The following is a 57049-nucleotide window of genomic DNA, read 5'->3' as shown; positions in this document are numbered from 1 at the left end:
CTCGGCATTCGACTTTGTTCGGCGGATGCTCACCTTGATGTACGCGCTGGCAGCCGACGACGATTGGGCTAGCAACCCCGACCGACTGCGGCTGATCCGGTCCGAACCGGCCCTGCACCGGCACTTCCAACTGGAGTCAGACAGGGCCATCTCGAATGCCCGCGAGACGCTTTCCGAATACACCGGAGTCCCGGCTGACGACTTACGACTGAAGGTGTTCACGTGGGCGGTGGCCGGGGTGCTGTTCCACGTGTCCGAAGACACCGACGATCCGGGAGATCAACAGTCACTTGAGACGTTGCTCAGTGCCGTCGACTTGCTCGAGGCCGGCCTGCCGTTGGACTGATCGCCGGCGCGGTCTGGTGAAGGCAACGCATATGTCTTTCGATGTCGCGAAATGAACACCTCGTGACCAGCATGAATGTTCTTCACTCCGCTCGGCGTCGATGGCGGCGGGAGCGCGCACCGTCGAACATGGCAAAATCGTCGGGTCCCGTGTGAATCGAACCCTCAGGAGGCGGCGATGCAGAATGCGGCGCAGTCGACCCTGGCCGAGGCATGGGACGCCAATCGGTCCATACAGAAGTCGGCGGCAGTGCGGCTATTCGCCGCCACCAACTCGGCGCTCTACGTCACCTTGATGGAGCGCCACCTCGACTTTGGTACGCGGCTCAACGAAACCGAACTCGCCATCAGACTCGAACGTGACCTCGTCGAACTTGGTGCTCCCGACCAAACCGGTGGCGCCGACCTCGTAAAGCTATGGGCGCGGCAGGGCTGGCTGCATCGGATCACCGACACCGCGAGCTCATCGACGCAGATCACCTGCTATCTGAGTACCGAGGCCCGCTCGGTCCTGGACTATATGCGCCGATTGCGGCGCGAGGATAGCGTCGCGACCGGCGGGTCCATCAACGGGGTGGCCGCGGGACTGCGTCGGGTGGCCGGGCAGGTCACCAGCGACCCACAGCAGATTCGGGACGAGATCGAGAGTCAAATACATGACCTCGACGTCGAACTGGCCGACCTCGAAGCCGGCGTGCGGCCCGAGCCCGACCTCGCCGCGGCTCAGGACGAGGCACGCGCGATCGCCTACCAGATGGAACAGATTATCTCCGACATCGGGCAGTACGGTGCGATGCTTGATCGCATCACGACGCAACTGCTTGATGACCCCAATGACTCCGACCTTGCCTATCGGGACCGCCAGCGGCAGATGTTCGACGACTACGAAGCACTGTTGGAATCACCGCAGAGCGCCTCGTATCACGCGTTCAGCCAGATGATTCAGGACCCCACACAGCGCGGCAGACTGATGAGCGACATCACGACGGTGACCCGCCAGCTCAGTGACATCGATCCGGGACTGCGATCGGTGATGGACAACTTCTTCGCCCTCGTCACCGAACAGATGAGTGAGGTCGGCCGCACTCGTCAGCGATGCGCCCGCCGAATCCGGCGCTTCGTCGCGGCGGGAACTCTCGAACAGAGTCGCGGCGTCGCACGACAATTGAACGACGCTCTCACCACCGCCAACGAGATGCTGAAGACCTCGCTGGCCGATCGACGCATCGGATATGAACTGCCACTTGCCAAACCGGCGATAAACTCGGTCGGGCGGCTCGCCTTCGAAATACGAAATCCCGCGCCACCGGCACCGGCATTGTCAGCTTCCGCCAACGCTGACTTCTCCTCGTTCGCGTCACTCGCCGGTCAGGTCGATACGGTGGCGCTGACTGAATTCGTCAATACAGCGGTAGCAACCGGGCCGATCGCACTGTCCGAGGTCATCGAGCGTCTCGACGAGCCGTATCTCGCGCATGTCATCGTGCTGTGGTCGTGGGCTCTGAAACAGACCACCCCTACGACCGCCGCCGCGACACATGTGCGGTTCCGCTCGATGGAGGGCGCCGATCGCGCCATCGAAATACCAGCACTTATGTTCACCGAACCCATTCCGACCGCGGAGGCCGACGCACTGTGACCACCGACCTCGACGCCACAACCACCGACGACGGACCCGACGATCCCGGAACCGAGGTGCCGCCCACGCCGGACGAGTTCGCCGGATATGACGATCTACCGACAGTCGTCAAAGGGGGCGGCACCACCGGTCCACGATTGCCTCGCTTTGACGGCGATGTCTCGGCATTGCCCGATCGAGCATGCTGGGCACTGCAAAACCTGCTGACCCGGCGGCACATCAGCGGCGAGCGTCAACCGCAGTTGTGGACGTGGGTGAGCGAGTATCGCGACGAGTTGCGTACGCGACTGTCCGAACTTGACCTTCGCCTACGAATCGTGGACGAACTGGAAGTGGCGTTCGTCGAGCAGGCTGGCTACGACTCACGTTGGGGCAGAAGGATTCTCAAACGTGAGACGATCCATACCTACGACGCCATCTTGGCATTGCATCTCGCCAAATACCTCCGAGCCTCGCGTAATGAGCACGTATTGATCACCCGCGAGGACATTCACGAGATGTTCGCCGGCGTGACCAATACGATCGACCGTGACCTGGCTCAGTTCGACAAGCGCATCGACCACGCCATCGACAAGATGACCGAGTTGGCGTTTCTGCGCGCGCACCGCGACGACCCTGACATGTTTACCGTCAGCCCGGTGATTTCGGCAGTAATGACGGCGTCGGTCATCACCGATCTCCAGCGCCAGTTCGAGCAGTTCATCGGCTCGGGTGACGAAGGCGAACTACCGCCCGCGGGTCTCGAGACCAGCGAGGACGAGAATTCCGACGATGACGAAGACGACGAAGACGAACTCGATGGAGGCGACTGGTGAATAGCTCGGTCAGCGACGTCGACCAATACCGCCTGTCGCGTCTGCAATTGATCAACTGGGGGGTCTTCGACGGCTACCACTCAATTCCGTTCAGCCCCAACGGCTCGCTGATCACCGGATCGTCGGGCAGCGGCAAATCCTCACTGCTGGATGCGATTTCGCTGGCATTCCTCCCGGATCATCGACGTAATTTCAACGCCTCGGGTGATGCGACCGCGGCTGGCGCGTCGAGCGGTAAACGCACGGTCGGCAAATATGTTCGCGGCGCGTGGGGCGAACGGCGTGATGGCACCAATGCGCAGCGCGAAGTGATGTACTTGCGGGGCACCGGACCGGCTTGGGCGGCCATCTCGGTTACCTACACCTCGACGTCGGGCACGGCGATCACCGGCCTGGTATTGAAATGGCTGGCCGCCGGCAAGATGACCGACGCCCACAGCTCGTATTTCATCTGCGACGGCGACGCGGATATCGTGGAGGTCTGCAACGCCTGGGCCGCAAGCAATTACAATCCGTCGACCTTCCGCGAAGAGGGGTGGCGCGGAGGCCCCGGCGAGGGGAAGTACCTGGCGACGCTGTACTCGCTCATCGGTATCCGAGGTTCGGACGCGGCACAGCAGTTGCTCGGAAAAGCCAAGTCGCTCAAAAGCGTTGGCGGTTTGGCACAGTTCGTACGCGAATTCATGCTCGACGCCCCGACGAGTATCGTCGGCATCAAAGACGCACTCGAGCAGATCGACCCCCTCGTCGACGCGCGGGAGTTGCTCGATTCCGCGCGCCGCAAACGCGCGATCCTCGGCAATATCGAAGCCGTCCAGGAACGGTATGCCACCGAGGCAGCGACTTTCACGGTGCTCGACACCATCGATACCGCCACGGTGCGTTCGTATATCAACAACCTCCGACTACACAATGCGGTGCCCGAAGTCGCCGACCTCGACGACCAAATCGCCCGGCTGGACGGAGATTTGGCGGCATTAACGTCGCAACACGACCAATTGCGTTCGGACCACAGCCACCTGCTGTCGAGGATCGCGACCTCGACCGGCGATCTGGCGCCACTCCAAGAACAGCTGGCAACCGCGCAGAAGACCGGTGACGAGGCGGCCGCCCGGCGCTCTACCTACGAAGACAAGGTCACCGGCCTAGGTTTCTCCGCACCGAATGACGCGGAGGATTTCTGGTCGCTGCGTGAGCACATGATCGGCGAGGCGACTCGCATAGACGGCCAACTTGCCGCTGGGAAAGGACACTTCGCCGAGTTGCTGGCCGCCGAAGTGGCGGCACGCACCCGCCGCGATGCCGCAGTCGACGAGCTGAGTCGAGTGCAGCAGGCTGGTTCGGCGCTGCCGCGCGCCGAACACGAGATGCGACGCATCCTGGCGAATGCGCTGCAGGTCGACGAGTCGGAATTGCGATACGTGGCAGAACTCGTTGAATTGGCGCCCGACGAGGAGCGTTGGCGCTTAGCCGTGGAGAAGGTTCTGCGCGGCGCCGGACTTCGACTGTTGGTACCCGACAAGCACTTTCGTGCGGCGCTGCGGTATGTCAACAGTCACGACATGCGCGGCCGGATTCAGATTCACCATGCCGAGCAGCGACCAATGCCTACCCCCGAACCGGGTACGTTGGGCGCGACGTTACGTGCCGTCGATCCTGACCATCCTTGTGCCGCAGAAGCTTTGACAGTCCTGACGAAACTCGGCAACTATATGTGCGTTGACTCGCCGGCCGATTTCGGCGCACACAACAAGGCCGTCACCGATCAGGGGCTGCGAAAAGACTCCGCAAAACTTGCGGTGAAGGATGATCGCCAGCCGTTGCGGCCGTCGCAGTACATCTTCGTCGGCAACGTCGAGGCGAAGATCAGCGCTCTGCGCGAGGAACTTTCGGCCGAGCAGAACGAGTACGACATCGCCCGGGAGGCAACCGCGGAGATCGATGCCGAGCGGACCGAGAAGCAACAGCGCCGCGATTCGTACCGACGCGTGTGTGAACAGTTCACACAGTGGAGTGCGATCGATACCGACGCCGCCGATGAGCGGCTCGACCAACTGACCGAGCAGTACGAGCTGCTGATGGTTGACAATCCCGATGTAGAAGCGTTGCAGCGCAAGGCCGAAGAGATCTGGGAGCAGGTTCGCACGGCCATTTCCCAGGCGGCGTTGGTACGCGACAAGATTTCTCGGCATGACGACCGTAGGACTCAACTGCTCGATCTGATCGACCGGATCACACCGGACGAGATCCTTGCGCAAGCGCAAAACACCCTGGACGGATTTCGCGAGGAATCCGCCGTGCCGCTCGACGTCCTCGCGCCTGAACCGTACCGGCAGGAGCTGCTCAAAGTCGTTGCGAAGGACCGTGATCGGATGCGATCGGATGCGCGCAGGTCTCGGGACGAATTGGCGCGGATCATCGACACCTATGACGAGGAATTCCCCGACGCCATCCCGAACGACAGTGACGATTTCGATGAGCGGGTGCATGACTACGTCGCGGTGAGCCGTCGGATCGACGAACGCGAACTGCCCGCCGCATATGAACGAATGCGGCGACTCATCACTGAGCAGGCCCCCGGAGCGATCCTTGGTTTGCATATGGCGGCCGATGCGGAGGAACGCCGCATCGTCGAGCAGATCGAGCGCGTCAACACCGGTCTCGCGGCGGTGGCGTTCAATCGCGGTACCCGGTTGCGGTTGGTTCCAGGACGCAAACACCTTGCCGCAGTGTCGGAATTGACCGAGCGTGCCAAACTGATCTCCGCGCGAACAACTGCGGTGAGCTTCGGCGACGAACAGGCGATCCTCGAGCAGTACGCGGATATTCTGATGTTGCGCGAGCGGCTGGCCGGAGCAACACCGGAGGACCGTGCTTGGACTCGCGACGCTCTGGATGTGCGTAACCGGTTCGACTTCTACTGTGAGGAACACGAGGCGAGCAGTGGCGAGGTGATTCGCACCTACAGCAATGCTGGCGATAACTCCGGTGGCGAGCAGGAGAAGCTGATGGCTTTCTGTCTGGCCGGAGCGTTGAGCTTCAACCTGGCCAGCCCACACGGCGATGACAACCGGCCGATCTTCGCCCAGCTAATGCTCGATGAAGCATTCTCGAAGTCTGACCCGCAGTTCGCGCAACAGGCGCTCAGTGCGTTCCGCAAGTTCGGATTTCAGTTAATTATCGTTGCGACAGTGCAGAATACGAGCACGATCCAGCCCTATATCGACAATGTCATCATGGTGTCCAAGACAGAGGCGGCAGAAGACTCCCGGCCAATGGCGACGGCGCTATCGACCTCGATCCAGGATTTCTCAGATCTACGGCGAACAAGTGGGGCACGGCTGCCGGTGTAGGTTGGCTACTCAGTTTCGGTCTTGGTCGTCGGTATATCGCGTGCCTGCCCGCCGGACGCGTCGATGAGTAACTGGACCAGATGTGAGATCCCCGGCGTACCGATCACCCATCCAGTCATCGCCCATGCCAGGTTGAGATGTGCCATGACGGCGGCGACCGCTCGGACACCGTCTAGTTTCACGCCGGTCGCGTGCAGGTAGCGGATACGCCGGAGCGGTTGCGGATAGCCCTCGGCGGCAAGAACTTCCAGACCCACTGGCCGTCGAGCGATGATCCAGGCAGCCAGGTCGCTACACGGGTCGCATCCGCGCGCGATGTACACCTTGGCCGGTTCTTTGCTGGGTGCCGGCCGCCAGCGTGGGAGCCAGGTGGGCACCGCGTTGCGATAACTTGACCAGTCATCACCGAACCGGCGGTCCAACGCTTCGTCTTCTACGTAAGCCGCGACGCCCGCGGAGAATGCCGCCGCGCCCACTGCCGCGATGAACATCAGTGGAATCCACAGCACCAGACCGGCTATCGCGATGAGAAGTGTCGCGCACAACTGCATCGGGTTGGTCAGGTAGGCGTAGGGTCCCACGGTCACCACCCGCGATGGCGGATCCCACGGCCACGGGGTTCCGCCGGCTCGAGCGAATTCGGCGACCGCGGCCAGTGCTGCCAGGGCGATGACCCCCGCGACCTGGATCGCCACGATATCCCAGACTCCGCCGATGTGGAGCTGCCAATCCGACGGCGGTGCGAGAAACCCACTGCGAGAACGTAGTTCGTAGCACAACGCCGGGATAGCCACCACTAGCAGCGCGGTGAACAACACCACCTGAAGCCCGACACGCACCGCCAACACCTCTCGCCGGATCGTCAGCGCGCCCAGGATTGACGAAGGGAGAAGACACGTGACGACGGCGATCAACTCACCCCACCACCAGTCGCCGCGAAGTTCGACGACGGGATGCATAGCCGGCATCGCGTAGACATCCAGCACAATCAGAGCGACAACGGCGTACGTCAGCGGCACCCACCGCGTCGCCAAGACCGGGATCACTGACCACAGGATCGCCCACGCCAGTAAGAGATCGACGGGTGTGCCGAGAAGATTCGGCGATGCCGCATCGAAACTCCACCACCCGACCGAGGTCGCCAACACGTTCAACCCGGTCAGCCCGATCAGGTTCCAGAGCAGCGCGAGAATCGCCGCCGAACGACGTCGAATATCGTTGACTACCAACCACAATCCGCCCGCGAGCACGAGTGGGATGACGACCAGCAGCGGACGTAGCGCGCCGACGTCCGGTGTCATTGGGCAGGTATGTGATGGGGATGGCCATCGACACCGGCAACATTGATGCTGCGGATCAGATAGTCGGCGGCACGCCACGTGACGAGGCGTTCGATCGGACCGAAGTACCACGACGGCGAAAGTAGTCGGGTGTAGTGGACCTGCCAACGTATTTCGCTACGACCCTGATCTATCGGTTTCCAGCTGACGTTGATCTGATTCCAGCGTAGCCACGATGCCAGCGGGCTAGTATCGGACGCCAGCATGAAGGTTACCGAGTCCGCGGTCCGGTGGGCGATTCGTAAGCTAAGCGCACTCTGGTCTGTGCCCCAATGATGTTGAGCAACTGGGCCATTGCGGTGATGCGCTCCGTCGAAATCGATGACGCGCACCGTACCGAGGTCAAGGCCGCCGCTGTCGTGCCGTGGGGTGGGGAACCCGATCGCCAACACCCCGGTGCGCGGAATACCATCGAAGTTCATCGGAAGCGATAGTGCGGCAGCGACTTTCGACGCCGGTAGGTCGATGATCCGAGTCGCCGTGGAGGCCGAATCGGCAGGTGGGGTCAGTGCCGGAGTAGTCCCCTCCAAAATCAGCAGTCCCAGCAGGACCGGCATCACGAATGCCGACGGTCCGAGGGGCTTTCCACGCCCCCGGCGGCACGCGGTGACGACCTCGACGGCGAGGAAGGCGAATAGATAGAACAGCGGAGCGGCCAATAGGACACAGCAGGCTCCTTCGCCCAATACCGGAACGGAGAGCAGCAGGAGGATGGTCGTAACTTTCATCGCTGTGCCGACCGGTCTTTTCGCTGGCGCGGTCAGTGTCACCACGACGGCGATCACCACCGGTATCCCGACGTACAGCGCCGCTGATTGCCCGAGGCCGTTGTCTTTCAAAACGTGATAAAGCAGGAAGCCAGCACCGAAGGCGATGATGAAGCCCACGAGCACCCACTGTTGATTTGACGGACGATAGGGCGAGGTTTCCGATTCCTCCGGTAGTGGCGGAACGTCGGGTTCTGTCATGAGAAGTTATCGTAGCGAACTGAGGGCTTGCTACCGCGAATGGCCGATCTCGTGGATACGATCTCGTAGATAGATGACGCCCTAGTGCGTCGCTTGCGCGTCCTCGTCCGGCTCAACATGGTCCGACGAAAGCTCGTGTAGCGCCCGAAAAACCCGCTTCGACGACTCGGCCCACGGCATCAGGATGGGGAAGACGTGGAACATTCCGAACTCTTCCATCGCGTGGACTTGTACGCCGGCCTTCTCCAGGCGCTCGACGAATTCTCGGATGCCGTCGCGGAACATTTCATCGGAGCCCCAACAAACGAAGGTCGGTGGAAACCAGTCGGGATCGGGATCGGCGTAGGCAGCCGACACGCGCGCGTCGTTGGGTGAGACGCCCTGCAAGTACGGAGTCACCGGAACACTCCACGGCAAAATGTCGTGCGGGGCATTGTCGAGCACCGACGGCTGGTTGAGCGCCAGGTCTACTTCGGGGGAGAACAATGCGAGCGCGGCGGGAGCTGGGATATCGCGCGCGTGCAGGAAGGAGATCAGAGAAGTCGCCAGCCCGCCGCCACCGGAGTCGCCGGCGACGACCAGATGGTCAGCGTCGACGCCTCGGTCGATCAATCCCTGGTAGGCATCGGCCGCATCGACGACGCCTGCGGGAAACGGAAACTCCGGCGCCATTCGGTAATCGGCGATGAACACCTCGTAGCCGGTGATTCTGACCAGCGAAGCGGCAAAGGCCGAGTACATGATTGGCGAGGTTCCGATGTAACCCCCGCCGTGCAGGTACAGAACGGTCGCGTTGATGGTGGCTTTGTCGGCGTTGTCGTCGACGTGGGCGTCCGAACTCGCTTTGGCGCGGCACCAAATACCGGGGACCCCGCCCACGACGTCATCGGTGATCTCAACATCGTCGGTGATATTCACGAACGGCGGAATGACGAGGCGGCAGATTTCGTCGAGGATCTTCTCCATCGACCGAAACTCCTCGATGGGAAGCCCCATCGAATAGCCCATCAATGATCGAATTACCTGGCGCGTCACCGACTGTCCGACATTGTCCAGTAGCCCAGCCGGACCGCGCCACGGTTGCCGGAACGGCACTCGCGCGAGTCCGTTAAGGAGGCTCTGGCCGAGCCCGACAACGGTAAGCGCGGTCACTGGCGCGGATGCGGTCTGAACTTCGGGTCGATCGGCCATCACCATGCTGCCCAGAATAATGGCTCGACGCTGAGGCGGGGGAGTCGGCGAGCGCCCACGCAGACGAGGTCTCGACCTGATTCGATTAAGTCATAACGCGCAATTCGGTCGATGAACGACCGAATTCGCCCTATTTGCAACGCTTTTCACACTCGCTGTCGTGAGCATCACAGCACCCCGGTGAAGACGTCGCGCCGCAAGGCGCTTAGAGTATCGAAGTAATCAGTTAGCTACTAGCAACTATATTTCTGTTACGGCTAGATAGTCGAGTCGTGATCGGCGGCCGCAATTGATTCAAGAGGAGCGCAGCATGACACCGGGCGTGAACGGGCACAACGGCCATCTTGGTGACAACGTGACGCCAACCGGCGCATACGCCGAGATCACCGGAGTGGTCCGCCGCGCGGATAGCTGCGTAGTCGCTGCGGCGACTGTCACCGTGATCGATGTCGACGGACGGCAAGCTGCGCACACCGTCACCTCGACAGAGGGCACCTTTACCGTCCACGCGCTCGTCGAAGGACAGTACGTACTGGTCGTTTCCGCCGACGGCCACCAGCCAGCCGCCGCCACCGTGCTCGCGGCCGCGAGCGCCCTTCCGATCGAGATCGTGTTGTCGGGTTCGGCCGGCCTCGCCGGGCAGGTAACCAACGGCGCGTCCATGCGACCGATCTCCGGAGCCGCGATCACAATCGTCGATCACCGGGGACAGGTTGTCGCGACTACCGCCACCGACGCGACCGGACAGTGGGCGGTGGGCGGCATTGTCGATGGTGCCTACACACTCATCGTCACTGCCGACGGATTCGATCCGGCCGCCGAGTCGGTTTCCTATGCGGCGGCGTCAGGGGCCGTCGTCGAGACCGCGCTCCAGACCGCGGCCGAACTATCCGGTCAGGTAACAGACGGGTCGCCGAGCGCGGCGCCGGTGCCGCACAGCCAGGTCAGTCTGGTTGACAGCAGCGGCACGATGACCGCAAACGCGGTAACCAATGCTTCCGGACGCTTCATCTTCACCAATGTCGAACCTGGTGACTACACCGTGATCGCTAGCGGCTACGCACCGTCGGCGACGACCATCGACATCGAGCCGGGGCGATTCGTCAATTACGAGTTCACCCTCGGCGCGGCGGAATAGGAGTCGATATGTCAACACATCTCGCGGCGCGGATCACGACCTCTGGTGGGGACCCGCTGACCGACGCCATAGTAACGGTCATGTCCGCGGCCGGATTGCAGCACAGCATTTCTCGCACCGACGTAGACGGTGCGATCGCCGTCAGCGATCTCGATTCCGGCACCTACACCGTCGTCGCGACCTCACCCGGATATCAGCCGACCGCACGGGTGGCGATAGTGAACGGAAATCCGGTGACGCTGGGACAGATCGCATTGGTGCGAGCGGGCGGAGCGCCCGCACCGGAGGCCGGGCGATGGGAGATCGATGCCGGTCACTCGACCATCGAGATCAGTGTCCGTCACCTCGGAATCTCTACTGTGCGTGGACGTTTCGGCGATTTCCGTGGATCGATCGATGTGGCCGACAACGTCACGCGATCGTCGGTGACCGCCGAGATCGCCACCGGCAGTATCGATACCGACAACAGCATGCGCGACGACATCTTGCGGTCGAAGGCGTTCTTCGACGTCGAGGGGTTTCCGACGGCTCAGTTTCACGCCGGCGATATTCATCCCGCGACCGACGAGGGATGGACACTGTCGGGAACACTCACGCTGCGTGGCACGACGGTGCCGGTCGAGTTGGAACTGAGCTACTTGGGTCAGGTCGACGATCCGTGGGGTGGTCGCCGGGTCGGATTCCGGGCAACAGGTTCGCTGCACCGCAACGACTTTGGGATCAGCTTCGACGACAAGCTCCTGTCCGGCGTCGCACAGATCGGTGGCACGGCGCGAGTGAATCTGGATATCCAAGCGGTCCGCGTGGCTGACTGAGCGCCAAAAGTATTAAGCAGCAATAGTTTTGAGAGGCGAATATGTCGACTGACACAGCGGGCGAGACCGCGGGCGGTGCCCGCGTAAAACGGTCACGCCAGACTTCATTGACTGAACTCGGTCCCCACTACAAATGGATCGCGTTGTCCAACACCACCTTGGGCATGCTGATCGCCACGATCAACTCGTCGATCGTGCTTATCGCGCTGCCGGACATCTTCAAAGGCATCAACCTCAACCCACTCGAACCGCAGAACACCAGCTATCTGCTGTGGATGATGATGGGCTTTCTGGTGGTCACCGCTGTTCTGGTCGTCAGCTTTGGTCGCCTCGGCGATATGTTCGGCCGCGCCCGAATGTACAACATGGGTTTCGCGGTCTTCACGATCTCGTCGATCTTTCTGGCCATAACGTGGTTCGACGGCGCCGAGGCCGCCATTTGGCTGATCTTCTGGCGTGTTATCCAAGGCATCGGTGGTGCCTTCCTGATGGCCAATTCCTCGGCGATCCTGACCGATGCTTTCCCGGCGAACCAGCGCGGCCTCGCTATGGGTATCAATGGCGTCGCCGCGATTGCCGGATCGTTCCTCGGCCTGCTCATCGGCGGCGTGCTGGCGCCGATCCAGTGGCACTACATTTTCCTGGTGTCCGTGCCATTCGGTGTCGTCGGCACTATCTGGGCCTATCTCAAACTCCATGACATCGGCGAACGCCGGCACGCGAAGATGGACTGGTGGGGCAATCTGACGTTCGCCGTCGGGCTTATCGCCATCTTGATCGCGATCACCTATGGCATCCAGCCGTACGGTTCGTCGAATATGGGATGGACCAACCCCTGGGTGATGGCCGGGCTTATCGGCGGCGTGATCATGCTGGCGATCTTCGTGTTCATCGAGACCAAGGTCGACAGCCCGCTTTTCGAGTTGTCGCTGTTCAAGAACCGGTCGTTCGCATACGGCAATATCGCGAACCTGATGGCGTCGATCGGCCGCGGTGGCTTGCAATTCATCCTGATCATCTGGCTGCAGGGAATCTGGTTGCCGCAGCACGGATACGACTATTCGCGCACACCGCTCTGGGCCGGTATCTACATGGTGCCCATGACAATCGGCTTCCTGCTCAGCGCACCGGTTTCTGGCGCGTTGTCCGACCGGTTGGGCACCAAATGGTTCACCACGCTGGGCATGCTCATCACCGCGGGAACCTTCGCCGCGCTGATCGCCATCCCAGTCGACTTCAACTATGTCGTCTTCGCAATCATCTTGTTAATCAACGGTATTGGGATGGGTCTGTTCGCCTCGCCGAACCGTGCCGAGGTGATGAACTCGCTGCCGATCAGCTCACGCGGATCGGGCGCCGGCATGATGACGACATTCCAGAACGCCGCGATGGTGCTGTCTATCGGCGTGTTCTTCTCGCTGATGATCGCCGGTCTCAGTTCGACGTTGCCAACCGCGATGTACGACGGATTGACTACCAACGGCATGCCCGCCGCACCCGCGGACGGCATCGCACATCTGCCGACCGTCGGCATCTTGTTCGCTGCTTTCCTCGGCTACAACCCGATACAACAGGTCGGCGGGCAGGCACTACAGGGATTGCCGCAGAGCAGCATCGATCATCTGACCGGTCTGGACTTCTTTCCACATCTGATCAGCGACCCATTTGCCGACGGCCTGAGCGCCGCGTTCACCTTTGCCCTGATCTGCTGTGTTCTGGGCGCAATCGCGTCGCTCTTCACCGGTGGTCCGAGACGTCGGGCTCTTGTTCCAGAGACGGTTGGCGCCGAACTCGCCGCAGTGGCATCCGACGCCGGCATAGGCACCCCGGCATCCCTGGTTGACGAGGTTCCGTTGGCGCAGCCGGGAGATGGAGCTCGGATCGTCGGCAGCCTCACAGCCGTCGACGGCCAAATGATCGAGGGTGTCGCGATTACCGTCACCGACCTGCGTGGACGTCAGACCGGAACGGCACGCGTGTACTCCGACGGCTCCTATGCTGTGCGAGACCTCGAGGACGGCACCTACACCGTGATCGCGACCGCTCCCGGGCATCAGCCCCGCGCCATCGGGGTGTCGCTGACCGGGGAGGCCGTGGCGCGACGTGACTTCGAACTAAGTGGTGGCGCGACGATTCGCGGACGGGTCCGTGACGCGCAGCGGCCATTGTCGGCGAATCTCATTGTCACCGACCAATCAGGCGCGGTCGTAACCTCGTCACACGCCGATTCCGATGGACTGTTCACCATCAACGGGTTGGTGTCTGGTGCGGTTTTGGCGGTAACGGCGTCGGCGCCGGGTTATCAGCCGTCGAGTCATCTTGTGACAGTTGACGATTCATCGGCGAATATCGAGATCGTGCTGTCCGCGATCGGTGGCGTGCAAGGATATGTGCGCGGACCGGGCGGTACACCATTGGCGGGCGCCACCGTGTCGGCGCTCGGGCCCGACCAAACAATTGTGGCTTCGGTGAGCACCGACGAGGATGGTCGCTATCGAATCGAAGGTCTGACCGACGATACTTTCACGATCGTCGCGAGCGTTTCGCAGCCCAAGGCGGTATCGGTGAGAATCGTTGCCGGAGAGCCGAATGTCGTGGATATCGTGCTAGGCACCTGGCAGGGGTCGACGCTGTCGTAACCACACCTCGACTGGCGAGCCGGCGCTAACTCGCTAAGCTGTAGTCGATGCGCGACTTCCGATGTAAATCCTGCGGCCAGCGACTCGTCTTTGAAAACAGTCTGTGTCTGCACTGTCAGAGTTCATTGGGAGTGTCGCTCGATGATCGGAGCATCGTCGTGCTCGACGATGACGGTAAAGCTCTGGTGGACGGACGCACATTTGTCCGCTGCGCGAATTTCCTGGTAGCGCAATGCAATTGGCTGGTTGACGAGTCGAATTTCGGCGGCCTGTGTGAATCGTGCACGCTCACTCGAACCCGGCCGTCCGATGAAGACACCGTTGCGCTGGCGGAATTCGGCGAAGCCGAGACGGCTAAGCGTCGCCTGATCTTCGAACTGGTCGAACTCGGACTGCCGATTGTCTCGCGACATACCGACCCTGACGCGGGTCTCGCATTCGACCTGCTGTCGAGCGGTACGGAGCCCGTCGTCACCGGTCATGCGAACGGCCTCATCACACTCGACCTCGCCGAGGGCGACGATGTTCACCGGGAACAGATGCGTGTCGAATTGGCCGAGCCCTACCGAACGGTTCTCGGTCACTTTCGACACGAGATCGGGCATTACTACCAGACCGTGCTCGTCGGTGATGCCGACCAGGAACTGTTCACCGAACTCTTCGGCGATGCCACGCAGGACTATCAGGCCGCACTTGATCGGCACTATTCGGAGGGCGCCCCGGCCGGATGGCAGGACCGATTTGTGTCCTCCTATGCCACGATGCATCCCGCCGAAGACTTCGCCGAGACTTTCGCGCACTACCTCCACATCCGCGACACCCTCGATACCGCCGCGGCTTTCGCGCTCGCACCGGCAGATTCCACACTGGACAGCGACCTCTCCGGCGACGTCGGATTCGACCAGATCATCGACTGGTGGCTGCCACTGAGTTGGTCGCTCAATCAGATCAACAGGTCGATGGGGCAACCCGATCTGTACCCCTTTGTGCTTGCCGACGCAGTGATCACCAAGATCCGTTTTGTACATGGGTTGGTCACCTCAGAGAAGTAACCTCAGTCGCAAACGCGGTTTATTCGGTCCTGATTGCACGCAATCGCTGGTCATAGGTCATCATGTACGCGTGGGTGCGATCAAGGTGCGAGACGCCGCCAAACTTCTCGGTGTCAGTGATGACACTGTCCGACGATGGATCGCCAGTGGGCGGCTGGCCACGACGGGACAAGATGGCGCGGCATCAGTCGACGGGGCGGAACTCGCGAACTTGGCACGAGAACGCGCGGCGGCACCGGAGGATGACGACGGAATACTGCGGTCGGCGCGCAATCGGTTCACCGGGTTGGTTACCGAGGTTCGGGTCGACGGCGTGATGGCACAGGTTCGGATGCAGTGTGGTCCTTTCGAGATCACGTCGTTGATGAGTGCCGAAGCAGTAACTGAGTTGTCTCTGCGACCGGGGTCGGTCGCCACAGCGGTTGTGAAGGCCACAACCGTCATCGTTGAGACGAAACGAGACGAGAAATGAAAAAGCTGTTCGCCTTGGCGATCGTGGCGGCCGCTCTGTTGCTGGCAGGATGCTCGTCAACCGACGACGCCGCATCGACGGAGTCGGCCCCACCGACGACCCTCAACGTCTATGCGGCGGCATCGCTGAAGAAGACTTTCACCACCATTGCCGCCGATTTCGAGAAGGCTCACCAGGGTGTCAAGGTGACCTTGTCATTCGACGGCTCATCGACCCTGGTCAATCAAATCAAGCAGGGTGCCCCCGCCGATGTGTTCGCCAGTGCGGATCAGAAGAATATGGCCAAGCTCGGCGACAAGGCGAACGATCCGAAGGTCTTCGCGACGAACACCCTGGTCATCGTTACCGCGCCCGGAAATCCCAAGGGAATTCACTCGATTGGCGATCTCAACAAGGTAGGCGTGACGACAGTCGTGTGTCAGTCGGCGCAGCCATGCGGCAATGCGACCGACACGGTCGAAAAGAACACCGGCATCACCATCCGCGCCGCCTCGCAGGAGCAGTCGGTGACCGCCGTGCTGACCAAGGTGACGTCGGGCCAAGCCGATGCCGGGCTGGTGTATGTGACTGACGCCAAGGGCGCCGGGAACAAGGTGGCTACCGTGGTGGATCCCGCGTTCGCGAAGGTGGTCAACACCTATCCGATCGCCGTTACGCAAGGCAGCGCCAATGACGGAGTGGGCAAAGAGTTCGTCGACGCGGTACTGAGTCCGGCCGGCCAGAAGGTCCTGCAAGACGCCGGTTTCGGCAAGCCCTGATGCCGAAAGCCCTGGGCGGGTTGCGATTTCGCTCTGCCACGGGCCTGCCCGGATGGTTGTATCTACCAGCGGCGGCAGGGGTGGCGCTCATTGTCGTGCCGCCGATCGCACTGGTGTCGCAGACGCCGTGGGACCAGTTTCTCAGTCAGGTGTGGTCGGAGTCATCGCGTGAGGCGCTCCTGTTGTCGCTACGTACCGCCACGTTGTCGACGATTCTCTGCGTGGTGCTCGGTGTGCCGATGGCGGTGACCTTCGCCCGCCACGACGGAGTGATCACGCGTGTGCTTCGCTCACTTGTGTTGCTGCCGTTGGTATTACCGCCGGTTGTCGGCGGTATCGCGTTGCTCTACACCTTCGGCCGGATGGGGATGATCGGCCAGCCGCTGCGCTCAGCGGGCATCGACATCGCGTTCACTTCGACGGCCGTCGTGCTCGCGCAAACCTTTGTGGCACTTCCGTTTTTGGTGATCAGCGTTGAAGGTGCGCTGCGAGTCGCCGGGACCAAGTATGAGGAGGTCTCGGCGACATTGGGTGCCAGCCCGTCGCGTACGTTGGCGCGCGTGACGATTCCGTTGATCGCGCCATCGTTGCTCGCGGGCGTTGTGCTGGCATTCGCGCGAGCGTTGGGAGAGTTCGGCGCCACGATCACGTTCGCCGGTAATGCGCCGGGCACCACTCAGACCGCCCCGCTGGCGATCTACATGGCGGAGATCGACGATCCGCAGTCGGCCATTCCACTGTCGTTAGTGCTTGTCCTGCTGTCGCTGATCGTCGTGGTCGCGGTTCATACTCGCCGCCGCATCGGCCGGGGAATGCTATGACGGTCACCACCACCGATACCGCGGATGTGGTTGTGCGGATTGAGAATCGCCTGCCGCGGCTCCACTTGGAGCACACCTTCGCTGGCGGCCGGACGACGGCCGTTGTTGGCCCAAATGGTGCGGGAAAGACGACGCTGCTGCGCGCGCTGGCCGGGCTATTGCGCGCGGATGTCGCCAGCGTGGCTGTCGGCGACGACATTCTGTCGGGCCCTGGACTGGCAGTGCCCCCGCATCGCCGAAATGTTGCCCTGCTGAGCCAGGACGCACGCCTCTTCCCGCATCTGAGCGTCGCGGACAACGTGGCGTTCGCGCCCCGCGCTCAGCGACTATCGAAAACACAGGTGAACGATCTTATAGCCAGCTGGCTACATGCCTGTGAAGTGGCAGACCTCGCCGACCGCAAGCCCTCCCAGCTGTCCGGCGGGCAGGCCCAGCGTGTCGCGATCGCGCGGGCGTTGGCCGCGCAGCCACGAATCTTGTTGTTGGACGAACCATTCCGTGCGCTCGACGTGGACGTCGCGGGGCGGCTGCGAGCCCTATTGCGCGACCTCCTCGCCGCGCGTGAGCAGACGACAATCATGGTTACGCATGACGTCGTTGACGTGGTAACACTCGCCGACGACGCTCTGGTATTCGACAACGGCCGGGTGGCCGACCGCGGGCCGGTACCAGATGTACTACATCGACCGGCGAACTCGTTTGCCGCAAGTCTGGCCGGGCTGAATCTGGTGTCCGGAGTCTGGGACGGCGCGGCGGTGGTCGGGCCGGGAGTCTCAGTCGCCGGGTTCGCGGCCGAACCGGTGCGCGTCAACACGAGTGCGACCGCCGTATTCGGACCCGACGCCGTGGTGGTGGCTACGTCGGAACCGACCGATGCGAGTTTCCGCAACGTCTACCGCACCACCGTCTCGCAGGTCGTTCCGCAGGGGGATCGATTCTTGCTCCGTGCCGAATTCGCCGATCAGGAAATGAGCGCCGAATTGACACGGGAAGCATTGGCGCAGTTGCGAATCGGAGTAGGTTCTCACGTGTGGCTGGCCGTCAAAGCCAGTGCCGTGCGTGTCTACTGACGTCTGTCAGCCGCCCGCGTTGAGGGTGCATTGGACAGTCAACAACTTCGGTTGTGCGCCTTGTACATGTGAAATCGCTTGGTTGATCGCCTCTTGCCGGGTCGACGCCCACCCCCAGCCCCAGTAGAGATTTGCCTGCGATTGGGCAACCGCGCCACACCCGTTGTAGAAGCGGCTCACCACCTGGCATGTGGCGTCCGCGCATTGGCCAAGTGCTGCGGTGTCAGCTGCGCCCTGGCTCCGATTGTTTATCGAGTAGCCGACGCTTCCGGTATCACGCGAGATCGCGATCGCGCCGAAATAGGTTATCGGCGGGGCAACGGTGGTGGTCGTGCTTGTTGTGGTTTCGGTAGTCGAGTAGCTCGAATAGTCCGTGGTCGTTGTCGTCGACGTCGATGATCCCGATGCCAACGGCGTGGCGTCGTCGTCATGGCCCCGGTTCACGAGTACGGCGATTGCGCCAACGATCCCCAGTACCACCACGACCACCACCGCTGCGATAGCGATGATGACGCCGGTGGACATTCCGGGGCGCGGCGGCGGATTGCCCGGCCCGCCCGGAAACTGTGGCGCGCCTGGATATTGGGGCCCACCGGGGTATTGGGGCGCTCCATAGGGATTGGTGCCGAACTGAGGGCCCGGCTGCTGGGGTTGATTGCCCGGATTTCCCGGCCATTGACTGTTCGGCTGATTGTCGGGGGAGGGCGACTGCCCGGGGTAATACGACATCGTCAGTGGTCCCGGCTGTCGAGCGCCGCCGCGCGGAGTTTTAGATTCATCCTGGTCGACAAGACCAGCTTCACTTCGTGATCGATCACAGTTGCTCCTTCGGGCCCAACGCTAGATTAGTCCAACGATATTGCCGCGCTGAGTCAGTCGGTGAGCGACCCGCCCGCCGATCGCCAATGGATCAGCCCGCCGCTCATATTCACTGCATCGAATCCGTTCTCCACCAACAAGTTCGCGGCGCCCGCGGATCGGATGCCGCCAGTACAGAACGCGATGAGAAGCCGATCGTCGGGCAGCTCGAGGCACCGGGTGGGCAGTACCTCCAGTGGCATATGTACGGCGCCCGGAATATGGACTCGATTCCATTCGAAGTCACGGCGTACGTCGATGACGAGCGCTCCCTGCGCTACCAGCGCAAGAGCGTCGGCTGCGCTCACCGCCGGTGGCCGACGGAGGTAGTGGCGAAAACTCATGAGGCTGCCGGTGCGAGACGCTGGGGGAGTGCGATCGCGAGCAAAGCCACCGTTGGACTGAAAGGCGGCCTGTCGGACATGCTCGCAGACTACCCTCGCAACCGTAGCCGCTCCGGTTAGATACCTCGCGAACGACGTGAAGGAGAATCTTCGATGACCGCTCCCATCGACTCGACGAATGACCTGGCAACCGAACCGCTCCGTTCGCGCCGCAATCATTGGAACAACCAGGTACGTAGGCATTCGTTCATGAAGCCCGACGAAGTTGCCATCAAATATCTAGACCACGCGACGTCGTGGCGCGAGCTCGATACGCGGTCGCGCGGCTTCGCAGCGGCACTACATCGCCGGGGAGTCAGATTCGGCGACCGGGTGTTGATGGCGTTACTCAACCGGACCGAATATATCGAAGCAGTACTGGGGGCCAATCTCATCGGCGCCATCCCGGTGCCGGTCAACATCCGCATGAGTCCGGCTGAAGTGGCCTATCTGGTCGCCGATAGTGGGGCGAGGGTGCTATTGACCGAGCAACTGCTGACGCCGCTCGCCGACGCGGTTGCGGCATCAACGGGAACAATCGAGACGATCATCGTCGTAGACGGCGGCACCGATGACCCCGCGCACCTCGACTACCAGAGCCTAGTCACCGAAGACAGTTCGGACCTACCGGAAATAGATGTTCCCGAAGAGACAGTCGCCCTCATCATGTACACCTCTGGGACAACCGGAAACCCCAAGGGCGCCATGCTCACTCACACGAATGTGCAAGCTCAGGCGATGACCACGATCAGCGCGACCGAACACCGCCGCGGCGACGTCGCTTCGGTTGTTCCGCCGCTTTTTCATATCGCGGGGATCGCGGCGTTCGCGCCGGTCTTCTATCTCGGAGCATCCGCGGTGATCCATCCACTGGGCGCTTTCGACGCAGACACCATGCTCGACACCTTGGAGCGAGAAGGTACGACGTCGGTGTTCATGGTGCCGGCCCAATGGCAGGCGGTATGTGCGGCCGCGCAACGGCGACCTCGAAATCTCAAGTTGCGCAACATAAGTTGGGGAGCAGCGCCGGCGTCTCATTCGGTGCTAAGCGCGATGAATGAGAACTTTCCGACGGCGTCGAATATGACCGCGTTCGGACAGACCGAAATGTCGCCAGTGACCTGCTTGCTCGACGGGCGTGACGCACAGCGCAAGATGGGTTCGATCGGAAAAGTCGTGCCGTCGGTTACCGCCCGCATCGTCGACCCGTTAATGAACGACGTGAAGCCCGGCGAGATCGGTGAAATCGTCTATCGCGGACCGAATCTGATGAAAGGGTACTGGCGCAAACCGCAGGAGACCGCGGATGCGTTCCGTGGCGGATGGTTTCATTCGGGGGACTTGGTTCGAGAAGATGACGAGGGATTCCTCTACGTCGTCGACCGCGCGAAGGACATGATCATCTCCGGCGGAGAGAATATCTACAGCGCCGAGGTAGAGAATGTCCTGTTCGGGCATCCGGCGATCAAAGAGGCCGCGATTATTGGTCGCGCACACCATAAGTGGGGTGAGGTACCGGTCGCGATAGTCGTGCTCGACGGTGTTGACACACTGTCCCTCGAGGATCTGAAACCGTACCTCGACGAGAATCTGGCTCGGTTCAAGCAGCCGAAGGAGCTGATCATCATCGACGAGTTGCCGCGCAATGCCGGCGGCAAAGTGGTCAAGCCGCGGCTGCGAGATGCGTACGGAAGCAAGGATGCCGGCCTGTCCGACTGAACCCAATCCGTTGCGCGGCTTACCTTTCCGGTAGTTCGGCCGCCCGTACTACCAAAATTCTGGATTTTGCCCTCTCCTCAAGGGCAAGTTGCCCTCGCGGGGAGAACAGTTGCCAGAATTTTGGGTTGGCCCGATGTCAGTGGAGCGCGAGTGCAGTGCTGTCGTCGTCGATATGGGCGTTTTGCTGACGACGGCTGGTCGCGAACAGCAGCACCAACAGACCCAACAGGGTGATTGCGGCACCGGCCCAGATCGGTGAGGTATAACCAAGGCCAGCGCCGATGGTCAGGCCACCGACCCACGCACCCAACGCGTTTCCGACGTTGAACGCTGCGATGTTGGCACCTGACGCGAGGGTGGGGGCGGTCGATGCGTAGTTCATGATTCGCATTTGCAGGCCAGGGACAGTGGCAAATCCGAAGGCGCCCATAAGAATTAGCGACATGATGGTCATGATCTGGCTGCCTGCGGTGATCGCGAAGACGACCAGTACTACCGTCAACGTGGCGAGGATTGCGATCAGTGTCGTCGACAACGCGCGGTCAGCCGCCTTGCCTCCGAAGTAGTTGCCGATGAACAGGCCCGCACCAAACAGGACGAGTAGCCACGGCACGGTAGACGAGGCGAATCCGGAGACATCGGTGAGGGTATAGGCGATATAGGTGAAGGCGCCGAACATCCCACCGAAGCCTAGGATCGTGATGACGATGGAGAACCAGACCTGCGGCGAACGGAACGCGGTGATCTCGGTCCGCAGACTCGGCGTCGCGGCATCGTCGCCAGTTCTGGTGTCGGGCACCAGGATCGCAATACCGACGAGAGCGATCACGCCGATAACTGTGATCGCCCAGAACGTCGAACGCCAGCCCAGTTGCTGGCCGAGGAAAGTCCCGAAGGGAACACCGAGGACGTTGGCGATGGTCAATCCGGCGAACATCATGGCTATCGCACCGGCGCGCTTAGCGGGGGCGACCATGTCCGCCGCGACCACTGCACCAATGCCGAAGAACGCGCCGTGGCATAGCGCGGCCAGGATACGACCGCCGAGCAACATCTCATAGTTCACCGACAAGGCTGACAGCAGATTGCCGCCGATGAACAGGACCATCAGCGCCATCAACACACGTTTGCGGTCAAAGCGGATGACGGCCGCGGTGAGGGCGACTCCGCCGATCGCTACGGACAGCGCGTATCCCGAAATCAAGTACCCGGCAACCGATTCGGTGACGCCGAAGTCCGCGGCGACCTCCGGTAGTAGACCCATGATGACGAACTCGGTGAGTCCGATCCCAAAGCCGCCGAGGGCGAGGGCGAGGAGGCCGATAGGCATTGCTCATCCTTTCGTGACAAGATATAGCGCGTCTGCATTAGTTGCAGACGCGTTGTAAATACTTGCACGCGCTGGCTAGAAGCGCAAGCTGGTAGCATTGACGCATGAGTATTGCCGACGATGCAGTGGAGATTCGGTCCCAGGGCTGGCGCACGCTCGCGGCCTTGCACGGCTTTTTGGACACTGAGCTTGAACGCGCTCTGCAGCGTGAGCATCGACTGTCCGTCGTCGAATACACCGTTCTCGATGCGTTGAACCGGCAGGACGGGTGGCATATGCGGATGGCGCAATTGGCCCGCGCCGCAGCGTTGAGTTCAAGTGCCACAACACGATTGGTCAACCGGCTGGAAGAGCGTCACCTCGCCAGGCGCTACCTGTGTGCCGATGACCGGCGGGGGATTTACACCGAACTGACCGATGAGGGGCGCGAGTTGTTGGAACAGTCCCGGCCAACACATGACGCGACGTTGGAAGCCGCCTTGGATTCAGCTTGCGGCACACCCGAATTGGCGCCGCTGGTACGGGCATTGCATGAGTTGCCGACGGTAGCAACCTCCGCGAAGTAGACGGCCGATAGCCTGGGAAGCATGGTTAATCTCGCGTATGTCATCGCCGGTTCGGAAGCGACGGGCGGCGCCGGACTCCAAGCCGATCTGAAGACCTTTCAACAGTTGGGCGTATACGGCGTCGGCACGATCACCTGCATTGTGTCCTTCGATCCTAAAAACGGCTGGGGACACCGGTTCGTGCCGATCGCTCCCGAGGTTATCGCCGATCAAATCGAGGCAGCTACCGCGGCACACACGCTCGACGTCGTGAAGATCGGCATGCTGGGAACGCCGGCGACGATCGATACAGTTGCGCAATCGCTCGCACAGCAGTCCTGGCGCCATGTCGTCGTTGATCCCGTCTTGATCTGCAAAGGGCAGGAGCCCGGCGCCGCGCTAGACACTGACAACGCGCTGCGCACCCAGATCTTGCCGCTGGCCACCGTCGTCACACCAAACCTGTTTGAAGCGCGCACCCTGTCGGGCATGGATTCGATTGCGAGCGTTGATGATCTGGCGCAGGCAGCTCGGCGAATCGCGGATCTGGGCCCTCGCTACGTCGTGGCGAAAGGGGGAGTGGAACTGCCTGGTGACGACGCCGTCGACGTCGTATTCGACGGAAACGATATCACCATATTCCGCTCACCAAAAGTAGGCGAGGAACGAGTCTCGGGTGCTGGTTGCACTCTCGCGGCGGCGATCACAGCAGAGTTGACAAAGGGCGCCGAAGTGCTCGACGCCGTGTCGCGGGCGAAAGATCTGACCACGGCGGGAATCGTCGGGCGAATCTCAGCGAATACACCATTCGATACCGTGTGGCAGGGCGCCTGATTCTCGCAAGAGCACGTGGGCAAATTTGAACGATATTGCGACAGTGCGGGTTTCGATCGCTATCCGGTAGCAGCCGCATAGCAGCAGAGAGATTCGTTCCGGTCTGCGACGGGTACCAACAATCGCGCCCCACCCGCCGAGGCGAGTGGGGCGCGATGATGTAGGAACGAGCCGCTACTTAGCCGGCACGACCTTGTCGTTTACGGTCACCTCGACCTTGTCGGTCTTGGAGTCCCAGGTGATCTTGCCGTGTTCGAAGGTCGACGTCTTGACGGTGCCTTCTTCGGTCTCATCACTGGTGGCGGTGCCGAGCGGGCCGTTCGAGCCACCCTTGCCCTCTTCGGAAGGCTTACCGGTCTCGTCACGCTTGACGTTCCACGCGTCCCGGATCTTGCCCCACGTGATGTAGGCCGGGGTGCCAGCGTCAGCATTCTTCGCGGTGATGACACCACCGTCGAATTGCTGGAACACTACGCCGCTATCACTGGTACCTGATGCGTCATCGCCGGTCTTCGGCTTGCCCAGGTCGGTCTTCTGCTTATCGGTTGCCGCGCTGTACTTTGCGGCGACCGCGCCGGACAGCGTCACTTTGGTGCCGTCGGCGGCGGTGAGTTCCACCGACGACTTCTCGCCCGACGCATCCGCGGATCCGGAGGACGTTGCCGAGTCGGTGGCCGATGCGACTGCCGACGATGCCGACGATTCAGCCGAGCTGTCGTTGTCATCGCTACAACCTGCGACGACGAGGACGGCGATGGAGGCGGCAGCAGCGGCGCCGACTGTCCGTCGAATGATCTGCTTCATGATTCCCTTTCGGTTTCTGAGAGCAACTAAACGCACACGGTGGCACGGAAACGCGCACCGCCTTGAGCTAACCAGGAATCTCGGTTGGAGATGCGGCTTTCGAAAGCAGCGAAGCATCGAATAAGCGGCACATTAAAGGACGTAACGGACATTACGCCCTGGTTCGACATCTGCCGCAAGCTGTTTACCAGCGGAGAGCACTCTGTGGAGCAACTGAGCGGACTGGGCATTCGTTACCAATTCGTTGTACCGAGCCGGGATGTGTTGGCTGTCTTCGCACCCTTATTCAAGGCCGATCGCCGGGGGTCTGCTGCATTGGCGAGCACTAGTCGGCTCAGGTTTGATCGACTCGTGTCCCTGTTCGCCATTCGGATTCCACTTCGAGGAGCGGAGATGCACCGAGTCGTCGTAGATCCTCGTCGAACGCTTTGTGAATATGCTTCGACGCTTTGGTGGAACCCGCCGATACGAATCCAGCCAGTTCCATGTCCAAACCGATCGACAGGGGTTTTCGGGATGCGAAATACAGTGCTCGCTTTGCTTCGGCGATAGCGGTCGGCGACCTGCGCGCCAGTCGTGTCGCGGTCTCTTGGGCAGCGGCGAGGACGGCGCCCGGCGTGGCGAGATGATGGACAATCCCCAGGTCGAATGCCTCCTGCGCGGAGAATGTGGCCCCTTCGAGTATGTACTCGACAGCCTTGCCCAAGCCGATAATGCTCGGCAGCCGTTGTGTGCCGCCGCCGCCTGGGATCAGACCCGCGAGAAGTTCGATCTGTCCCATCCGAACGTGTTCGGCATTCTCGGCATAACGCAGATCGCAAGCCAATGCGATCTCCTGGCCACCACCTGTCGTTGGCCCATTGATCGCCGCGATGTAAACGACGCGAGAGCGATTCATTCGCAGGATTGTTCGTTTCCACCGCACACCCCACGCGATTGTCGAGGCAGTGGTACCGAGCTTCTCGAGTAGTGCGACTATTCCGGGCAATCGGGCGATGAAATCCTGTGCGGTGATCGCTGGGGTGAGCAACCGCCCTGGCAAATGCGGAAGTCGAGTCAGCGGTTGAATCCCGTCCGGGTCGGCGTGCGTCAAGAAGTTCTTATCGGTTCCGGTGAGCACTAACGCACCAATGCTGGGGTCCTTATCAACCGCACGAGTTAGGGCGTCGAGGTCGCGCACGAAGTCGATGGTCACGAAATGGTGTGGTGGTTGATTGAAGTAAGCGGTGAGAACTCGTCCGTCCTGACGGAGTGTGAGGGTGTTGAGTTCGAGATCCGCAGCGTTCGGTCGATTGCCCATACCAAGATCCTTTTGTTTGGTCGTCCGTATGGCTCTGAACTGGAGGAGTCGGCCGCCTCCGAGTCGGACTACTGGTCGGTAACCTGCACCGCCGAGAGTAGTAGACCGATCGGTGTACTGCAAGAAATTCGCGTGGTGAAGGTCGAAATCCGGTTGGCAGTTTCGTGATCTGGCGACCATGAGCGAGACGGGCAAACTATGGTGTACGTCACACAGCGTTAGCGTGGCGGCGACTACGGGTCGGCGCGAGAAGGAGACGAAGATGAGGCGCACAATCCTGCGAAGCATGGTGACCGGTATTGCGATTGCGGGAGTCACAGCCGCCGTGTTCGCCTCCGGCGTTAGCGCTGACGCCGCTGGACGCGGAATCACGTTGACCGCGAAGGACAATGCGGACTGTACGGCGACCTTCACTCTCACCAATTACACCAATTCCTCGTATTTCCAACCGGATTGGTGGTTTGAACAAGAAGCCAACGACACCTGGATTAACGCCGGCGCGAGCGACACGGGCCTACCGGTCACTCCGCCCTGGCGGTATACCAGTGGCGTGCCGTGGCCGATCGCAAGGTGGGTCGGCACGCCGGCGCTCCATTCGGAACTTGGTGCGGGCGTGACTCATTGGGGTAGTGGCGTGCCGTACAACAGTGCCGCCCAGCCTGACGGTTTTGTCAGCACAACGACGGTCAATCTCAAGACTGTGGAGAATCCTGCGCCTCCGACCCCGTCGACGTCGGGCACCCAAACCATCTACTACCGCGTGAAGACCGGACCGCAGACAGCCGATCGGCTACCGAACCCAGTCAAACTCGTTGTTACCGGTTGTAAGACCAAGTCGCCTGGCAACGGTTCGCTCGACTGGGGTTCATCGTCGGGGTCACTCGGCGGTATGTGAGTCCAGCACTGCCGCAAACCCCTCCTGAAGATCCTTGACGAAGAATTCGGGTACTTCGAGCGATGGGAAGTGTCCACCGGTTTCGGGCGTGGTCCAGCGGACTATTTGTCGATAACGCTCCCGAGCCCAGGGGAGCGGACACTTCTCGATGTCCCGGGGATACATCGTGATTGCCGACGGAACATCAACCCGAAGGTCGGGATCAAGCGAGTCGTGGCTTTCGTAATAGATACGCGCTGCCGACGCGCCGCTTCGTGTCAACCAGTACAACGTGACATCGTCCAAAATTCGGTCTCTGGAAATCAATTCGAACGGGCTATCGTCGGTGTCCGTCCACTCCGCGAATTTGTCGAGGATCCAGGCGAGCAGACCAACCGGTGAGTCGACGAGGGAGTAGCCGATGGTTTGCGGCCGAGTGGCTTGCTGCTTCGCATATGCCGCGCGCAGTCGCCAAAAGTCGCGGGTCTCTTCGGTCCATCTCCGCTCGATCGGAGTTAGCCCGTCGGTCGTCAATCCTGGCGGCGCTTGCGCAAGTGCCGAATGGATCCCGAGAACATGCGTCGGGAACCTGCCCGCGAGGATCGTCGTGATCACGCCTCCCCAGTCACCGCCGTGGGCTAAGAATCTGCGGTAGCCGAGCCTTTCCATGAGTTTTACCCAGGCGGCTGCGATCTTCTCGGTCCCCCAACCGGTGCTGGTTGGTTTGTCGCTGTAGCCGAAGCCCGGCAAGGACGGAACGACGACGTGAAACGCTGGTGCGCCCGCATCCTTGGGTTCGGTCAGTTCGGCAATCACATCGATGAACTCAGCAATGCTGCCCGGCCAGCCGTGGGTCAGGATCAGCGGGGTGGCATCAGCGCGCGTCGATCGGCGATGCAGAAAGTGGATCCCCAAGCCGTCAATCGTTGTCCGGAACTGACCGATCTCGTTGAGCCGCGTTTCGAACAATCGCCAGTCGTACCCGGTGCGCCAGTAATTCACGATATCGGCAAGGTCAGCACGGGGAACGCCTTGATCCCATCGGCGCGGATCGGGGGCGGGACGATAGACGGGCCGCTTTGACCGGCGACGGCCGAGTCCTAGCGAGCGGCAATCGCAATGCGGGAACAGCGGACGTCGGTCTGTGGCGTGGCATGGTCGCCATTGCCGCGGGCAGTTATCACACAGTCGGAATTGAATCAGGAGGGCGCGTCCGCGCCGTCGGCAACAACGATCGAGGACAGTGCGACGTCGAATCATGGCGTGACGTCGTAGCCATCGCGGCCGGGTCAACACACACCCTCGGACTGCGCGTCGACGGCCATGTACTCGCGGCCGGAAACAATGATGATGGACAGTGCGCGGTGGACGGCTGGCGGTTGTGGTGAGGTAGCAGGCGGAGGCGGACGGCGGAGTAGATCAGCGCGGGCATCACATCGCCCACCCCGCACGCCACGGACGTGCGGTCATCGCCGACATACTTATATCTGGATGCGCGCTTATGTTGAGCTGATTAGGTCGAGGCACACGGATACTCCGAACTCGGTTAGTTCGTCGAGGTGCTGTGGATCTTGATTGTCGTACCAGCGCTCAATGAGTCCCGTGATACCGACGACGGCGAACAGTGCTCGGCTGGCGCTTTGTGGAGTTGGCTCGGTGATACCTAGTGACGCCTGGATGTACTGAGCGATCGCTTCCTGAGCTGCGTGCCGTTCAGCTCGCAGGTCAGGGCGTCGGGGAGTCTCAGTCGCCAACACCGCAACAACCGAAGGGTCCGCGACAGCACCAAGAATGAAGCCGGCCATGCCGGCGCGTAGCTGTGCCTTTACCGGTCCGGTGACGGCTGTTGCCTCAGCTGTCATGCGCTCCAAGAGCTGCTGGTAGGCGGCTCGCGCTACCTGCGCGGTGAACGCCTCTATTCCGTTAAATTCTTCGTAGAAGTATCTGTCGGCAACACCCGCTGCGGCACAAACCTTGCGGACACTGACCTTGTCCAGACCATCGGACGCCCACAACCCCCGGCCGGCTTCCAGTAGCGCTCGACGGCGGTGTGCCCGTCTGCTTGCGGCAGATTCACCGCGGTAGTTGCGTTGCGCGAGGCGCTGTTCGTCGTTGTTGACCTTTTGAGACATTGCTTATAGATTAGCCCCAATCACTTCTTAGGACGGTCGTCCTCAGATTGGAGCAGCGAATATGACCATCGGCAATCTAGCGTCGACCCCGCGTACCGCCGCGCTGAGTTCACAAGCAGCGTTGCGACAGTACGTTTCACTAGAGCGAGAGTATGACTACATCGTTGACGAAATGGATGGCGCTGTACCCGAAGGTTTGCTGGGCACCCTGTTTAGGATCGGCCCAGGAAAGTTCGAGATGGGCGAATCGCGGTTGCACACTATTTTCGAGGGCGATGGAATGGTGTCACGCTTCATCTTCGACGGCACCCAGAATATTCGATATACGAATAGATACGTCCGGACCGATCAGTTCAGAAAGGGCTTGAGCAACGGAAGATTACCCGAGCATGGGCCCGAGAATCCAGTAAAAGGGCGGAAGCTTCAAACGCTTACGCGATTGCGAAATGTAGCTAACACCAACATCATCCCGCTCGCCGGAGAAATGCTGGCCTGTTGGGAATTCGGCAACCCGCACCGAATGGACCCGGATACCCTAGAGACACTCGGCGCCGAGGATTTCGACGGAGCGCTCGGATATCTGGGGGCGTTCTCCGCCCATCCGAAGTGGGATGCCGAGACAGGGGAGATGTTCAACTTCGGCCTAGATTTCCTGCCTACGCCACGTCTTCGCTGCTATCGGAAAACACCCACCGGCAAGGTCGAACAGATCAATTCAGTAACGCTATGGGACATGGGGTGGAATCACGACTTCGCCTTGACGAAAAAGTACCTAGTCTTCTTGCTAGACCCATTCAGGATCCCCAATCCTATCAAACTAGCGCGAACCGGATCGCTCGCCAAAGCTTTGAAGTATCAGTTCGAAGACACATACAGCAAGATCGTCCTCGTACCTCGTGATGGCTCGAGGCCGAGAATAATCGATTATGACGCGCAACTACATATCCACATGACTAATGCGTACGAAGATGGATCCGACACGGTTTTTGAGTTCCCCCGCTATACCGATGTCGATTCTTTCTCCAGTATTAGACTCACAACAACTGGTCCGACGCAAGGCGGTCCACTCGCGAACATCATGCGCTGGCCAACTAGCCATCTAGTACGGTTGCGGGTCAGCCCGAGCGGACGGGTGACCGAAGAAGTCCTCACTCCCGACAACGCCATTGAATTTCCGCAATTTGATTGGCGGCGGTCAAATCTCCGCCACACAGTGACCTACTCGACCGCAAGCCGAGTCAAAGACGTCTCGCATTACGACGGGATCGGCAAATTCGACCACGCCAAGGAGACAGCAACATTCTGGCACCGCGACGATTGGGCTTTCGGTGAGCCGCTATTCGTGCCACGGTCGAAAATAGGGGCCGAAGATGACGGTTGGCTGCTCACGTTGAGTCAAAACCTGTTGACTCATCGCTCACAATTATCGATCTTTGACGCACGCGACGTCGAGGTCGGTCCAATCTGCACGCTATATCTAAAACACCACGTACCGGTAGGCTTCCATGGCACGTTCACGTCTCGCGTGGCAATGCCGCAGGGATTGCGGGGTTAATCGGCGAGCCAAAACTATGCGACGAATATAGCTGCACAACCGCGGTCCGTAGACCCCGCATTATTCGAGACAATGCCGACAAAGCGCGCGATGCGTCGTCTCAAACCCGGCCCGGTTTCTCCGCAACTCCTTACTAAATTGATTCGCGCCGCGACCTGGGGCACCAAACGGCGGCAACGCACAGAGTTATCAATACATTGTCGCTACTGACCGAGAGCAGATCGCAGAACTAGCCAGCCTTTGGCGAAGGGTCTTCTAATTACTATATTGACACACTGGGTCAGGTCGTGCCGCCCAATTCATCCGAACCAGCCAGCAAAAGCTTCGTCACGCCCTGGAATATCAGCGAGATCATTTCCACGAAACATCCCATTCAGCCCTAATTACGTCACTGTGACGTTACCACTCCCGCGGCTCGGAGCGCGGGGACGGACGCCAGAGGACCTTGCCGAAACCCGCGCCGCTGTCAAGGAAAGCTCTTCAGCGGCAGGGAAGACGGCGTCGTAGGACGTGCGTGAACTGACCCTGAGAGTGTCGGATCGAGTCACGGTGCCGCGGCTGGGATAGCCGCGCCTGGCACAAAAGTGGAAGGTCATGACGGTACGGCTCGCCACGCTGCAATCGCGGCGAGAGGTGCCACAGACATCACGCAGTTCGCCCAAGCTGCTGTTCGCATGTGCGAGCATTAATGCTGTGAATGAAGCGAGGCACCTAGCGCTCCTAAGCCTCAGGGGTTGGACGTGGACTGATGAAGAACATGTTTTCAGCACGTTGGCAGCCAGACTGGGCACTACAGAGGTGCGTGGCCAAATACTTCGTCCTACGGTGGTCGATGATGCCCGAAAAGGCACGCACTCTGCCACTGTCGGACTAGGTGAGTTTCCGTGGCACACTGATGGCGCAATCGCGCTGAACCCACCACAGTGGATGGTCTTAAGGTGCATTGAGGCAAATCAACCGACATCGACTCAGATTTGTATTCCTACTGGTGATCTAAGGCGGGCGCTGCGCCGCCTGACTCTGCTTATCCGCCAAGAGTCTGGGCGAAAAGCTTACCTCCCAGCGTTCGTCAACTCGGGCCCAAAAGAATGGCGACTGCGTTGGGATCCGCGCGCAATAGTCATTGGCCCGGACGACGCGCGCGCAGCTGTGGAGAGTGCCCAGCCGACTGATGAGGTTGCCTGGCAACCGGGCCGGATCCTCATCCTGGATAATCATCGTGTAATGCACCGGCGGCCATCGGTACCCGCTGCTACTGGGCGTGCTCTTCTTCGAACTTTCATTACTAAGTAAGGATCTTTAGGTGTGGGATTACGACGGATTCATCGGCAAGGCCCGGCTCTACTTCACACGTGGGGCGGAACACGAGCACTCCGATGACGACGAGTTCGCGATCTGGCACCTTCTTGGATTCGAGTTCCTGTTACGGACGCCTTTGGCAAATCTGCATCCAAGTCTCCTGGCTGCGACAAACGACAGCGACAGTTTGCTCGCCGCAAACGGCGTCACGACCCCCAAGGACCCAAAAAGCGTTGCGAGCGGAGTAGTGATCGACCGCTTAGCGCGAATTGTCCCAGAGTTTGCCGGCGACGCAGTTAGCGATTCTTTGTTTCTTATGAACCTGAGAAACGCGGAACTGCATGCGTCCAACGCCGCTGTGAGTGAGGTACCGAACGACCTTTGGCTGCCTAAGCTTGTGCGGGTCGCCAAGATCATCTGTCAACACTTGGCGATTGATCCGCAAGATGTCCTCGATGACGCCGTTGTGAAGCTCGGAGAAATCCTTCTTGATGAGGCCGACAAGAAGGTTGCTCGCGGAGTCGAATTGAAGATCCAAGCGTGCCTAAGCTTCCTGGAGAAACTGAGCCAGGACGAAATCGCTGCACGCGTCGCCGCGGCCGAGCCAACTGGGTTGGAGTTGCTTGCGCGGCAGCGTACAACTGCAGCCGTGAAGTGCCCGGTCTGCGAGCATACAGTCTATGCGCCGAAGACCTATGTCCGAAGTGCCCGTGAGCATCTGGACGGCGATACAGTGATCCGCGACGACATCTATCTCCTCGACGAACTCAAATGCCCGGTTTGCGGACTTGAGCTTCTGGGCGCACCTGAACTTGTCGCAGCACAGGTTCCCCAGCAGGTGACCGAGCAAGAGCACGAGTCATTGGACGAGAGATACCAGGTCGAATCCAACTACGACGGTCCGGAATACATGGACGAGTGATCCCAATCGGACTAGCCCAAATATGTGGATAATCGTCATTTTCCATATATTGTCTAAGACTCGGCGCATCTTGGGGCATTGCAACGATAGAGGCGACGTACATTACGTCACAGTGACGTAATGTACGTTCAGGATGGGCGGGTAGGAAGTCGCCCGAATCGCATTGCGTGGCGCTGGCTCGTCAGACTGCTGCGGGCGCGGGAGCCGCCGAGCGCAATCAACGGGCGACTCGCAAGTCTTTCGGGATTTCGCGTTCAGTCCGGTCAGCCCTCAGGTATTCCTGGATTACTCTCAACTTTTCCCGAATCGGACAGCGCGCCAGGCAAATTCCTCTTAAGTCTGAAGGTAGGATAACTGCCGATAACATACATTATGTTAAGTGTGCACCGTCGTTGGTCGCGCGTATCTCGTCAGTGCCGTTCGACCGCTTCACCCGGAGGATGTCGGATGACAGCACACTTGGGAGCTTGACAGGCAAATTGGGCGTTGGTGACAGATACATGGGAGTCCGAAGGCGCTCGCCAACTGCGACACTCGGCGGTTCAACTAACTTCGTCGGCGCGCGTTCTGCGCGCCTCCAGGTTCCTGCCGGCGAGGACCGCCCGTCAATGCCTCGGCATTGACGTCGGCCCATCGCCACACGCCCTCAAGTGCAGCACCCAATGCGCCACCACGGTGCGCCGTCAGCTCATAGGCCTTGTCCGGCAGCTTCTCGACAATGCCCGCACGACTTAGCACGTTGAGGCGATCAGCAAGCACACTCGACGAACAGTTCCCCATCCGGCGGCGGAGCTCGAGAAATCCTAGCGGCCCGGGCTCAAGCTCCCAGATGACACGCAGGACCCAGCGCTGCCCCAGAAGGTCCATTGCAGCGTAGATGCCCGCCTCTGCCGAGGCTTCTTCCTCAGTGGAGTCTCTTGCACTTCTCATTTCGAACCATCATACTCATACTTCGAATTCAGAAGTAGTTCGAAATCAGAAGCATACGGATCGGAGCCAAATAGTGGCACAACCCAAGACTGTGCTAGTCACCGGAGCATCCAGAGGTATCGGAGCAGCCGTCGCACACAGACTCGCTCAGGACGGGCACACGATCGCGATCAACTACCGCGAGAAGCGCAAACGTGCCGAACAACTGGTTGCAGAACTTCACGATGCCGGCGGATCAGCCACCGCCATCTGTGCCGACCTCAGCGACGCGACGTCCGTTAAAGCAATGGTCTTCGAGCTGGGCGAACGATTCGGCCAACTCGATGGCCTTGTACTCAACGCTTCCGGAGGTCTCGAACGCAACGCGACCGCTGACTACCCGATGGCGATCAACCGAGACGCACAAGTGCGCATGCTGGAAATGGCCCTACCCATCATGGGCACGAACTCGCGGGTCGTCTTCGTAACCAGCCATCAAGCACACTTCGTCAAGACGCACCCCGTACCCCAGGACTACTACCCCGTCGCCGTGAGCAAGCGCGCAGGCGAGGACGCGATACGCGCAACGCTGCCGGACTTGGTTCGCGCTGAAGTCGGCTTATCGGTTGTGTCCGGGGACATGATCGAAGGAACGATCATCGTCCGGCTGCTCGAACGTCGCGACCCCGCGGCTGTTGAGGTGCGCCGCCAGGCAGTCGATTTGCCCTCAGTCGAGGAGTTCGCCGAAGCCATCGCAAATGAGGCTGTTCGATCAGACCTCAGCCCGCGCACCGTGTTCGTCGGCGGCAGCGACTATCTCGCGACTGTCTCAGCAGCGCGACCCTGACCAGCCCTCGCTTCGCCGTGGTGCGCGGCACGCCCCCGGTTCGCGACCACGATTCGGCTCGGCACTTTGTCGTACCCGCCTCGTATCGTCGAGACCACCTGCAAGCCCCAATGAAACGGCGACCAATGACAGTACCGACAGGGCTAAAGCCCACGAGCGAACCGCTCACGGGGACAACCACTCCGAGGGTCTCGTGGCGTGATCTTGACGGCCAATTTCGCTCCGAGATCGCCCTCACCTGGCCTGCTCCACAAACACCTCGAAACTGCGCGCGCTTTCCGATCCGGCGTCCAGTACCAGAATCGGCGCAACCGGCACTCGCGGCAATTCGTGATCCCGCAACGGTCGCACGTTTGGTGTGAATCTGCGCTGGAGGCAGACGCCCTTCTTGTCCTTGAGTTCGAAGGAGATACCCAACAGATTGCGTCCCAGCCGATGAAGCTTGTTTTCGCCGACGGAACGGACCACGTACCCGACTTCTTCGCGCTGCTCAGATCCGGCGATCAGCTTGTGTACGACGTCAAGCCGTCAGGACGAATGACCGCGAAAGCCACAGACCAGTTCCGCAAGACTGCTGAACTGTGTGCATCGATCGGCTGGAAGCCACCAGGTACTGAACGAACCCCATCCGACGACCCTCCAGAATCTTCATTTCATCCGGCCAGCTAGACACGATCACTATCACCCGTCACCCAAAGAGTTCAGGCGGATCCGCGAAGTCTTCGCGAGCGGCGTCCCGTTCGGCGACGGAACAATCATGGCCGACCGCCAACATCCCTACCGCGCAGCCGCTCACGTGCGCCACCTGCTCTGGCACAGGCATCTCGATGCCGACCTCACTGTGCCTGTCTCCCCCACATCGGTGCTTCACACGATTCGGAACGAGAAACCATGCAACTGCGGCGCGTGAACCTGGGAGATGTCATTTCGTGGGACGGACGCGACTGGATCATTGACGCTCACGGAAGCAACGGCTCCAGACTGAACCCGATCACGGATGGCACACCCAGATGGGTTGACCTGGCGACAATTTCCGACGACGAGTCGTTTGAGTACCACGGTGGCACCGACGGTCGGATCGACGCGGCAACAGACCGCATTCAGTTCGCCATGCTCGATCCACAGACTCGAGCTGACGCACTCTTCTGGCTACAACACCTGACCGAGGCCCGCTTCGGCGTGGTCGACCCGCATGATCCCGATGCTGTGCCACGCGATGGATACGGGCCAGAGACGACTATCGAAGGTCGGATGGAACACAAGGCGCAGGAACTCAGCGCAGCGGGGATCAAGACCTCGCGAACGAGCCTGTTCCGCAAGGACGCTCAGTACCGTGCTCACGCACCCTGCGGCGGTGGCTGACTCCCCTTCTCGACGCGGCCGGGCTTACGAAGTCAGCACAGCACAGAAGAAGCGAAGGCAACCGTCCTAAACGCGCATTTCAGCCGATACTCGCGACCTTTCCGGGACAGTTCGTCGAGATTGACTCGAACACCCTTGACGTCGAGGCTGTCATGCCCGACGGCAAGGTCATCCGCCCGTACATGACAGCGGCGATCGACGTGTTTACCGACAGCGTCGTTGGATTCCACATCCATGGCGGCGCACCATCATCGACAGACCATGCAATCCTGTTCGCTCGCATGGTCAGCCCGCGTCGCGCGGTTGAACGGATCGACCACGAACTGTCGCTGAGCAAATCGAGGGCACTGCCTGGTTCCGCAATGATTGCCATGGGTCAGGCAACCCCAGAGGCTCCCGCGATGCCGTTCATTGCAGTCGAAACGCTGACGATGGACCGGGGAAAGGATTTCCTCGCCAGCCGAGCGGCAGCAGAAGCACTGGGGTGGAGCGTCATCGACGCCCCACCTCATTCCCCCACTGCAAAGCCCCACGTCGAGCGGTTCTTGAAGAGCGTCAACAGCCTCTTCCTATCCCGGATCGACAGCTACGTTGGCAACTCCCCCGAGCACCGCGGGCGCTCCGTACGGTCGCCAGATTCTCGATTTGGGCCTGCTCGACGATGACCGGCGAGTGAGTGGTAACGAGCACTTGCGAGTAGCCGTCGTCAGACAGCAAATAGTTCAGCAGGCGCACGGCACGATGCGGCTCCAGCCCGGACTCGAGCTCGTCGACCACCGCCAAGGAGCGATTCCCGGCCGCGAGTTGCTGGACTGCAAGGCTTGTCAGGCGACGGCTACCTAGCCCGAAGCTAGTGAGCGGGATGACGTCCTCGTAGAGGGCCAGCGCCGCGCCCATGGCTGAACGCGAGGTGTCGAGTCCCGGTCTGATGCCGGCGAAACTTCCGCCACCGATCTGATTGGCGCGATCTTGGACTCTAGCAGCGAGGTCGGCGAGCGACGAGTTTTCGTGATCGACCAGCGCCTCTCGCGCGGCGCGTGACGCCGCCGCAAGTGCATCTCGCTCGCCGCGATCTTCGGACGACATTCGGCCGAGCGGCGAGTTACGGCTCCAACGGAGCTGAGCGTCGGTCCTGTCGTCCACCTTGAACGTCGAGAAGGAACGTCGTTGGGACGAGGTGAGGAACTGCTCAGAGCTGTCTAAGCGGACGACTGACCAGCGTGGCTCCAGGCCGGCATCCACCGTGAGCTGGACGATCAACGCGGGCTCGAACTCGTCCTCGGGATCCTGTTGTGGCTCGCCCTCCGCGTCGACGCCGCTCAGCCAAAGGCCGAAGACGTTGTCTTTCCGCAACGACGCCGGAATGTTGATGAGCAGTGCCTTGATCACAATCGGATCGTCGACGTTCGCCCCGAAGAAGTCTGTGTCCGCGAACGGAATGCTCCAGCGGTCACCGAGCAGATAGTGGATGGCGTCGAGGATGGTCGACTTACCGCTGTCGCCAGGGCCGACAAGCGCAATGAGCCGCTGCTCAATTGGAATCACCCAGTCCAGCTGCCGTATCCCTCTGAAGTTCTCGATCCAAAGCCGACGAACCCTCATTGCCCGGTGACACCCTTCAGTTGGCTGGTGTATGGAACGGCGCCTGCTCCGCCAAGAGCGTGGCACCCGTATGGCGAGGCTTGGGTTCACCGTGCGCGTGAAAGGGAAGACCAACGAGCGTGCCGACGTGGCCCCTAGCCAGTACGCCTAGTTGAGTCGCATCTCGCCCTCGTGATCCACCACCGGCGTTACCGCGCCCGGCACCTCGCTTCGCCCAGCAAACCCTACCGAATCTCCAGAAGTCGGTCTCCGCAACTCGCTCAGAGCGGCCACCTCCGCACCGCTCGCTCGGGATCTCAAAGTGTCGAGACTCTCGACTACCCCAGGCAGGGAACCCGGATGCGCGAAACCCCGGACATCGATGATGCCCGGGGTTCGAATAGTGCCACTCAGGTCGCCGAAGCGAACACCGAGACAAACACACCCGTGGAGGCTAGGGGATTCGAAACCCTGACCCTCGCCTTGCAAAGGCGATGCTCTACCAACTGAGCTAAGCCCCCGTATTCGGTACAACAGTCCGAAATAAGACCTAACAGGCGTTGGCACGAAGCTCGACTGAGCAAGGTAGCCCGCTGTGAACTCAGCAATACGCACCAAAATGATACTCAGGGTATCCAGTACTCGCGAACCTGCTACCTACTCCGCCTCCGCGATCGATCAAAGCCATGTCGGATGACGACCAAAGCCATGTCAACCGAATTTCCAATCAAGGTCAGCCCGCGTGTAGTTCACCATTGCCCAGTCCGCTGTCGGGCAACCCCGACCGGTGCGTCGCGGCGTTTTGCCCTAACGTGGCGGTCATGACAATCCCACCTCGCGATGTTGCGGCAACCATGTCCATTGCCGTCACGGCCCCCACCGAGATCGAGATGCAGATCGCGGTGGCGCACATGCCCGGGTTATCCCTCGATGAGACGCTCGAGGTGACGCTCGACGGCAAGCCAGTCTCGGTGGATGAGATCGTGGACAACTACGGCGGCCGCATCCACCGGTTGTCAGTGGAGTCTGGTCAGCTCGACGTCGACTATCGGGCCGCGGTGACTACGCCGGCCGACCCGGCCCAGGTCGCCGCAACCGACCACTCGATCTACTTGCGCCCGAGCCGATATGCCGAGGCCGACAAGTTCTTCGGATTTGCCGCGGGCCAGTTCGACAATTCCTTGCCGAAGGGTGAACTCCTCGACCAGGTGACGGCGTTCGTGGCGGACCGGCTCGACTACATTCCCGGCGCGAGCGACTCGATCGACGGCGCCGCCGACACCCTGCTTGCCGCTGCAGGCGTCTGCCGCGACTACGCGCACCTGGTGGTGGCGTTGTTACGTGCGTTGAACATCCCGGCCCGGCTAGTCGCGGTATATGCCCCCGGCTGCGATCCGATGGACTTCCACGCGGTTGCCGAGGCGCTCATCGACGGCGTTTGGGTGGTAGTCGATGCCACACGCCTCGCTCCTCGTCAGGGGCTGGTCCGGATCTCGACCGGCCGCGATGCCGCCGACACCGCGTTTCTCGACAATCATGGCGGTTCGATCAACCTCGACTCGTGCCAGGTGACCGCGGTGGTGCGTGGAGACCTGCCCATCGACGACGGAACAGAGCGCATCAGCATAGGCTGACCGTCTGCGTAATAGGGCGAGTCTCTACCGCTCAGTCCCCCACTCCAATAACGGCCACTCCCCACCCCTCAAAAGCCCCGAAAAACACCATCAGCGTCAGCACCCTCCACGAACTCGACGAAGTCCATATTCGCGAGCGACAGATTGTTCTCAATAGACGACATCCTGCTGGCAATGACACGGACAGTCTGGCCGCGCCCAACCACACTTGTCTCGACTGCCAATATCGGATGGTCCGGGTGGGCAATCGATTCGGCGTCGGCCAAGAAGACGTAGGTTGTGCTCGAATTTCCGAGTTGATCGAGGAGCTCGTCGACCGAAATCGAATCCCAAGCCGGCCCCTCGACGAGGACGAGATTCGCGGTGAATTCATCCGGTTCACTAGGGGCTTGGGCAGCGGTGGCGAGTTCAGTCCACGCGACATCGTCGGTGTAATCGGTACGGATCAACACGGATGCGTCGGGCAATGCAGGTCGGGTCATGCGCTCATCGTCGCAGATGAACGGGAAATTGCCACCGCGCGGTAGGAACGGCGATCTAGATCGCGCATGTTTAGTCTCCGTCGTACCGTGGCACCCAAGAGTCCAGACATCGCGAACTTGGAGGAACAAGACGGACTCTCGGCGAATGCGGCCACTCACCGAACAAAGCGGTCAGAGGATTCGCCGGATCGCACTACTTCGATTCGCACCACTTACGTCTGAGTCCGAGTAACCGCTAGGAGCCGACATTGTCCGAATCTCGAACGTTCTCCCCCTATTCCGATGAAGACCTGGAGGCGGATCTGCGCTGGTGGTCGGCCGCCAATTACCTTACGGTGGCGCAGATCTACTTGCAGGACAACACATTACTGCGTGAACCACTGCGAGCTGAGCACATCAAGCCGAGGCTGCTCGGTCACTGGGGCACCAGCCCCGGACTCTCGGCGATCTACACCGTGCTCAATCGTGTTATCCGGCAAACAGATTCAGACTGGTTGTTTGTGACTGGGCCGGGCCACGGCGGGCCGGCACTCGTGGCCAATGTTTACCTGGAGGGCACCTACAGCGAGATCTATCCGGATGTCTCGACCGACGCACGCGGAATCCACCGTCTGTGCCGCCAATTCTCAACTCCCGGAGGCATTCCCAGCCACGTCAGTGTGCAGACTCCCGGAAGCATCCATGAAGGGGGTGAACTGGGCTACGCGCTGGCCCATGCCGCTGGAGCAGCCTTCGATCATCCCGAGCTGCTAGTAGCCTGCGTGATCGGTGACGGTGAAGCGGAGACTGGCCCCCTTGCCGCCTCGTGGAATGTGTCTTCGTTTCTCGATCCAACGCGCGACGGCGCGGTACTACCTATCTTGCATCTCAACGGAGCCAAGATATCCGGTCCAACAGTCATGGGCCGCCGCAGTGATGACCAAGTCGCGAATACCTTGCGGGGACAAGGGTGGGAGCCGATCTTCGTCGAAGGAGATGATCCCCGGATCGTCTTTCGTGCGTTGATTTCGGCAATCACACAGTCCTACAATGCCTTTCGCGCCGGGAATTCCAGTAACCGTCGGCCAGCCATCGTGCTGCGCACGCCGAAAGGCTGGACCGGTCCACACGAAGTCGACGGACGACTCGTCGAAGGGACACACCGGGCGCACCAAGTGCCGCTGTCCGGGGTCCGCGAGAATCCCGAACACCTACGCCTGCTGGAAAACTGGCTGCGCTCATATCGCCCAGAGGAGCTATTTGACGACGACGGGCGGATTGTTAGCGAGGTCGCGGCGCTCGCACCGATCGGCGACCGTCGGATGGGTGCGACGCCATACGCTAACGGCGGGCGCATACTGAAGCCTCTCCCCCTGCCTTCAACAGACCGGTACGCACTCGACATCACTCGTCCCGGTGCTACCAATCACCCGACCACGCGAGTACTCGGCGAATACCTGCGCGATATCTACTTCGCCGACCAAAGCGCTGATGGCGGTGGCACCTTCCGACTCTTCTGCCCGGACGAGACTGCGAGCAATCGCCTCGACGCCGTATTCGAAGCAACAGATCGGTGCTGGCAACTCCCCCTGGTCCCGGAGGACGACAACCTCGCACCCAAGGGACGTGTGATGGAGGTGCTCAGTGAACATCTGTGCCAAGGATGGCTCGAGGGCTATCTGCTGTCCGGACGGCACGGCCTGTTCGCGAGCTATGAAGCCTTCGCAATGATCAGTGCCTCCATGCTGGTTCAGCACACCAAATGGCTGCAACACGCGACTCGGCTCGACTGGCGAATTCCGGTCGCGTCGCTGAACATTCTGCTTACATCGACGTGCTGGCGAAACGACCACAATGGATTCAGTCACCAGGGTCCAGGCCTCATCGACGCCGTACTGTCGCTGTCTCCCGACGTCGTACGCGTTTGGCTGCCGCCTGACGCCAACACTCTCCTCTCGATCGCCGAACACTGTTTCCGCAGCCGGGATCACGTCAACGTCATCGTGGCCGACAAGCAGCCTCACCTGCAATACCTTTCGATCGACGACGCCGAACGTCAGTGTGCCGCAGGCGCATCGACGTGGGATTGGGCCGGCAACGAGAGTGACACAACGCAGCCCGACGTCGTTCTGGCCGCCGCTGGCGACGTACCGACACAAGAGATTCTGGCCGCGGCACAGTTATTGCGCGAATGGACTCCGGAGATATGTTTCCGAGTCGTCAACGTGATCGACTTGATGGCCCTCCTGCCGGAATCAGCCCATCCGCACGGTATGCCAGATAGCCACTTCATCGACCTATTCGCCGCTACTACCGATGTCGTGTTCGCTTTTCACGGCTACCCGCGCGCGGTTCATCAGTTGTTGCACGGCAGGCCGGCCGCCAACCGGTTCCATGTCCGCGGATTCTCCGAACAAGGCACCACCACAACGCCTTTCGACATGGTGGTGCTGAATCGAATGAGTCGATACCACCTGGTTTCCGAGGCATTGACATGGATCGGCCGAGACGACCCTGCTGCTCGTCGACTCGCTGATCATTGCCGTTCGCAACTCGAACGTCACTACCACTATGTCCGCGAGAATTTCGAGGATATGCCAGAGGTTCGCGACTGGACATGGTCCTAACGGCCACATATCGAGGAGGTATTCATGCTTTCGCTCGCTCCAGGAAATGAGCAACCCGCCACATTGGCCGCTGCCGATCTCGACCGCGCCTCAGAATTCTGGGCCGAAGCGCTCGCACTGTCCAGAACAACAGCGAAGGCGATGAGGACACTGCGGTGCTCGTCGACGACTCCGCGGCGGTGCGCGTGGTGGTGGTGAAACGTGTGGCCGCTCCGCAGCCTGGCGAGATTCGACTTCAGGCCTACGACAGCCAAGATCTCGTAGCCACGCACTGGACCTGCGACGACTTCAGTCGACGTAAGAACACAGCAGGGCAAGTGAGGTACGAATTGTGATCTGATTCACAGGCTATTCCAAGTAGGCGGTACTTTCAGTACTGCTAATTTCACTTCATGGCATCCCCAGAACCGGCTTTCGTACCTGAAGTCCCCGACGTTCCCGACGTGAACCCGACACCCGCAGGGGCGATTTCTCCGCCGCGTGGCGTGCACGGATGGGTGAGTCCCGACTTCACCTTGCCGGCCAGGGCGTTCGCCGTGCTGTTTAGTCGGCTGAAATTCGGCGGCGGCGCGCTGTGCGTTTATGCCGACGGTAAGCCCGTGATGGACATCTGGGCGGGCAAGGCAACCGCCGACGCCGACTGGACCCACGACACCGCTGGGCTGATCTTCTCCGCATCCAAGGGCATCTCCGCGGCGGTGCTGCACCGGCTCGCCGACCGCGGCTTGCTCGACTACGACGCGCCGATCTCCGAATACTGGCCGGAATTCTCGGCGAATGGCAAGGGACGCATCACCGTTCGCGATGCCCTGGCACATCGCGCTGGATTGTCACGGCTCGATGGAATCGTCGACGCTCTCGCTCATTTTGGTGACCTGGAAGAATTCGAACGACGTCTGGCAGCCGCGCCGATTGGGGAACATTTCGGCCGACAGGCCTATCACTCGCTAACCATCGGCGCAATCATGTCGGGGATCGCGCGCCGAATCACCGGAGAATCGATGGCGGCCCTGTATCAGTCGGAGATCGCGCAACCACTCGGCCTACAGAGTCTGTCGCTGGGTCGCCCAACTAACCCAGGCGCCCAACACGCCGCTTTCGTTCCGGCCCTCGCACCGATAATGCACCGCCCATCGCTGGAGACCCGACTGCCAGCAACGCTCGAGCGAGCCAAACGAATGCGCGGAATCGGGGGCACCCTACGCACCCTTCACGTGCCCGGTCTCGAATGGTGGCTTGCCGACGATGGCACTCCGATCAGCCCCATCTACGACGTCGAACTGCCTGCCGGCAATGCGATGGTCCCAGCGCATGAACTGGCGAAACTGTATGCCGCACTTGCCGGGAACGGCAGCGTCGACGGCCGACGGCTGCTTTCGTCGGCGACGGCCAGGCAGCTCGCGCCCATCCGCGGCACATACTTCGATCGCACCCTGGGCGTGCCGGTCAAGTTCCAACTGGGTTATCACAGCGGTCCGCCGCTGCGAAGCATGTCTGGCAGCTTCGGGCACGTCGGCCTTGGCGGCTCAACGGGCTGGGCCGATCCATCTCGCGGACTCGCTGCGGGATTCGTTCACAATCGTCTGCCTACGACGGGTTTCGCCGATCAGAGCGCATTCTTCGCCACACTGTGGCCGCTGATCGTGCGTGCGGCTCGTGGGCGCCGAATTCGTTGACCGATAGCGTCTGCGTCCGACGCTAGCCACCTTCTCGGTTCGCCGAGATCTTCGCAGCCGGGCCTCGGTCGATAGCTCAACTAGTCCGATCCACTCGCCACTTCCCTTGCAGCCCAATTGATTTGACGTCGGGATCCCGGCACGCCTCAAGCCGGAACCCGAAGGTTCGGCTAACGCATTGTTGGCCCGTCGCTGACCAGAACCGGCAACCTTGCGCACCCGGTCACACCCCCGATCAAACGAGACTGACATCACGGTCGCGGTTGCGCTACCTTCCACTAGTGTCATTAGCAATACAAAAGTTCTAAAGTCGGGTGTATTGCTAGTGATTAGACGTTCGATAGTTATCGCGGTGACAGTCGCAATCAGCGGTCTGCTAACGCCCTGCGCCGTGCACGCGGCTCCGTCCGCCACGCAAGGCCTCACTAAGTACCTCGATGTCGGCCTACCGAATCGAGATGCGTCACACGGTATTGGTGCACCAAACCCGGGCCTGCCATCAGACAGTGCCCAGACCGGTCGCCTGGTCAGGCAAGCACGGGCACAAGGACTTTCGCCCCGACGCTATGGCGCTCTGCTATACACCTACTGGTTACAGCGTTCGACCGAAGCCGCGCACATCGAACTGAGTCGGTGGAATCCTCGCGCTGGGGTAAATGCCAACCTGCAAAACCTGGTCCGTTCATACCGGTACTACGAGGACCTCCAAATTGGTCATCGGGAACTTCGCTGGGCTGGCATGGCTGGGCAGGTCGGCGCCGACTTCGGAGGCGGACTACTCGATCTAGAACTCGCCGGTCAGATCTATCAGCTAGCCAATCTGCAGCCGGCGGTGGCAGAGGTTGTGCGCCAAGCCAATTCGGCCGGCGGCCCGGCACTGGCCAACCGCCTGCCATCCGGCCTTCGGGCGCTGGCGACAGTTGGCAAGACTATCTCTGCCGCCGACATCTCGGCCGTCATCGGACAAATCCTAGTGATGCAGAAGAATATCTTCGGCGACCTGATGCCGGTCCACACCGCCTATGTCCAGGGCGGCCTTCCCGCGGTGCACGAGCTCGTCAACACCGGGCTCTACCCCACTGACATCGGGACCGCCTTCGACGACATCGCCTCTGGCGACTCGTCGCGTATCACTGCCGCGAACGGCCGTCTTCTTCGTCGGGAACAGAGCGAAGTGGTTGGACGACAGTGGGATTCGACGCGGCACTACAAGGCCCCCATCGGCGAAGCACTGACATACGCGTCCACCATCGTTGGGTCCCCCTCCGTGGCCGGAGTGTCGCCGATGCGGGCGTATCGTCCGCTCGACATCTCCACTGAAGTCAACGGTCGGACTGTTACCCTAACCGCGCCGCTACCCTCCTGGAACTGGTCAGTATTCCCCGCTCGGTGGGCCTACATCAACAGTGAGTTGTTGCCGAAGTACGCGTATCAGGCTCAGTACCGCTGGAAGCAACTGGTCAGCTATATGTCCACCCCGTATGAGCAGCAACTTCAGCAGCATCGAGTCCTGTTCAACCTTGCGCCACTGATCTCGAGTATGGCGAACGAAACGAAAGTGACTGTCAAATGAAAACTCAAGGCGCCAAACACTATTCGATAGCGGCGGCACTAGTTGCCATAGCTGCGGCGGTAACGACATCGGCAGGAATCACACCCGCGTCCGCGCGTCCAGCATTGCCCGATGGCCACTGTGTGATCGACGCTCATAGCCGTGATCGCACCGTGAATTCGTTGCGTTTCCATTGCACCAGTAGGCAAATCGTCGAACTCTACAAGAATGCCCCACTCGGCACGCCACCGACGGCCGGTAAGCACCGGCTCTACTTGCTGCCGGTCTCCGAGCGTAACGGTCGCTTGGGCGACTACCGCGACGCTAAGCAATTCGGCGATCTACAAAGCAATCTTGGCGATGCGCTCACCTTCGGCGTTGGCCCACAAGGGCAGCCCTGGGTATATAAGAATTACATCACCGGACTCGACGCGGGCGGTCCGCTGGTCTACGCACCTCAATCGTTTGTCGACCACAAGCCGGCCTGGTCTGCCGACTTCGTCCGTGATTTCGCCGGTCTGCCCGTGAGCACCCATGAGTACCGCCAACTGACACCGACCGTATGGATCGGTCGAGACTTCTTAGGTCCCGGAACAGTTTCGCGGCCCCCGCGCCAAGCAAGCGCAATCGCTATCGCATAGAGCTGACCGAATAGGCGTACTGATGCGTTCCTTCGATCAGTTCGCTTGATACCACAGGCAATCTGATCGAGCGCGGACGTGTTCAGGCACCCGCGTCCGGTCAGTAGCGGGTCAAGATGAGGTTTGTCTTGAGAACGTCGCTGCCAAGGAGCCAGCCATTGGCCTGGGCGATCGCGATGGCGTGGTCGCGCAACAGCTTGGCGGTCGCGAAATCGGCTGCCTTAAAAGACAACTCGACGACGGTTTCGGCCGGTTGGCCACCCGAAGCGTGGATCGGGAGTATCTCCAGCGCGGACTTGGCGCCCTCAAAAGTTCCACTCCATTCGGTGGAGGTAACCGGGCCATGAACCCGGCTAGCCTGCAGGGTTGTTTTACCCCAGTTGGATGAGCGCCAGTCTTTCAGTTTCCCGGGGATCTTGTTCACCGCAGCTGCGATAGCGTTTTGGCTCGACGGCATTCCGATGCCGTCGACATTGATTCCGGGATCTTTGTCGTTACTAAAGCTGAGGGTCATGCGGGTCAGCCCCCAGTCGACCTCGGCGTCGTAGCTCGTTTCGTTAGCGTCGAACCCTGCCTGGTTCGCCGTCGTCAGACTGCCGTTGAGATCAGTTCCCGACACGGCAAAACGCTTCTTGTAGTTCAACTCAAGTGGGTCGCCGTCTTTGTTGCGCAGTCGCACACTCCAGCCCTCACCGTTGAGGTCGAGAGCGTCGGTGTCTAGATACTCGTAGGCGCGTGCCGAGCCGTTGGCACCCAGCCCGAACTTCGACCGCACGGCGGATGACGGCGCATTCGACGACAACGCAGTGGCATTGAGGTTCAGTTTGACCTCGAAACTCGGCGTTGCATTTGCTGCGGCTTCGGCAGTACCGGCGGTAAGCGGGGCGACGGTAATCGCGAAGCTGGCCGCAGCGGCCACCGCAACCGAGCGGAACCAGGACTGGCGCGAGCGTGCGGGCCGGGAAGGTGCAGAGGTTAGGGTTGCGAACATTCACCGATGTGAACATGCGCATGTCACGGATAACCAAAGTGAAAGTTACAGCCGGCCGAATGATCGCTTAACTGACCGAATGTAGATCACAAGGAAAGAACGCCATTGACCGAAAGCGATTGTGCGCCAAACCAAGTTCGGAGTTGCTCTAAAGGCGAGGCCACCGAAGCAGTCGCTGAACCGAGGGAATCTTGCAGAGCCCAGTCCTCTCGTTCAGCCCCTAGGCGGTTCCGAAACTTCAGCATCAATCTGCTCCCGCAAAATATCGGCGTGCCCCGCATGCCTGGCGAACTCCTGAATCATTGCCAGCAGCGTCCACCTCATGCTGACGGTCCCCTCCCGAGGATTGAGCTTCGTGTCGTCCAGCGCGAAGCGCGACGCGATGTCGCGTGATCGCACACTCGCACGCTCGAACTCGGCAATAACGTCCTCAAGCGTTTCGTCGTCGCTAACGAAGAACGTCCCCTCGTCCCGTCGCGAGTAGCCGTCACACTCGGACTCATCGAGTCCCGCCCAGAAGCGCTGGAACCAGATCCGCTCCGCTGCCGCAGCGTGTTTGATCAACGAGATCGGCGTGCTCAGCGATATGACGAGCCGCCTACGTGCGTTCTCGTCGGAAAGGCCACGCACGCACTCAATGAGCGCTCGACGATTGGCGTCGAGGACGCTTTCGACCACAGCGCGCTCAGTTCCGTTGGTGTTCATAGTCTTTCACTCCTTTAGGTTGGTGTTGAACAGAGCCGGAGTCGCCGGAAACCGCACGAGAAGACCGGCCCGAGGGCAGGTTGCCCTCGGGCACGCGATTAGGTGCGGTTTTCGGAGGCGAAGCGATCAGCTACCGGAAATCAATCGACATAAGGCGTCCCAGCGCCCCCGCGACTGTCTCCATATCGGGGCCAAGTGCCTCTCGAATCTGATTGTTAAACGCTTTGAGTTCATCGCCCGCGACACGTAGCGCGGTACGGCCTGCGTCGGTGACGGTCAAGCTTGCGGCCCGATGTTCGGTCGGGTGCGGCTCCTTATTGACCAGCCCCGACGTCTGGAGGCGGGTGACCATCGCGGCGACGGTCGGCTCCCCCTGCTCGAGTATTGACGCTACATGACGCTGGGTACACCCAGGAGCCTGATCAATGACCATGAGTACCGCGAACTGCGCGGTGGTCACGTCGGCGGCGGCGATACTCACCCGGTCTGCCGCCAACTTTAGTCGGTGGGCACTGCGCTGGAGCAGAAAGTACACCCTGGGATCGCCGGTAGTCATCCCTAGATCTTGACAACACTGGGCCGCCACGACATGCTCACTTCGTACACGAAGTGAGGAATTGTCATGGAAATCATCGATGTTTGGGCCCAACACCCAACACGCCGACTCATCGAGCAGCCCTTCCTTTCGACGTTGGCCCGCTGGACTCGACAAGATGTCACGACCGCCGAGTTCCCTATTGAGCTGACCGAAAGTGTCATGGCCGCCGGTGGTGTCAACAGAGCGTTGTTGTCCGCATGGGAGGGCCCGCGAGGGTCGCTGATCTCGAACGATGAAGTCGCCAGTTACCTCGCGGCATTGCCCGACGGTTACCGTGGCCTTGCCGCGGTCGACATCACGAATCCTGTTGCGGCCGTACGTGAAATACGGCGTTGCGTAACTGAATTGGGCTTCATCGGAGTTCGTATTGTCCCCTGGTTGTGGAATTTGCCCCCTAACGACCGCCGCTTCTATCCGATTTACGTCGCCTGCGTTGAGCTCGGAGTGCCGCTGTGCACACAGGTCGGCCACACCGGCCCTCTCTGTCCCTCTGAACCGGGACGCCCAATCCCCTACCTCGACGAGGTTCTGCTGGACTTCCCCGACCTCGTCGTCATCGGCGGACACGTCGGCTACCCGTGGATCAACGAAGTCCTGTCGTTGGCGCACAAATATCCCAACTTCTATCTCGATACTTCCGCCTATGCGGTGCACCGACTCCCCACCGACTTTGTCGAGTACTTACGTGGCAAAGGCCGGACCCGCGTGATGTTCGGAACCAACTGGCCGATGATGACTCCGCAACAGAGTCTGGCTAGGCTCGACGAGCTCGATCTCGATGAGGAAGCAACTGAATTGTTCTTGGGCGGCAACGCGATTCGCGTGTTTGATCTTTGACACAACAAACGTGAGAGAATCACGCGATGGGCAATCTTCGACTTCCACCACACCTGCGCGCGCTCGTGTTCGACGTCGGTGAGACTCTGGTCGACGAATCCCGCCTCTGGTCGGTGCAGGCCGACCGCGCTGGCGTGACCCCGTTCGCGTTGATGGGGCTCATCGGCGCAATGATCGAACGGGGTGAAGACCATCGAGTGGCGTGGGATCTCCTCGGATGTCCTCGACCCAGCACTTCGGAGACAATCACTACGGCGGATCTCTATCCCGACGCGCTCGAATGTCTGCGGGCGGCGAAGAAGGCCGGCTTCGCCGTCGGGATAGCCGGGAATCAACCGGCGGCGGCGGTAACCCAACTCAGTGCTCTCGGCTTTGACGCGGATTACGTTGCCTCTTCGGCAGAGTGGGGTATCGCGAAGCCCGCACCGGAGTTTTTCGCCAAACTCATTGCCGTTTCTGGTTTTCAGCCCCGTCAGATCATGTACATCGGTGATCGACTCGACAATGACATCCTCCCCGCCAATGCCGCGGGGTTGCGTACCGCTTTCATCAAACGCGGACCGTGGGGTCACCTACACGCTAGCGACCAAAGTGTGAAAACCGCTGACCTGCAACTAGATTCGCTCACCGACCTTGTTTCCGCGCTAGCCCGCGGGTGAATTGCACGCTCGGCTCAGGCCACACAAATCCACCTCGTCTACCGGGATCTACCTTGGGAATACGACAAGGTGGATCCGGGTAGACGAGGTGGATTTCGCTGGCGCCGTTAAACCTAGACCGTCACGATCCCGCTGCACGTCGGGCCAGTCAGCGTTTGGAATAGTCCGCGATTGACTGAGCTCACCGTCACTTTGACTCGTCCACTCGCACGTATACCGTCGATTCGGTATCCACCGATATCGCCCATGCTGTGCTGCCAGGTGCGGCGGAACGTCTGCGTCTTGTTTGTTCGCAGGCTGGTCACACGCACGGTCGAGTAGGTTGTGTACGGCAGCACATCCTTGCTGTCGCTGTTGATGGAAATCTGCCCACGCACCGGGGAATTCGTGGTCACGTTTGCTCCGCCGAAGAATGGAAAACCGACGATATTCGGATTGGCGCCGAAGCAGTGCAATCCGATGGTCTGTATTCGCGGATACGCCTGTGCGGTCGTGCCACTGAGCAGTGTCGCCGCTATCGCGCCGGTTGCAACGCCCGCCGCCAGTACCGCAGTTTTCGTACGCATACATACTCCCCTGATCGCAAAATTTGAAGGTCAAACTCTCTGCTATATCGAGAACCATAACCGAATCGTTAGCCTTGGTTAGCAAATTACTGGCCTGGCAGCTCGCTACCGCGCCGATCGCAGACTGGCCTAGGCTGTCCTCTGACATCGCAACCTAGCCAAGCGGAGACAATGGCGACCCTCGCTGCACATCTGGAACGTCGTCAGATACCGCTCTACCTTGGTGCGATCACCGTCGGCTGCGGCCTCGGACTCAGCACGTCGGGAACTGGGTCCACACTGGAACACCTCATCAACCCTGCCCTTGGCCTGCTCCTTTATGTGACCTTTCTACAGGTTCCGGCTGCCTCGCTAGTCGAGGCGCTGCGCGATGGACGATTCCTGGCCGCGATCCTCGTCGTGAATTTTGTTGTGGTGCCAATTGCGGTGGCGGCGATGTTTACCTTCTTGCCCGACGACCAGGCGCTGCGAGTCGGAGTCCTATTGGTCTTGCTGTGTCCATGCGTCGACTACGTGATCGTGTTCAGTGGGCTAGCAGGTGGCGACGCGAGACGACTCCTGGCAGCCACTCCGATACTCCTACTTCTGCAGATGATCGCCTTGCCGCCGCTGTTATGGGCCTTTATGGATCCGGACTTGGCCACCGTTGTCGACGTACGTCCATTCGTCAACGCATTCATCGTCTTGATCGTCATACCCCTCACGTGCGCGTGGGCAACCCAGTGGTTGGCCGCCAAATACACTTCAGCACAACGCTTTTCCGCTGAGATATCCACTTCGATGGTGCCACTGATGATGCTCGTCCTCGCCTTGGTTACGGCAACACAGGTACCTAAGATCGAATCGAGCTGGACTTCGATAGTCGCCCTGGTGCCGACATATGTCATCTTCCTCGTTGTAATGGCCATCGCGGGAGCGTGGGTTGGCCGCCTCCTGCGACTAGATACGCCGGCACGACGAGCGGTGATCTTCTCCTGCGCGACACGAAACTCATTGGTAGTTCTCCCACTCGCGTTAGCGTTGCCTGTCGGTTTCGAATTGGCTGCTGCGGCAGTAGTCACTCAAACTCTTGTCGAAGTGATCGGCATGGTGGTCTACGTACGGGTTATCCCGCGGCTGGTGCCTTCGTCCGCGGACGATCGCCGCTAGAACCACATACGACGAACGGAGAGTTTGATGCGATTTGGGCTAGACGACCTGATCGGCGACACACTCACTCCCCTCGTCGAGGAGAGTCGAATCTACTACGCCGCAAGGCCTTCCGGGCGCGGACCGGCCTCGCACGCGGAGTTGAAACAAGTTCGAGCCCAACGCGAAGCTCAGTCGCCACCGCTCGACGCCGACGCCATAACGCTGGAAGCCAAGGCCGACGGCCGTGCAGTTCGGGTCCGCATTATCGAACCCGCGGACGGCACGGCGAGTGGCGTATACCTCCATATCCACGGAGGTGGCTTCTACCTGGATTCGGCGGGGCGAGACGATCCCCGCAACCGGGAACTCGCCGAGACTCTCGACATGGTCGTGGCAAGTGTTGACTACCGCCTCGCTCCCGAATGCCCCTGGCCCGCAGCTCACAACGATTGCGAGACCGCGGCGCTCTGGCTCATCGAGTACGCCCAGAAGCATTACGGCACAAGCAACTTGGTCATTGGCGGGTTCTCCGCGGGAGCCAACCTCGCGATGGTCACATTGCTTCGTCTGCGCGCGCGTGGTCTCGGCGAAGCATTCGCAAGTGCCGCACTACAATTCGGCACCTATGACCTCAGCGCGACGACACCGGCGGGACGACTCATCGCCGACGAATACTTCCTCGACGCCTACGTTGGACACGTTGACGACCGGACCGACCCCGACGTCTCGCCCGTATTCGCCGACCTTGGCCGTCTGCCTCCGACGCTGATCGTCGTCGGCGAGAACGACGTTCTTCTCGAGGACAATCTCGCACTCGCCGCGCGGCTTTCCGCCGCCGGAAATGATGTCGACCTGCGTATCTATCCGCAAGCGCCGCATGGCTTTACCGCGCATCGAACAGCGGTGGCGACCGCCGCTCGCACAGATATCGCCGACTGGATCGGCCGACGCCGCTCTAGGCCCGACGCAAGGCAAGCACCGGAATAACCCGCGTGGTCTTCTTCTCATAATCCGCGAACCCGGGATACCGGCGAGCCTGCTCGGCGTAGATACGGTCACGGTCGGCGCCGGTCACCTCGGTGACTGCGACGTCAAATGTTTCAGTTCCCACTTCGATTCGTGCCGTACCCGCTGTAGTCAGGTTGTAGTACCAGGCTGGATTCGACGGAGCGCCAGCCTTGGAGGCAAAGACATATATCGTCGACGGGTCCGAATTATCGGCAAGGTACATCATCGGCGTCACGCTTTGCTTGCCGGTTTTGCGGCCGACGTGGTGCACCAACACCATAGGCGCACCCTCGAAGTTGCCTCCGACCTTGCCGTCGTTGGCCCGAAACTCGTTGATTATCTGCGTATTCCAGTCGTTCGGTGCGCTCATGTGCTCTCCTTACGCGTCGATGCCGGTGCTCGTTAATGATGCGGCTCCCACGCTACCGTCGGCGGTTCTCTACATGAACCTGGAATGGAGGAATCTCGGCGAGGACCTCACTCGGGGAAGGCATCGTAAATAGCGTAGTGGGTGACCCTATCGAGAACGTCCTGATCGATGGCGTCGTAGCCATCAAGGAGTTCCTTTACAATTGCCAGTTCCAGATAGTAGGTCCACTCCCCTAACCGCGTGACGGTGGAGTCGGACACGCACGCCGGAGAGTCAAGTCGAATATCGCGCGATTTGTACGCGGCATCGCCTACGAAGATACTTTGGTCGGGAATTTCGTCGTATTCGGAACTAGATACTCGATCGAGGATTGTACGAATGGAAACAGTGGAATCAGGACCATACGGCCACGCCATTTGACCCTCTCAATCTCTGTCTACGCCACCGTGCGGCGCCGGATCTGATTCCGATAAATTACCCCACCGAAGAGCATCGTTTGGATCACTTCGTCGGCGATGTAGCTATCGAGATCGAGCGGTTCGACCTCGGTGTGCGCGGCGAAGTAGGCGCCCAGCGCTAAGGCAACCCGGTTGGCATCGAGACTGAACTCTTCGCCGCCGACGTCGACGATCGTCGCCCGCTCTATCCCGTCCCAGTTTTCGACGCCACACCAATGGGTGATGCCGCATCCTTCAACGGCTTCGATCAGCAGCCGCGTCGCATGATCGCGATATCGGCGCGTGTCAGTCCGGATAATCCCCAGTGCCTCGCGATACGACACGCCGTACTCACGTGCGTACCTGCGTGCGGCACGCTTCTCGGCGAAGTTCTCGGTCATCGTTAAGAACCCAATCACTATGCGGTGCAACACATCCCGCGTCCTGCGCTGCTCGGCCGAAGTGACAGGTCAATCAACTGTTTCGCAGATCCGGTGGACCTTGCCCTCAAATGTCGCTGTCGGCAACGCGGGTGCCGGATACGACTCGGGTGTGGCTATGCGAGTAGCACTGCGCGCCAGTTTAGCTCACTGGCGCGCATGAATTCCTACGAGCGCGATACATGCCGTCGTGGCAGGCTCTTCGATTGTGCGCAGCGGAATTCCCTGTTCGAGGGTCGACGCGGCGAGTTCACGAATTCCACCCCAGATGACAAGTGCGTTCTCGCGCGACATCGGTTCAATACCGGCCGATCGCATCTGCTCGGTATCGGTCAACGAGTCCATCAGCGCTATGAACGATTCGATGGATGCGCGTTGAACCAGACGCGCCGACTTACCCAGCGCGGGCAGTTCGCGTATCCAGCTCCACGTGGTCTCCGGGTGCTCCTCGCACGCCGCGACATAAGCGCTAACAGCCTGGCGTACCTGGGTACGCCACTCTGCGTTCCGGTCCACGCCGGTGGCGATAGAGGCGATCATTCTGGTGTTCGCATTGTTGAGTAATTCGACAAAGCATTCTTGTTTGTCGTCAAACTCCTGATAGAACGATCGCCTCGATGTACGGGCGGTTCGTACGACATCGGCGACCGTCGTATCGCGGTACCCCCGCTCCATCAGGCATCTACCCATCGCATCGAGAAGACGCTCACGCACGTCGCCGGCATCGGGCGGCGACGTGGTCATCGAAACCTGGGCGGATGTATCGGTCACGCGGTCAACTTTACGACCACCCCTTGGCATCTGTGGTACATCGACGTACCGTGAAGTGGTACGCAAACGTACCAACAGTCGAAGGTGGTCCACATGAGCGTGTCCAGTGTTGATGTCCCGGTGCCGGTGAACGGCGAACCGTCCGGGGCCATCCTACCTTCTGGCCCGCGGATTCCGACCTACGTGCAGGGACTTGCCTTCCTGGCCAGTCGCCGCCGAATGATTCAGTGGTTGACCCGTAGGTACGGCGATGCGGCCGTTCTGCGACTACCCATTTTCGGAAATGTTGTGCTCGTCAGCGATGCCGCTCTCGCGAAACAGTTGTGTTCGACCAAAACTGACGTCGCATCGAATATCCAGCCCAATCTCGGACGCACACTGGGTGCCGGGTCGATGTTCGCGCTCGAAGGACAAGATCATCGGCGTAGACGCAAACTCCTCACGCCCCCACTGCACGGTAAGCGCATCAAGGGATATGAGGCGATTGTCGCCGAGGAATTCGCAACCGAATCAGCCTCGTGGCCGATCGGTGAATCTTTTGCCACCCTCGAACCGATGATGCGAATCACTCTCAATGTCATCCTGCGGGCAGTCTTCGGAGCCGATGGCACGCAACTCGACTCTTTGCGCCGGATCATGCCAGCGATGGTTGAGACTGGTTCACGACGATCGACGCTCCCCGATCTTCCCAAGTTCGCGCAACGGCTGAACCTTCAACACCGGCTCACCGAACAGCGCGCCGAATACGACGCCCTGATCACCGCACTGATCTCGCAGGCCCGAATCGACCCGGATCTCGAAGCGCGAGACGATATTTTGGCGCTGATGCTGCAGAGCCGCTACGACGACGGGTCAGCGATGACTGACCGCGACATGGCCGATGAATTGCTCACCCTTCTCGCCGCCGGTCACGAGACCACTGCGACCAGTCTGGCCTGGGCCGTCGAACGTCTTAGCCGACATCCCAAAGTCCTCGCCGAACTCGCACTCGAGGCTGACACTGATGAGAACACCCTGCGGATGGCCACAATCCACGAGGTCCAGCGCAGCCGACCGGTTATTGATCTATTCGGCCGGCACGTCGTTGCCGACCACCTGGACTTGGGCACTTACCGAATCCCCAAGGGCTACAACGTAATTGTGGCAATCTCGACACTCCACGACGACAGTCGCCAATTCTCTGATCCAGAACGGTTCGATCCGCACCGGTTCGTGGGGACAAAGCCAGGCCAGGCGTGGCTACCTTTTGGCGGCGGCACTCGCCGTTGTATCGGCGCGGCGTTCGCGCATATGGAAATGGATATCGTCCTGCGGGAACTCCTGCGCCACTACACAATTCAGACCACTACCGCTTCGGCGGAACGGTGGCACTCACGCGGGGTTGCGTACGCACCGCGCAATGGCGGGCAAGTCGTCGTGACCAGGAAGTAGCCAGGACCCCCTAGCCGCGGAGCCGCTGCCCGTAGACCCGGTCGACGGAAAGTTTCAACAGGACTCGACGGTCGGCAACCATGACGGTCCGGTATTCCTCCCAATCCGGATGCTCACCGGCCGCCTGGCGGTAGTAGTCGACCAGCGCGTCGACCTCCGGCCCATTCGGGTCGGTCCCCGGCCCGACGAGGGTCACGGTTCCCTCGGCGGTTGCCCAGTTATAGCCAGAGGCATCGGTCACCTCCAGCGCGGCGCGCGGGTCGCGGCGTAGATTCGACGTTTTCGCTCGGCCCTCGGCGATCGATACCAAGATCACGTCGGCGTCGCGGTCGTAAAACGGTGTGACCGGCGAAAGTTGAGGCACGCCAGAGGACTTGATTGTGGCCAGGACCCCCAACCGCGCCTCGGCGAGCAGGTCACGTGGATCAAAATTCGCTGAAGTCATAATCAGGACAACTCGACGCTCGCATCTTCCTATTCCCGCGCAACACGCGGGATGGTGGCCGACTTCTACCCACGGTGAGTCAAACTCGCTTTGCCGGTAGCCGCACCGCGAAATCGCAAGTCAGAGACGCACAATCGAGTCTGCTCTCTTCCGCTCCTTACAACCACGGAATGAGCATTCACCCAAAAACTTCACAACTGTCCAACTAGACTCATCCCAGTCCGGCAGCTGTTCACTACGCGAATTTCGATGGCCGATAGTCGCGGGCCGGCGAGAGAAAGGGGCATCGTGCAACTGTGGACCTATGTCCGGGAGCATGCCGCCAACCTGACATTCCTGACTTATCAACATGCCTCGCTGGCATTTCAGACGGTGTTGGTGGGCACGCTCGTGGCAGTG

The 57049-nt window shown here is 60.6% G+C and carries 57 protein-coding genes, 1 tRNA gene and 1 pseudogene (1 of these 59 cut by a window edge); 34 read left to right on the top strand and 25 right to left on the bottom strand.

What is annotated here, in order from left to right:
• From GOEFS_RS09995 to GOEFS_RS09980, 4 genes are all read left to right on the top strand, one after another.
• Nucleotides 1–346, top strand: the 3' portion of a protein-coding gene (locus tag GOEFS_RS09995; protein ID WP_007317781.1) for a TetR family transcriptional regulator. It extends 278 nt beyond the left edge of the window; 346 of the gene's 624 nt are visible here — the last part of the coding sequence; its start codon lies off the left edge, out of view; the stop codon is at nt 344–346.
• Between the two features lie 177 nt (nt 347–523).
• Nucleotides 524–1984 (top strand): DUF3375 domain-containing protein, encoded by a 1461-nt coding sequence (locus GOEFS_RS09990; RefSeq protein WP_007317780.1) that lies wholly within the window; start codon nt 524–526, stop codon nt 1982–1984.
• Nucleotides 1981–2799: a DUF4194 domain-containing protein gene (locus GOEFS_RS09985; protein WP_007317779.1), complete on the top strand. Its 819-nt coding sequence runs from the start codon at nt 1981–1983 to the stop codon at nt 2797–2799. The genes GOEFS_RS09990 and GOEFS_RS09985 overlap by 4 nt, the downstream gene beginning before the upstream one ends.
• The gene (locus GOEFS_RS09980; RefSeq protein WP_007317778.1) at nt 2796–6152 is read left to right on the top strand and encodes an ATP-binding protein; all 3357 of its coding nucleotides are present in this window, start codon (nt 2796–2798) and stop codon (nt 6150–6152) included. Before GOEFS_RS09985 ends, GOEFS_RS09980 begins: the two co-directional genes overlap by 4 nt.
• A gap of 5 nt (nt 6153–6157) precedes the next feature.
• Here the strand turns inward: GOEFS_RS09980 and GOEFS_RS09975 are convergent, their stop codons facing one another.
• From GOEFS_RS09975 to GOEFS_RS09965, 3 genes are all read right to left on the bottom strand, one after another.
• Complete coding sequence (locus tag GOEFS_RS09975; protein WP_007317777.1) at nt 6158–7453, bottom strand: methyltransferase family protein; 1296 nt, start codon at nt 7451–7453, stop codon at nt 6158–6160.
• Nucleotides 7450–8460: a hypothetical protein gene (locus GOEFS_RS09970; protein ID WP_007317776.1), complete on the bottom strand. Its 1011-nt coding sequence runs from the start codon at nt 8458–8460 to the stop codon at nt 7450–7452. Before GOEFS_RS09970 ends, GOEFS_RS09975 begins: the two co-directional genes overlap by 4 nt.
• A gap of 81 nt (nt 8461–8541) precedes the next feature.
• Complete coding sequence (locus tag GOEFS_RS09965; protein WP_007317775.1) at nt 8542–9657, bottom strand: alpha/beta hydrolase; 1116 nt, start codon at nt 9655–9657, stop codon at nt 8542–8544.
• 304 nt (nt 9658–9961) lie between these two features.
• Here GOEFS_RS09965 and GOEFS_RS09960 point away from each other — a divergent pair, with 304 nt between their 5' ends.
• From GOEFS_RS09960 to GOEFS_RS09925, 8 genes are all read left to right on the top strand, one after another.
• A complete protein-coding gene (locus GOEFS_RS09960) occupies nt 9962–10789 on the top strand; it encodes an MSCRAMM family protein (RefSeq protein ID WP_007317774.1) in 828 nt (275 codons plus the stop codon).
• An 8-nt stretch (nt 10790–10797) separates the two neighbouring features.
• Nucleotides 10798–11604, top strand: coding sequence for a YceI family protein (locus tag GOEFS_RS09955; RefSeq protein WP_007317773.1), 807 nt, complete (start codon nt 10798–10800; stop codon nt 11602–11604).
• 41 nt (nt 11605–11645) lie between these two features.
• The gene (locus GOEFS_RS23930; protein ID WP_007317772.1) at nt 11646–14243 is read left to right on the top strand and encodes an MFS transporter; all 2598 of its coding nucleotides are present in this window, start codon (nt 11646–11648) and stop codon (nt 14241–14243) included.
• Between the two features lie 47 nt (nt 14244–14290).
• A complete protein-coding gene (locus tag GOEFS_RS09945) occupies nt 14291–15295 on the top strand; it encodes a zinc-binding metallopeptidase family protein (protein WP_040524865.1) in 1005 nt (334 codons plus the stop codon).
• 70 nt (nt 15296–15365) lie between these two features.
• Nucleotides 15366–15767, top strand: a complete 402-nt coding sequence (locus GOEFS_RS09940) for a TOBE domain-containing protein (RefSeq protein WP_007317770.1) — start codon at nt 15366–15368, stop codon at nt 15765–15767.
• The gene (gene modA / locus GOEFS_RS09935; protein ID WP_007317769.1) at nt 15764–16525 is read left to right on the top strand and encodes a molybdate ABC transporter substrate-binding protein; all 762 of its coding nucleotides are present in this window, start codon (nt 15764–15766) and stop codon (nt 16523–16525) included. Before GOEFS_RS09940 ends, modA begins: the two co-directional genes overlap by 4 nt.
• Nucleotides 16525–17346: an ABC transporter permease gene (locus tag GOEFS_RS09930; protein ID WP_007317768.1), complete on the top strand. Its 822-nt coding sequence runs from the start codon at nt 16525–16527 to the stop codon at nt 17344–17346. The genes modA and GOEFS_RS09930 overlap by 1 nt, the downstream gene beginning before the upstream one ends.
• The gene (locus GOEFS_RS09925) at nt 17343–18416 is read left to right on the top strand and encodes a sulfate/molybdate ABC transporter ATP-binding protein (protein WP_007317767.1); all 1074 of its coding nucleotides are present in this window, start codon (nt 17343–17345) and stop codon (nt 18414–18416) included. The genes GOEFS_RS09930 and GOEFS_RS09925 overlap by 4 nt, the downstream gene beginning before the upstream one ends.
• Before the next feature lie 6 nt (nt 18417–18422).
• Here the strand turns inward: GOEFS_RS09925 and GOEFS_RS09920 are convergent, their stop codons facing one another.
• Both GOEFS_RS09920 and GOEFS_RS09915 read right to left on the bottom strand, forming a co-directional pair.
• Nucleotides 18423–19145 (bottom strand): DUF4189 domain-containing protein, encoded by a 723-nt coding sequence (locus GOEFS_RS09920; protein WP_007317766.1) that lies wholly within the window; start codon nt 19143–19145, stop codon nt 18423–18425.
• 143 nt (nt 19146–19288) lie between these two features.
• On the bottom strand, nt 19289–19618 hold the full coding sequence (locus GOEFS_RS09915; protein ID WP_040524864.1) for a rhodanese-like domain-containing protein: 330 nt from the start codon (nt 19616–19618) through the stop codon (nt 19289–19291).
• A 153-nt stretch (nt 19619–19771) separates the two neighbouring features.
• Here GOEFS_RS09915 and fadD5 point away from each other — a divergent pair, with 153 nt between their 5' ends.
• The gene (gene fadD5, locus GOEFS_RS09910) at nt 19772–21376 is read left to right on the top strand and encodes a fatty-acid--CoA ligase FadD5 (RefSeq protein WP_007317764.1); all 1605 of its coding nucleotides are present in this window, start codon (nt 19772–19774) and stop codon (nt 21374–21376) included.
• A 136-nt stretch (nt 21377–21512) separates the two neighbouring features.
• Here the strand turns inward: fadD5 and GOEFS_RS09905 are convergent, their stop codons facing one another.
• Complete coding sequence (locus GOEFS_RS09905; protein ID WP_007317763.1) at nt 21513–22706, bottom strand: MFS transporter; 1194 nt, start codon at nt 22704–22706, stop codon at nt 21513–21515.
• Between the two features lie 104 nt (nt 22707–22810).
• Between GOEFS_RS09905 and GOEFS_RS09900 the strand changes: the two genes are divergently transcribed.
• On the top strand, nt 22811–23272 hold the full coding sequence (locus tag GOEFS_RS09900; protein ID WP_007317762.1) for a MarR family winged helix-turn-helix transcriptional regulator: 462 nt from the start codon (nt 22811–22813) through the stop codon (nt 23270–23272).
• A 21-nt stretch (nt 23273–23293) separates the two neighbouring features.
• Nucleotides 23294–24085, top strand: a complete 792-nt coding sequence (thiD, locus tag GOEFS_RS09895) for a bifunctional hydroxymethylpyrimidine kinase/phosphomethylpyrimidine kinase (RefSeq protein ID WP_007317761.1) — start codon at nt 23294–23296, stop codon at nt 24083–24085.
• A 174-nt stretch (nt 24086–24259) separates the two neighbouring features.
• Here the strand turns inward: thiD and GOEFS_RS09890 are convergent, their stop codons facing one another.
• Entirely contained in the window at nt 24260–24889 is a 630-nt protein-coding gene (locus GOEFS_RS09890; RefSeq protein WP_007317760.1) for an LGFP repeat-containing protein, read from the bottom strand.
• Nucleotides 24890–25223: 334 nt separating this feature from the next.
• Nucleotides 25224–26189, bottom strand: coding sequence for an enoyl-CoA hydratase/isomerase family protein (locus tag GOEFS_RS22850; protein WP_007317759.1), 966 nt, complete (start codon nt 26187–26189; stop codon nt 25224–25226).
• Nucleotides 26190–26451: 262 nt separating this feature from the next.
• Here GOEFS_RS22850 and GOEFS_RS09880 point away from each other — a divergent pair, with 262 nt between their 5' ends.
• The gene (locus tag GOEFS_RS09880; RefSeq protein WP_007317758.1) at nt 26452–27084 is read left to right on the top strand and encodes a hypothetical protein; all 633 of its coding nucleotides are present in this window, start codon (nt 26452–26454) and stop codon (nt 27082–27084) included.
• On the opposite strand, the gene GOEFS_RS09875 is transcribed toward GOEFS_RS09880, so the two are convergent.
• Nucleotides 27067–28194, bottom strand: a complete 1128-nt coding sequence (locus GOEFS_RS09875; RefSeq protein WP_050949861.1) for an epoxide hydrolase family protein — start codon at nt 28192–28194, stop codon at nt 27067–27069. The two genes, GOEFS_RS09880 and GOEFS_RS09875, sit on opposite strands and share 18 nt — an antisense overlap.
• Here GOEFS_RS09875 and GOEFS_RS22845 point away from each other — a divergent pair.
• On the top strand, nt 28143–28451 hold the full coding sequence (locus GOEFS_RS22845) for an RCC1 domain-containing protein (RefSeq protein WP_007317756.1): 309 nt from the start codon (nt 28143–28145) through the stop codon (nt 28449–28451). The genes GOEFS_RS09875 and GOEFS_RS22845 overlap by 52 nt on opposite strands.
• A 111-nt stretch (nt 28452–28562) precedes the next feature.
• Here the strand turns inward: GOEFS_RS22845 and GOEFS_RS22445 are convergent, their stop codons facing one another.
• Nucleotides 28563–29195 carry a TetR/AcrR family transcriptional regulator gene (locus tag GOEFS_RS22445; RefSeq protein ID WP_007317755.1) on the bottom strand — a complete coding sequence of 211 codons (633 nt, stop codon included), beginning with the start codon at nt 29193–29195 and terminating at the stop codon, nt 28563–28565.
• Nucleotides 29196–29256: 61 nt separating this feature from the next.
• Here GOEFS_RS22445 and GOEFS_RS09860 point away from each other — a divergent pair, with 61 nt between their 5' ends.
• The 3 genes from GOEFS_RS09860 to GOEFS_RS09850 all read left to right on the top strand — a co-directional run bounded on the left by GOEFS_RS09860 (nt 29257) and on the right by GOEFS_RS09850 (nt 32971).
• Entirely contained in the window at nt 29257–30750 is a 1494-nt protein-coding gene (locus GOEFS_RS09860; RefSeq protein ID WP_007317754.1) for a carotenoid oxygenase family protein, read from the top strand.
• A 594-nt stretch (nt 30751–31344) separates the two neighbouring features.
• Nucleotides 31345–32043 carry a TauD/TfdA family dioxygenase gene (locus GOEFS_RS23960; protein WP_083837285.1) on the top strand — a complete coding sequence of 233 codons (699 nt, stop codon included), beginning with the start codon at nt 31345–31347 and terminating at the stop codon, nt 32041–32043.
• A 10-nt stretch (nt 32044–32053) separates the two neighbouring features.
• On the top strand, nt 32054–32971 hold the full coding sequence (locus tag GOEFS_RS09850) for a hypothetical protein (RefSeq protein ID WP_007317753.1): 918 nt from the start codon (nt 32054–32056) through the stop codon (nt 32969–32971).
• 546 nt (nt 32972–33517) lie between these two features.
• Here GOEFS_RS09850 and GOEFS_RS09845 read toward each other — a convergent pair.
• Entirely contained in the window at nt 33518–33901 is a 384-nt protein-coding gene (locus GOEFS_RS09845; RefSeq protein WP_007317752.1) for a winged helix-turn-helix transcriptional regulator, read from the bottom strand.
• A gap of 73 nt (nt 33902–33974) precedes the next feature.
• Here GOEFS_RS09845 and GOEFS_RS09840 point away from each other — a divergent pair, with 73 nt between their 5' ends.
• Nucleotides 33975–34727, top strand: a complete 753-nt coding sequence (locus tag GOEFS_RS09840) for an SDR family oxidoreductase (RefSeq protein WP_007317751.1) — start codon at nt 33975–33977, stop codon at nt 34725–34727.
• Between the two features lie 234 nt (nt 34728–34961).
• Here the strand turns inward: GOEFS_RS09840 and GOEFS_RS09835 are convergent, their stop codons facing one another.
• Entirely contained in the window at nt 34962–35195 is a 234-nt protein-coding gene (locus tag GOEFS_RS09835) for a hypothetical protein (protein ID WP_007317750.1), read from the bottom strand.
• Nucleotides 35196–35618: 423 nt separating this feature from the next.
• Here GOEFS_RS09835 and GOEFS_RS09825 point away from each other — a divergent pair, with 423 nt between their 5' ends.
• A complete protein-coding gene (locus GOEFS_RS09825) occupies nt 35619–36089 on the top strand; it encodes a hypothetical protein (protein ID WP_007317749.1) in 471 nt (156 codons plus the stop codon).
• A gap of 32 nt (nt 36090–36121) precedes the next feature.
• Here GOEFS_RS09825 and GOEFS_RS23235 read toward each other — a convergent pair whose 3' ends face one another.
• The 3 genes from GOEFS_RS23235 to GOEFS_RS09810 all read right to left on the bottom strand — a co-directional run bounded on the left by GOEFS_RS23235 (nt 36122) and on the right by GOEFS_RS09810 (nt 38191).
• On the bottom strand, nt 36122–36325 hold the full coding sequence (locus GOEFS_RS23235; RefSeq protein WP_138917958.1) for a hypothetical protein: 204 nt from the start codon (nt 36323–36325) through the stop codon (nt 36122–36124).
• Nucleotides 36326–36644: 319 nt separating this feature from the next.
• Nucleotides 36645–37691 carry an ATP-dependent nuclease gene (locus GOEFS_RS09815; RefSeq protein WP_007317747.1) on the bottom strand — a complete coding sequence of 349 codons (1047 nt, stop codon included), beginning with the start codon at nt 37689–37691 and terminating at the stop codon, nt 36645–36647.
• Between the two features lie 427 nt (nt 37692–38118).
• A tRNA-Ala gene (locus tag GOEFS_RS09810) sits at nt 38119–38191 on the bottom strand.
• Nucleotides 38192–38491: 300 nt separating this feature from the next.
• On the opposite strand from GOEFS_RS09810, the gene GOEFS_RS09805 reads away from it, so the two are divergent.
• The gene (locus GOEFS_RS09805) at nt 38492–39304 is read left to right on the top strand and encodes a transglutaminase-like domain-containing protein (protein ID WP_170323153.1); all 813 of its coding nucleotides are present in this window, start codon (nt 38492–38494) and stop codon (nt 39302–39304) included.
• 68 nt (nt 39305–39372) lie between these two features.
• Here GOEFS_RS09805 and GOEFS_RS09800 read toward each other — a convergent pair whose 3' ends face one another.
• Nucleotides 39373–39786 (bottom strand): DUF6924 domain-containing protein, encoded by a 414-nt coding sequence (locus GOEFS_RS09800; protein WP_007317745.1) that lies wholly within the window; start codon nt 39784–39786, stop codon nt 39373–39375.
• A gap of 248 nt (nt 39787–40034) precedes the next feature.
• Between GOEFS_RS09800 and GOEFS_RS09795 the strand changes: the two genes are divergently transcribed.
• From GOEFS_RS09795 to GOEFS_RS09775, 5 genes are all read left to right on the top strand, one after another.
• Nucleotides 40035–42392: a phosphoketolase family protein gene (locus GOEFS_RS09795; RefSeq protein WP_007317744.1), complete on the top strand. Its 2358-nt coding sequence runs from the start codon at nt 40035–40037 to the stop codon at nt 42390–42392.
• A gap of 155 nt (nt 42393–42547) precedes the next feature.
• Entirely contained in the window at nt 42548–42727 is a 180-nt protein-coding gene (locus tag GOEFS_RS09790) for a hypothetical protein (protein ID WP_007317743.1), read from the top strand.
• A 57-nt stretch (nt 42728–42784) separates the two neighbouring features.
• Nucleotides 42785–44068 carry a serine hydrolase domain-containing protein gene (locus GOEFS_RS09785; protein ID WP_007317742.1) on the top strand — a complete coding sequence of 428 codons (1284 nt, stop codon included), beginning with the start codon at nt 42785–42787 and terminating at the stop codon, nt 44066–44068.
• Between the two features lie 352 nt (nt 44069–44420).
• On the top strand, nt 44421–45641 hold the full coding sequence (locus GOEFS_RS09780) for a hypothetical protein (protein ID WP_007317741.1): 1221 nt from the start codon (nt 44421–44423) through the stop codon (nt 45639–45641).
• Complete coding sequence (locus tag GOEFS_RS09775; RefSeq protein ID WP_007317740.1) at nt 45638–46261, top strand: hypothetical protein; 624 nt, start codon at nt 45638–45640, stop codon at nt 46259–46261. Before GOEFS_RS09780 ends, GOEFS_RS09775 begins: the two co-directional genes overlap by 4 nt.
• Before the next feature lie 100 nt (nt 46262–46361).
• On the opposite strand, the gene GOEFS_RS09770 is transcribed toward GOEFS_RS09775, so the two are convergent.
• From GOEFS_RS09770 to GOEFS_RS09760, 3 genes are all read right to left on the bottom strand, one after another.
• Nucleotides 46362–47252 carry a hypothetical protein gene (locus GOEFS_RS09770; protein WP_007317739.1) on the bottom strand — a complete coding sequence of 297 codons (891 nt, stop codon included), beginning with the start codon at nt 47250–47252 and terminating at the stop codon, nt 46362–46364.
• Nucleotides 47253–47465: 213 nt separating this feature from the next.
• Entirely contained in the window at nt 47466–47957 is a 492-nt protein-coding gene (locus GOEFS_RS09765; protein WP_007317738.1) for a DinB family protein, read from the bottom strand.
• Nucleotides 47958–48087: 130 nt separating this feature from the next.
• On the bottom strand, nt 48088–48513 hold the full coding sequence (locus GOEFS_RS09760; RefSeq protein WP_040524858.1) for a MarR family winged helix-turn-helix transcriptional regulator: 426 nt from the start codon (nt 48511–48513) through the stop codon (nt 48088–48090).
• Nucleotides 48514–48579: 66 nt separating this feature from the next.
• Between GOEFS_RS09760 and GOEFS_RS09755 the strand changes: the two genes are divergently transcribed.
• Entirely contained in the window at nt 48580–49392 is an 813-nt protein-coding gene (locus tag GOEFS_RS09755; protein WP_007317736.1) for an amidohydrolase family protein, read from the top strand.
• 26 nt (nt 49393–49418) lie between these two features.
• Nucleotides 49419–50051 carry an HAD family hydrolase gene (locus GOEFS_RS09750; protein ID WP_007317735.1) on the top strand — a complete coding sequence of 211 codons (633 nt, stop codon included), beginning with the start codon at nt 49419–49421 and terminating at the stop codon, nt 50049–50051.
• A gap of 113 nt (nt 50052–50164) precedes the next feature.
• Here GOEFS_RS09750 and GOEFS_RS09745 read toward each other — a convergent pair whose 3' ends face one another.
• Nucleotides 50165–50617 carry a hypothetical protein gene (locus tag GOEFS_RS09745; protein WP_007317734.1) on the bottom strand — a complete coding sequence of 151 codons (453 nt, stop codon included), beginning with the start codon at nt 50615–50617 and terminating at the stop codon, nt 50165–50167.
• A gap of 171 nt (nt 50618–50788) precedes the next feature.
• On the opposite strand from GOEFS_RS09745, the gene GOEFS_RS09740 reads away from it, so the two are divergent.
• Both GOEFS_RS09740 and GOEFS_RS09735 read left to right on the top strand, forming a co-directional pair.
• On the top strand, nt 50789–51766 hold the full coding sequence (locus GOEFS_RS09740) for an arsenic resistance protein (protein ID WP_007317733.1): 978 nt from the start codon (nt 50789–50791) through the stop codon (nt 51764–51766).
• A 27-nt stretch (nt 51767–51793) separates the two neighbouring features.
• Nucleotides 51794–52735 (top strand): alpha/beta hydrolase, encoded by a 942-nt coding sequence (locus GOEFS_RS09735; protein WP_007317732.1) that lies wholly within the window; start codon nt 51794–51796, stop codon nt 52733–52735.
• On the opposite strand, the gene GOEFS_RS09730 is transcribed toward GOEFS_RS09735, so the two are convergent.
• The 4 genes from GOEFS_RS09730 to GOEFS_RS09720 form a co-directional block, all read right to left on the bottom strand.
• Nucleotides 52704–53126 (bottom strand): nitroreductase family deazaflavin-dependent oxidoreductase, encoded by a 423-nt coding sequence (locus GOEFS_RS09730; protein ID WP_007317731.1) that lies wholly within the window; start codon nt 53124–53126, stop codon nt 52704–52706. The genes GOEFS_RS09735 and GOEFS_RS09730 overlap by 32 nt on opposite strands.
• Before the next feature lie 107 nt (nt 53127–53233).
• A complete protein-coding gene (locus GOEFS_RS23230; RefSeq protein WP_007317730.1) occupies nt 53234–53542 on the bottom strand; it encodes a hypothetical protein in 309 nt (102 codons plus the stop codon).
• A gap of 20 nt (nt 53543–53562) precedes the next feature.
• Complete coding sequence (locus tag GOEFS_RS09725; RefSeq protein ID WP_040524871.1) at nt 53563–53964, bottom strand: hypothetical protein; 402 nt, start codon at nt 53962–53964, stop codon at nt 53563–53565.
• A 186-nt stretch (nt 53965–54150) separates the two neighbouring features.
• Entirely contained in the window at nt 54151–54774 is a 624-nt protein-coding gene (locus GOEFS_RS09720; RefSeq protein WP_007317728.1) for a TetR/AcrR family transcriptional regulator, read from the bottom strand.
• A 93-nt stretch (nt 54775–54867) separates the two neighbouring features.
• Here GOEFS_RS09720 and GOEFS_RS09715 point away from each other — a divergent pair, with 93 nt between their 5' ends.
• Nucleotides 54868–56205 (top strand): cytochrome P450, encoded by a 1338-nt coding sequence (locus GOEFS_RS09715; protein ID WP_007317727.1) that lies wholly within the window; start codon nt 54868–54870, stop codon nt 56203–56205.
• 10 nt (nt 56206–56215) lie between these two features.
• Here the strand turns inward: GOEFS_RS09715 and GOEFS_RS09710 are convergent, their stop codons facing one another.
• Nucleotides 56216–56650 (bottom strand): PPOX class F420-dependent oxidoreductase, encoded by a 435-nt coding sequence (locus GOEFS_RS09710; protein ID WP_007317726.1) that lies wholly within the window; start codon nt 56648–56650, stop codon nt 56216–56218.
• 288 nt (nt 56651–56938) lie between these two features.
• Between GOEFS_RS09710 and GOEFS_RS23785 the strand changes: the two are divergent.
• A pseudogene (locus GOEFS_RS23785) lies at nt 56939–57049 on the top strand (ABC transporter permease); the annotation flags it as partial.

The organism is Gordonia effusa NBRC 100432, assembly GCF_000241305.1.
Taxonomy (GTDB): domain Bacteria; phylum Actinomycetota; class Actinomycetes; order Mycobacteriales; family Mycobacteriaceae; genus Gordonia; species Gordonia effusa.
This window is presented reverse-complemented; position numbering and strand designations above follow the sequence as displayed.

Bases quoted from the DNA above. Each gene is read 5' to 3' on its own strand.
- GOEFS_RS09990 (WP_007317780.1), top strand. From the start codon at position 524: ATGCAGAATGCGGCGCAGTCGACCCTGGCCGAGGCATGGGACGCCAAT.
- GOEFS_RS09975 (WP_007317777.1), bottom strand. From the start codon at position 7,453: ATGACACCGGACGTCGGCGCGCTACGTCCGCTGCTGGTCGTCATCCCA.
- GOEFS_RS09970 (WP_007317776.1), bottom strand. From the start codon at position 8,460: ATGACAGAACCCGACGTTCCGCCACTACCGGAGGAATCGGAAACCTCG.
- GOEFS_RS09965 (WP_007317775.1), bottom strand. From the start codon at position 9,657: ATGGTGATGGCCGATCGACCCGAAGTTCAGACCGCATCCGCGCCAGTG.
- GOEFS_RS09960 (WP_007317774.1), top strand. From the start codon at position 9,962: ATGACACCGGGCGTGAACGGGCACAACGGCCATCTTGGTGACAACGTG.
- GOEFS_RS09955 (WP_007317773.1), top strand. From the start codon at position 10,798: ATGTCAACACATCTCGCGGCGCGGATCACGACCTCTGGTGGGGACCCG.
- GOEFS_RS23930 (WP_007317772.1), top strand. From the start codon at position 11,646: ATGTCGACTGACACAGCGGGCGAGACCGCGGGCGGTGCCCGCGTAAAA.
- GOEFS_RS09945 (WP_040524865.1), top strand. From the start codon at position 14,291: ATGCGCGACTTCCGATGTAAATCCTGCGGCCAGCGACTCGTCTTTGAA.
- modA (WP_007317769.1), top strand. From the start codon at position 15,764: ATGAAAAAGCTGTTCGCCTTGGCGATCGTGGCGGCCGCTCTGTTGCTG.
- GOEFS_RS09930 (WP_007317768.1), top strand. From the start codon at position 16,525: ATGCCGAAAGCCCTGGGCGGGTTGCGATTTCGCTCTGCCACGGGCCTG.
- GOEFS_RS09925 (WP_007317767.1), top strand. From the start codon at position 17,343: ATGACGGTCACCACCACCGATACCGCGGATGTGGTTGTGCGGATTGAG.
- GOEFS_RS09920 (WP_007317766.1), bottom strand. From the start codon at position 19,145: ATGTCGTATTACCCCGGGCAGTCGCCCTCCCCCGACAATCAGCCGAAC.
- GOEFS_RS09915 (WP_040524864.1), bottom strand. From the start codon at position 19,618: ATGAGTTTTCGCCACTACCTCCGTCGGCCACCGGCGGTGAGCGCAGCC.
- fadD5 (WP_007317764.1), top strand. From the start codon at position 19,772: ATGACCGCTCCCATCGACTCGACGAATGACCTGGCAACCGAACCGCTC.
- GOEFS_RS09905 (WP_007317763.1), bottom strand. From the start codon at position 22,706: ATGCCTATCGGCCTCCTCGCCCTCGCCCTCGGCGGCTTTGGGATCGGA.
- GOEFS_RS09900 (WP_007317762.1), top strand. From the start codon at position 22,811: ATGAGTATTGCCGACGATGCAGTGGAGATTCGGTCCCAGGGCTGGCGC.
- thiD (WP_007317761.1), top strand. From the start codon at position 23,294: ATGGTTAATCTCGCGTATGTCATCGCCGGTTCGGAAGCGACGGGCGGC.
- GOEFS_RS09890 (WP_007317760.1), bottom strand. From the start codon at position 24,889: ATGAAGCAGATCATTCGACGGACAGTCGGCGCCGCTGCTGCCGCCTCC.
- GOEFS_RS22850 (WP_007317759.1), bottom strand. From the start codon at position 26,189: ATGGGCAATCGACCGAACGCTGCGGATCTCGAACTCAACACCCTCACA.
- GOEFS_RS09880 (WP_007317758.1), top strand. From the start codon at position 26,452: ATGAGGCGCACAATCCTGCGAAGCATGGTGACCGGTATTGCGATTGCG.
- GOEFS_RS22445 (WP_007317755.1), bottom strand. From the start codon at position 29,195: ATGTCTCAAAAGGTCAACAACGACGAACAGCGCCTCGCGCAACGCAAC.
- GOEFS_RS09860 (WP_007317754.1), top strand. From the start codon at position 29,257: ATGACCATCGGCAATCTAGCGTCGACCCCGCGTACCGCCGCGCTGAGT.
- GOEFS_RS23960 (WP_083837285.1), top strand. From the start codon at position 31,345: ATGACGGTACGGCTCGCCACGCTGCAATCGCGGCGAGAGGTGCCACAG.
- GOEFS_RS09845 (WP_007317752.1), bottom strand. From the start codon at position 33,901: ATGAGAAGTGCAAGAGACTCCACTGAGGAAGAAGCCTCGGCAGAGGCG.
- GOEFS_RS09825 (WP_007317749.1), top strand. From the start codon at position 35,619: ATGCAACTGCGGCGCGTGAACCTGGGAGATGTCATTTCGTGGGACGGA.
- GOEFS_RS23235 (WP_138917958.1), bottom strand. From the start codon at position 36,325: ATGGATGTGGAATCCAACGACGCTGTCGGTAAACACGTCGATCGCCGC.
- GOEFS_RS09815 (WP_007317747.1), bottom strand. From the start codon at position 37,691: ATGAGGGTTCGTCGGCTTTGGATCGAGAACTTCAGAGGGATACGGCAG.
- GOEFS_RS09805 (WP_170323153.1), top strand. From the start codon at position 38,492: ATGACAATCCCACCTCGCGATGTTGCGGCAACCATGTCCATTGCCGTC.
- GOEFS_RS09800 (WP_007317745.1), bottom strand. From the start codon at position 39,786: ATGACCCGACCTGCATTGCCCGACGCATCCGTGTTGATCCGTACCGAT.
- GOEFS_RS09785 (WP_007317742.1), top strand. From the start codon at position 42,785: ATGGCATCCCCAGAACCGGCTTTCGTACCTGAAGTCCCCGACGTTCCC.
- GOEFS_RS09775 (WP_007317740.1), top strand. From the start codon at position 45,638: ATGAAAACTCAAGGCGCCAAACACTATTCGATAGCGGCGGCACTAGTT.
- GOEFS_RS09770 (WP_007317739.1), bottom strand. From the start codon at position 47,252: ATGTTCGCAACCCTAACCTCTGCACCTTCCCGGCCCGCACGCTCGCGC.
- GOEFS_RS09765 (WP_007317738.1), bottom strand. From the start codon at position 47,957: ATGAACACCAACGGAACTGAGCGCGCTGTGGTCGAAAGCGTCCTCGAC.
- GOEFS_RS09760 (WP_040524858.1), bottom strand. From the start codon at position 48,513: ATGACTACCGGCGATCCCAGGGTGTACTTTCTGCTCCAGCGCAGTGCC.
- GOEFS_RS09755 (WP_007317736.1), top strand. From the start codon at position 48,580: ATGGAAATCATCGATGTTTGGGCCCAACACCCAACACGCCGACTCATC.
- GOEFS_RS09750 (WP_007317735.1), top strand. From the start codon at position 49,419: ATGGGCAATCTTCGACTTCCACCACACCTGCGCGCGCTCGTGTTCGAC.
- GOEFS_RS09745 (WP_007317734.1), bottom strand. From the start codon at position 50,617: ATGCGTACGAAAACTGCGGTACTGGCGGCGGGCGTTGCAACCGGCGCG.
- GOEFS_RS09740 (WP_007317733.1), top strand. From the start codon at position 50,789: ATGGCGACCCTCGCTGCACATCTGGAACGTCGTCAGATACCGCTCTAC.
- GOEFS_RS09735 (WP_007317732.1), top strand. From the start codon at position 51,794: ATGCGATTTGGGCTAGACGACCTGATCGGCGACACACTCACTCCCCTC.
- GOEFS_RS09730 (WP_007317731.1), bottom strand. From the start codon at position 53,126: ATGAGCGCACCGAACGACTGGAATACGCAGATAATCAACGAGTTTCGG.
- GOEFS_RS23230 (WP_007317730.1), bottom strand. From the start codon at position 53,542: ATGGCGTGGCCGTATGGTCCTGATTCCACTGTTTCCATTCGTACAATC.
- GOEFS_RS09725 (WP_040524871.1), bottom strand. From the start codon at position 53,964: ATGACCGAGAACTTCGCCGAGAAGCGTGCCGCACGCAGGTACGCACGT.
- GOEFS_RS09715 (WP_007317727.1), top strand. From the start codon at position 54,868: ATGAGCGTGTCCAGTGTTGATGTCCCGGTGCCGGTGAACGGCGAACCG.
- GOEFS_RS09710 (WP_007317726.1), bottom strand. From the start codon at position 56,650: ATGACTTCAGCGAATTTTGATCCACGTGACCTGCTCGCCGAGGCGCGG.